53 protein-coding genes (2 of these 53 running past the window's edge) are annotated in these 54,964 nt (G+C 63.3%); 24 read left to right on the top strand and 29 right to left on the bottom strand.

Going from position 1 to position 54,964, the window contains the following annotated elements; translation table 11 throughout:
* Positions 1–822, top strand: partial view of a sodium-extruding oxaloacetate decarboxylase subunit alpha gene (gene oadA, locus AC3WJP_RS12350; RefSeq protein ID WP_493721408.1) — the 3' portion only. It extends 993 nt beyond the left edge of the window; the window shows 822 of its 1,815 coding nt (coding positions 994–1,815); the start codon falls outside the window, past its left edge; it ends in the stop codon at positions 820–822.
* A 221-nt stretch (positions 823–1,043) separates the two neighbouring features.
* On the opposite strand, the gene AC3WJP_RS12345 is transcribed toward oadA, so the two are convergent.
* From AC3WJP_RS12345 to AC3WJP_RS12330, 4 genes are all read right to left on the bottom strand, one after another.
* Positions 1,044–4,007, bottom strand: coding sequence for an autotransporter outer membrane beta-barrel domain-containing protein (locus AC3WJP_RS12345; RefSeq protein ID WP_493721409.1), 2,964 nt, complete (start codon positions 4,005–4,007; stop codon positions 1,044–1,046).
* 209 nt (positions 4,008–4,216) lie between these two features.
* Positions 4,217–4,906 (bottom strand): GNAT family N-acetyltransferase, encoded by a 690-nt coding sequence (locus AC3WJP_RS12340; protein ID WP_493721410.1) that lies wholly within the window; start codon positions 4,904–4,906, stop codon positions 4,217–4,219.
* The gene (locus tag AC3WJP_RS12335; protein ID WP_493721411.1) at positions 4,888–5,358 is read right to left on the bottom strand and encodes a GNAT family N-acetyltransferase; all 471 of its coding nucleotides are present in this window, start codon (positions 5,356–5,358) and stop codon (positions 4,888–4,890) included. The genes AC3WJP_RS12340 and AC3WJP_RS12335 overlap by 19 nt, the downstream gene beginning before the upstream one ends.
* A gap of 25 nt (positions 5,359–5,383) precedes the next feature.
* The gene (locus AC3WJP_RS12330) at positions 5,384–6,010 is read right to left on the bottom strand and encodes an FMN-binding negative transcriptional regulator (protein ID WP_493721412.1); all 627 of its coding nucleotides are present in this window, start codon (positions 6,008–6,010) and stop codon (positions 5,384–5,386) included.
* A gap of 93 nt (positions 6,011–6,103) precedes the next feature.
* On the opposite strand from AC3WJP_RS12330, the gene pdxR reads away from it, so the two are divergent.
* Positions 6,104–7,651, top strand: coding sequence for a MocR-like pyridoxine biosynthesis transcription factor PdxR (pdxR, locus tag AC3WJP_RS12325; RefSeq protein WP_493721413.1), 1,548 nt, complete (start codon positions 6,104–6,106; stop codon positions 7,649–7,651).
* Positions 7,652–7,870: 219 nt separating this feature from the next.
* Positions 7,871–8,764, top strand: a complete 894-nt coding sequence (locus AC3WJP_RS12320) for a bestrophin family protein (RefSeq protein ID WP_493721414.1) — start codon at positions 7,871–7,873, stop codon at positions 8,762–8,764.
* Positions 8,765–8,934: 170 nt separating this feature from the next.
* Here the strand turns inward: AC3WJP_RS12320 and AC3WJP_RS12315 are convergent, their stop codons facing one another.
* Positions 8,935–9,930, bottom strand: coding sequence for an asparaginase (locus AC3WJP_RS12315; RefSeq protein ID WP_493721415.1), 996 nt, complete (start codon positions 9,928–9,930; stop codon positions 8,935–8,937).
* A gap of 172 nt (positions 9,931–10,102) precedes the next feature.
* Entirely contained in the window at positions 10,103–11,527 is a 1,425-nt protein-coding gene (locus AC3WJP_RS12310; protein WP_493721416.1) for an aspartate ammonia-lyase, read from the bottom strand.
* Positions 11,528–11,690: 163 nt separating this feature from the next.
* Here AC3WJP_RS12310 and AC3WJP_RS12305 point away from each other — a divergent pair, with 163 nt between their 5' ends.
* Positions 11,691–12,596 (top strand): LysR substrate-binding domain-containing protein, encoded by a 906-nt coding sequence (locus tag AC3WJP_RS12305; protein ID WP_493721417.1) that lies wholly within the window; start codon positions 11,691–11,693, stop codon positions 12,594–12,596.
* 18 nt (positions 12,597–12,614) lie between these two features.
* On the opposite strand, the gene AC3WJP_RS12300 is transcribed toward AC3WJP_RS12305, so the two are convergent.
* Positions 12,615–13,238 carry a hypothetical protein gene (locus tag AC3WJP_RS12300; RefSeq protein ID WP_493721418.1) on the bottom strand — a complete coding sequence of 208 codons (624 nt, stop codon included), beginning with the start codon at positions 13,236–13,238 and terminating at the stop codon, positions 12,615–12,617.
* 270 nt (positions 13,239–13,508) lie between these two features.
* Between AC3WJP_RS12300 and purE the strand changes: the two genes are divergently transcribed.
* From purE to AC3WJP_RS12280, 4 genes are all read left to right on the top strand, one after another.
* Positions 13,509–14,000: a 5-(carboxyamino)imidazole ribonucleotide mutase gene (purE, locus tag AC3WJP_RS12295; RefSeq protein ID WP_493721419.1), complete on the top strand. Its 492-nt coding sequence runs from the start codon at positions 13,509–13,511 to the stop codon at positions 13,998–14,000.
* Between the two features lie 24 nt (positions 14,001–14,024).
* On the top strand, positions 14,025–15,107 hold the full coding sequence (locus AC3WJP_RS12290) for a 5-(carboxyamino)imidazole ribonucleotide synthase (RefSeq protein WP_493721420.1): 1,083 nt from the start codon (positions 14,025–14,027) through the stop codon (positions 15,105–15,107).
* Positions 15,108–15,256: 149 nt separating this feature from the next.
* The gene (locus tag AC3WJP_RS12285) at positions 15,257–15,502 is read left to right on the top strand and encodes a GlsB/YeaQ/YmgE family stress response membrane protein (protein ID WP_226503907.1); all 246 of its coding nucleotides are present in this window, start codon (positions 15,257–15,259) and stop codon (positions 15,500–15,502) included.
* Between the two features lie 134 nt (positions 15,503–15,636).
* On the top strand, positions 15,637–16,176 hold the full coding sequence (locus AC3WJP_RS12280; RefSeq protein ID WP_493721421.1) for a DUF3299 domain-containing protein: 540 nt from the start codon (positions 15,637–15,639) through the stop codon (positions 16,174–16,176).
* 272 nt (positions 16,177–16,448) lie between these two features.
* Here AC3WJP_RS12280 and AC3WJP_RS12275 read toward each other — a convergent pair whose 3' ends face one another.
* Complete coding sequence (locus AC3WJP_RS12275) at positions 16,449–17,354, bottom strand: D-hexose-6-phosphate mutarotase (RefSeq protein ID WP_493721422.1); 906 nt, start codon at positions 17,352–17,354, stop codon at positions 16,449–16,451.
* Between the two features lie 86 nt (positions 17,355–17,440).
* Entirely contained in the window at positions 17,441–17,842 is a 402-nt protein-coding gene (locus tag AC3WJP_RS12270; RefSeq protein WP_008366910.1) for an acyl-CoA thioesterase, read from the bottom strand.
* Positions 17,843–18,214: 372 nt separating this feature from the next.
* On the opposite strand from AC3WJP_RS12270, the gene AC3WJP_RS12265 reads away from it, so the two are divergent.
* The 8 genes from AC3WJP_RS12265 to AC3WJP_RS12230 all read left to right on the top strand — a co-directional run bounded on the left by AC3WJP_RS12265 (position 18,215) and on the right by AC3WJP_RS12230 (position 29,033).
* Entirely contained in the window at positions 18,215–19,507 is a 1,293-nt protein-coding gene (locus tag AC3WJP_RS12265) for an MFS transporter (RefSeq protein WP_493721423.1), read from the top strand.
* Between the two features lie 384 nt (positions 19,508–19,891).
* Entirely contained in the window at positions 19,892–20,854 is a 963-nt protein-coding gene (locus AC3WJP_RS12260) for a phosphate ABC transporter substrate-binding protein PstS family protein (protein WP_493721424.1), read from the top strand.
* A gap of 97 nt (positions 20,855–20,951) precedes the next feature.
* Positions 20,952–23,228: an ABC transporter permease subunit gene (locus AC3WJP_RS12255; protein ID WP_493721425.1), complete on the top strand. Its 2,277-nt coding sequence runs from the start codon at positions 20,952–20,954 to the stop codon at positions 23,226–23,228.
* Between the two features lie 15 nt (positions 23,229–23,243).
* Complete coding sequence (pstA, locus tag AC3WJP_RS12250; protein WP_493721426.1) at positions 23,244–24,914, top strand: phosphate ABC transporter permease PstA; 1,671 nt, start codon at positions 23,244–23,246, stop codon at positions 24,912–24,914.
* 261 nt (positions 24,915–25,175) lie between these two features.
* Positions 25,176–26,009 carry a phosphate ABC transporter ATP-binding protein PstB gene (gene pstB, locus AC3WJP_RS12245; protein ID WP_493721427.1) on the top strand — a complete coding sequence of 278 codons (834 nt, stop codon included), beginning with the start codon at positions 25,176–25,178 and terminating at the stop codon, positions 26,007–26,009.
* A 69-nt stretch (positions 26,010–26,078) separates the two neighbouring features.
* Positions 26,079–26,837, top strand: coding sequence for a phosphate signaling complex protein PhoU (phoU, locus tag AC3WJP_RS12240; RefSeq protein WP_493721428.1), 759 nt, complete (start codon positions 26,079–26,081; stop codon positions 26,835–26,837).
* A gap of 193 nt (positions 26,838–27,030) precedes the next feature.
* Positions 27,031–27,933 carry a response regulator gene (locus AC3WJP_RS12235; RefSeq protein WP_493721429.1) on the top strand — a complete coding sequence of 301 codons (903 nt, stop codon included), beginning with the start codon at positions 27,031–27,033 and terminating at the stop codon, positions 27,931–27,933.
* A gap of 197 nt (positions 27,934–28,130) precedes the next feature.
* A complete protein-coding gene (locus AC3WJP_RS12230) occupies positions 28,131–29,033 on the top strand; it encodes a peptidoglycan DD-metalloendopeptidase family protein (protein WP_493721430.1) in 903 nt (300 codons plus the stop codon).
* Between the two features lie 112 nt (positions 29,034–29,145).
* Here the strand turns inward: AC3WJP_RS12230 and AC3WJP_RS12225 are convergent, their stop codons facing one another.
* The 3 genes from AC3WJP_RS12225 to phoB all read right to left on the bottom strand — a co-directional run bounded on the left by AC3WJP_RS12225 (position 29,146) and on the right by phoB (position 32,700).
* On the bottom strand, positions 29,146–30,486 hold the full coding sequence (locus AC3WJP_RS12225; protein WP_493721431.1) for a hemolysin family protein: 1,341 nt from the start codon (positions 30,484–30,486) through the stop codon (positions 29,146–29,148).
* A 133-nt stretch (positions 30,487–30,619) separates the two neighbouring features.
* Positions 30,620–31,948 carry a phosphate regulon sensor histidine kinase PhoR gene (gene phoR, locus AC3WJP_RS12220; protein WP_493721432.1) on the bottom strand — a complete coding sequence of 443 codons (1,329 nt, stop codon included), beginning with the start codon at positions 31,946–31,948 and terminating at the stop codon, positions 30,620–30,622.
* A 62-nt stretch (positions 31,949–32,010) separates the two neighbouring features.
* Positions 32,011–32,700 carry a phosphate regulon transcriptional regulator PhoB gene (phoB, locus tag AC3WJP_RS12215; RefSeq protein ID WP_493721433.1) on the bottom strand — a complete coding sequence of 230 codons (690 nt, stop codon included), beginning with the start codon at positions 32,698–32,700 and terminating at the stop codon, positions 32,011–32,013.
* A 150-nt stretch (positions 32,701–32,850) separates the two neighbouring features.
* Between phoB and AC3WJP_RS12210 the strand changes: the two genes are divergently transcribed.
* The gene (locus AC3WJP_RS12210; RefSeq protein WP_493721434.1) at positions 32,851–33,246 is read left to right on the top strand and encodes a COG4315 family predicted lipoprotein; all 396 of its coding nucleotides are present in this window, start codon (positions 32,851–32,853) and stop codon (positions 33,244–33,246) included.
* Positions 33,247–33,427: 181 nt separating this feature from the next.
* On the opposite strand, the gene ubiA is transcribed toward AC3WJP_RS12210, so the two are convergent.
* Positions 33,428–34,318, bottom strand: a complete 891-nt coding sequence (gene ubiA, locus AC3WJP_RS12205; protein ID WP_493721435.1) for a 4-hydroxybenzoate octaprenyltransferase — start codon at positions 34,316–34,318, stop codon at positions 33,428–33,430.
* Positions 34,309–34,872, bottom strand: a complete 564-nt coding sequence (locus AC3WJP_RS12200; protein ID WP_493721436.1) for a chorismate--pyruvate lyase family protein — start codon at positions 34,870–34,872, stop codon at positions 34,309–34,311. Before AC3WJP_RS12200 ends, ubiA begins: the two co-directional genes overlap by 10 nt.
* Positions 34,873–35,087: 215 nt before the next feature.
* Between AC3WJP_RS12200 and AC3WJP_RS12195 the strand changes: the two genes are divergently transcribed.
* The 3 genes from AC3WJP_RS12195 (at position 35,088) to AC3WJP_RS12185 (ending at position 36,309) form a co-directional block, all read left to right on the top strand.
* Positions 35,088–35,255, top strand: a complete 168-nt coding sequence (locus AC3WJP_RS12195) for a rubredoxin (protein WP_226503924.1) — start codon at positions 35,088–35,090, stop codon at positions 35,253–35,255.
* 237 nt (positions 35,256–35,492) lie between these two features.
* Positions 35,493–35,768, top strand: a complete 276-nt coding sequence (locus AC3WJP_RS12190; protein WP_226503925.1) for an HU family DNA-binding protein — start codon at positions 35,493–35,495, stop codon at positions 35,766–35,768.
* Between the two features lie 163 nt (positions 35,769–35,931).
* On the top strand, positions 35,932–36,309 hold the full coding sequence (locus tag AC3WJP_RS12185; protein ID WP_493721437.1) for an SCP2 sterol-binding domain-containing protein: 378 nt from the start codon (positions 35,932–35,934) through the stop codon (positions 36,307–36,309).
* 169 nt (positions 36,310–36,478) lie between these two features.
* Here the strand turns inward: AC3WJP_RS12185 and AC3WJP_RS12180 are convergent, their stop codons facing one another.
* The 6 genes from AC3WJP_RS12180 to exbB all read right to left on the bottom strand — a co-directional run bounded on the left by AC3WJP_RS12180 (position 36,479) and on the right by exbB (position 43,262).
* Positions 36,479–37,876 carry an aminoacyl-tRNA deacylase and HDOD domain-containing protein gene (locus AC3WJP_RS12180; RefSeq protein ID WP_493721438.1) on the bottom strand — a complete coding sequence of 466 codons (1,398 nt, stop codon included), beginning with the start codon at positions 37,874–37,876 and terminating at the stop codon, positions 36,479–36,481.
* Between the two features lie 120 nt (positions 37,877–37,996).
* Positions 37,997–40,084, bottom strand: a complete 2,088-nt coding sequence (gene recG, locus AC3WJP_RS12175) for an ATP-dependent DNA helicase RecG (RefSeq protein WP_493721439.1) — start codon at positions 40,082–40,084, stop codon at positions 37,997–37,999.
* Positions 40,081–41,016 (bottom strand): hydrogen peroxide-inducible genes activator, encoded by a 936-nt coding sequence (locus tag AC3WJP_RS12170; RefSeq protein WP_493721440.1) that lies wholly within the window; start codon positions 41,014–41,016, stop codon positions 40,081–40,083. Before AC3WJP_RS12170 ends, recG begins: the two co-directional genes overlap by 4 nt.
* A gap of 93 nt (positions 41,017–41,109) precedes the next feature.
* Positions 41,110–41,856 carry an energy transducer TonB gene (locus tag AC3WJP_RS12165; RefSeq protein ID WP_493721441.1) on the bottom strand — a complete coding sequence of 249 codons (747 nt, stop codon included), beginning with the start codon at positions 41,854–41,856 and terminating at the stop codon, positions 41,110–41,112.
* Positions 41,853–42,278 carry a TonB system transport protein ExbD gene (exbD, locus tag AC3WJP_RS12160; protein WP_493721442.1) on the bottom strand — a complete coding sequence of 142 codons (426 nt, stop codon included), beginning with the start codon at positions 42,276–42,278 and terminating at the stop codon, positions 41,853–41,855. The genes AC3WJP_RS12165 and exbD overlap by 4 nt, the downstream gene beginning before the upstream one ends.
* Positions 42,279–42,281: 3 nt before the next feature.
* Positions 42,282–43,262, bottom strand: coding sequence for a tonB-system energizer ExbB (gene exbB / locus AC3WJP_RS12155; protein ID WP_493721443.1), 981 nt, complete (start codon positions 43,260–43,262; stop codon positions 42,282–42,284).
* A gap of 188 nt (positions 43,263–43,450) precedes the next feature.
* Here exbB and AC3WJP_RS12150 point away from each other — a divergent pair, with 188 nt between their 5' ends.
* Positions 43,451–44,308, top strand: a complete 858-nt coding sequence (locus AC3WJP_RS12150) for an SDR family oxidoreductase (protein WP_493721444.1) — start codon at positions 43,451–43,453, stop codon at positions 44,306–44,308.
* A 90-nt stretch (positions 44,309–44,398) separates the two neighbouring features.
* On the opposite strand, the gene AC3WJP_RS12145 is transcribed toward AC3WJP_RS12150, so the two are convergent.
* From AC3WJP_RS12145 to AC3WJP_RS12120, 6 genes are all read right to left on the bottom strand, one after another.
* Entirely contained in the window at positions 44,399–45,136 is a 738-nt protein-coding gene (locus AC3WJP_RS12145; RefSeq protein WP_493721445.1) for a putative periplasmic lipoprotein, read from the bottom strand.
* A 66-nt stretch (positions 45,137–45,202) separates the two neighbouring features.
* Positions 45,203–45,583, bottom strand: coding sequence for a RidA family protein (locus AC3WJP_RS12140; protein WP_493721446.1), 381 nt, complete (start codon positions 45,581–45,583; stop codon positions 45,203–45,205).
* Between the two features lie 42 nt (positions 45,584–45,625).
* Complete coding sequence (spoT, locus tag AC3WJP_RS12135) at positions 45,626–47,734, bottom strand: bifunctional GTP diphosphokinase/guanosine-3',5'-bis pyrophosphate 3'-pyrophosphohydrolase (protein ID WP_493721447.1); 2,109 nt, start codon at positions 47,732–47,734, stop codon at positions 45,626–45,628.
* A 60-nt stretch (positions 47,735–47,794) separates the two neighbouring features.
* Positions 47,795–48,058 (bottom strand): DNA-directed RNA polymerase subunit omega, encoded by a 264-nt coding sequence (gene rpoZ / locus AC3WJP_RS12130; protein ID WP_226503967.1) that lies wholly within the window; start codon positions 48,056–48,058, stop codon positions 47,795–47,797.
* A gap of 197 nt (positions 48,059–48,255) precedes the next feature.
* Positions 48,256–48,876: a guanylate kinase gene (gene gmk, locus AC3WJP_RS12125; protein WP_493721448.1), complete on the bottom strand. Its 621-nt coding sequence runs from the start codon at positions 48,874–48,876 to the stop codon at positions 48,256–48,258.
* 13 nt (positions 48,877–48,889) lie between these two features.
* Positions 48,890–49,753, bottom strand: a complete 864-nt coding sequence (locus AC3WJP_RS12120; protein WP_493721449.1) for a YicC/YloC family endoribonuclease — start codon at positions 49,751–49,753, stop codon at positions 48,890–48,892.
* 303 nt (positions 49,754–50,056) lie between these two features.
* Here AC3WJP_RS12120 and rph point away from each other — a divergent pair, with 303 nt between their 5' ends.
* Positions 50,057–50,779 carry a ribonuclease PH gene (rph, locus tag AC3WJP_RS12115; protein ID WP_493721450.1) on the top strand — a complete coding sequence of 241 codons (723 nt, stop codon included), beginning with the start codon at positions 50,057–50,059 and terminating at the stop codon, positions 50,777–50,779.
* A gap of 155 nt (positions 50,780–50,934) precedes the next feature.
* Here rph and crc read toward each other — a convergent pair whose 3' ends face one another.
* Positions 50,935–51,714, bottom strand: a complete 780-nt coding sequence (crc, locus tag AC3WJP_RS12110; protein ID WP_226503971.1) for a catabolite repression control protein Crc — start codon at positions 51,712–51,714, stop codon at positions 50,935–50,937.
* 81 nt (positions 51,715–51,795) lie between these two features.
* Between crc and pyrE the strand changes: the two genes are divergently transcribed.
* Positions 51,796–52,437 carry an orotate phosphoribosyltransferase gene (pyrE, locus tag AC3WJP_RS12105; RefSeq protein ID WP_493721451.1) on the top strand — a complete coding sequence of 214 codons (642 nt, stop codon included), beginning with the start codon at positions 51,796–51,798 and terminating at the stop codon, positions 52,435–52,437.
* Positions 52,438–52,440: 3 nt separating this feature from the next.
* Positions 52,441–53,043 carry a DUF4124 domain-containing protein gene (locus AC3WJP_RS12100; RefSeq protein ID WP_493721452.1) on the top strand — a complete coding sequence of 201 codons (603 nt, stop codon included), beginning with the start codon at positions 52,441–52,443 and terminating at the stop codon, positions 53,041–53,043.
* A 106-nt stretch (positions 53,044–53,149) separates the two neighbouring features.
* Here AC3WJP_RS12100 and argB read toward each other — a convergent pair whose 3' ends face one another.
* Positions 53,150–54,061: an acetylglutamate kinase gene (gene argB, locus AC3WJP_RS12095; RefSeq protein WP_493721453.1), complete on the bottom strand. Its 912-nt coding sequence runs from the start codon at positions 54,059–54,061 to the stop codon at positions 53,150–53,152.
* Between the two features lie 15 nt (positions 54,062–54,076).
* Positions 54,077–54,964 carry the 3' portion of a phosphomannomutase/phosphoglucomutase gene (locus AC3WJP_RS12090; RefSeq protein WP_493721600.1) on the bottom strand. 480 nt of this gene lie beyond the right edge of the window, so the window shows 888 of its 1,368 coding nt (coding positions 481–1,368); the start codon falls outside the window, past its right edge; it ends in the stop codon at positions 54,077–54,079.

Raw genomic sequence — 54,964 nt, 5'->3', positions numbered from 1 at the left:
CTCGGCTACCCGCCGCTGGTGACCCCGACCTCGCAGATCGTCGGTACCCAGGCGTTCTTCAACGTGCTGGCCGGCGAACGCTACAAGACCATCACCAACGAGGTGAAGCTGTACCTGCAGGGTGGCTACGGCGCGGCGCCGAGCGTGGTCGACGAGAAGCTGCGTCGCCAGGCCATCGGCAGCGAAGAGGTGATCGACGTGCGCCCGGCCGATCTGCTCAAGCCGGAGATGGACAAGCTGCGCAAGGACATTGGCGAGCTGGCCAAATCCGAAGAGGACGTGCTGACCTTCGCGATGTTTCCGGACATCGGACGCAAGTTCCTCGAAGAGCGCGAAGCCGGCACCCTGACGCCTGAAGTGCTGTTGCCGATTCCGCAAGCCGGCGCGGTGGCTTCGGCCGGTGGTGAAGGCGTGCCCACGGAGTTCGTCATCGACGTGCACGGCGAGAGCTACCGCGTGGACATTACCGGTGTCGGCGTGAAGAACAGCGGCAAGCGGCACTTCTACTTGTCCATCGACGGCGTGCCGGAAGAAGTGGTGTTCGAGCCGCTCAACGAGTTCGTCGGGGGCGGCGGTGGCAGCAAGCGTCAGCATGCGACCGAGCCGGGCCATGTGAGCACCTCGATGCCCGGCAACATCGTCGATGTGCTGGTCAAGGAAGGTGACGTGGTCAAGACCGGCCAGGCGGTGCTGATCACCGAAGCCATGAAGATGGAAACCGAAGTCCAGGCGCCGATCGCCGGCAAGGTCGCGGCCATCCATGTGGCCAAGGGCGACCGGGTGAATCCGGGCGAGGTGCTGGTGGAGATCGTTGCCGGCTGAGGCTGCGGCTGCAAACAGTTTTACCTCAAGGGGGCGCCGCGGTTTGGCGCTCCCTTTTTTGTACGGTCAGTGCCGGCCCCTTCGCGAGCAAGCTCTGCTCCCACAATGGTGAGCCGTACGATTGTGGAACCCAGCCCAGCTCCCACAATGGTGAGCCGTACGATTGTGGGAGCAAGGCTTGCCCGCGAAGGCGGCCTGCCAGCCGACGCAGAAGTCGACAATCAGAACCGCAACTGCCACTGCCCGATCACCGCATGATTGCGGCTGTTGCTGCCCAACTCCCCGCTATACCCCAGCCCCAAACTCTGCCGTGCGCTGAAGCCCACATCCAGCCCCGCTTCGACCACCAAGCTGTCCCGATCCAGCGCGGTACCCTGCACGCTGAACGCGCTGCCGCCTTCCAGAAACGCCTGCCGGGTGGACGAATCCACGTCCCCATAGGTGTGGCGCCAGCCCAGGCTGCCCCGTGGCGTCAGGCTGATACCGTTATCCAGCTGAGTCAGATGTGCGAAGCGCAGGCCCAGGGTGCTGGTGACGTTGTCTTGAGTCTGCGCGTTGACGTCCAGCGCCGCGGCGCCGCCTTTTTCCTGATAGCTGTTGCGGTGGTAGCGCTGGTAACCGAGGTTGGCGAAGGGCTCAAGATTCAGGCGACCGCTGCCCAGCGCGTAACCCAGCTCGGCGAAGGCCTGCTGGCTGTTGGCGTGGTAATCGCCACGCGGGGTGTCGTTGAAGCCGCTGAAGCTGACCTGGCGTTTGCTCGAACCGTCATGGCCGCTGTAGGCCGCGCCCAGGCGCAGTGCCAATGGCCCGCTCTGGTGCTGGGCGTAGACACCCAGATGCCAGCTGTCGATTTCGCCGCTCAGGCCCGAGGCGTCCAGATCAGTCCTGGAGTAACCGCCCAGCACGCCGAGGCGCCAGTCGCTGGGCATCGCCCAGTCCGCGCCAAGCAGGGCACCGTGGGTGCGTTGATCCAGCGCGCTGCTGCCGTTGCTGCCATCGAGCTTGCCGTAGCTGCTCAGCCCCTGCAGCCACAAGCGGCCCTGGGCGTTGGGGTCGTTGAGATTGCGGGCGCTGGCGGGCACACCGGTGTCCGCCAGGGCGGGCGTGTCCTTGTCGTTCAGGCCGACCATCAGCGCGCCGTTGCTGCCCATGGAGCGCATGGCCGCGAGCATGCTGGTGCCCACCTGGGCGCTGCCGGCCTGGGTCGCGGCGCTGAGACTGGCAGTGGTGGCGCCGCTCAACTGAGTGATGGCGCGGCTGGCGGTCGCGGTGCTGGTATTGAGCACGGCGTCATACAAGGCGCTGCCCTGGCCCAGCTGGCTGATGCTGTTGGCGGCGCCACGGCCGCTGCGGTTACCGGCATAGTCGGCGAAGGCGACATCGTTGCGGGCGTAGTCGAGATTGACCTGGGTGGCGGTGTAGCTCAGGGTCGGGGTCAGAAACGCGTAGTCGCTGGTGACCTTGCCAAAGGTGCCATTGACCGCGCCGGCCTGCAGCACGGTGTAATGGCTCAGCCACGGGTATTCGCCGGCGCTGGGTTGCACGGCCAGGGTCGCGCCGTCGAGGGTCGCGGTACCGCCCACGCTCAAGGGGGCGCTGGTGCCGTCGGCGTTGACGCCATAGGCGAGGGTGGCGCCGCTGTTCAGGGTCAGGTTGTTGCTGATGGTAGCGGTGCCCAGGGTGCTGTTGGTCAGCAGGGTGCCGTTGACGATCAGGTTGCCGACGCTGCCACCACCGGCATACACGCCGCCTTTATCGACCGTGAGGGTGCCCGCCACGCCGCCCTGGTTGATCAGGGTGGCACCGTTGGCGATTTCGCCGCCCTCACTGAAATCGCCGCTGCCGGTCAGGGTCCAGCTGCCTTGATTGACCTGCAGCCACTCGAAGTTCTGGCTGGCGCCGAAGCTGCCGCTGGTACCGTCGAGGGTCACCTGATCGCGGCCGGTGCCGCCGTCCACCAGGCCGACGAAGCGCCCGCCAGTCTGCACGACGAGGGTGTCGTCACCGCCGCCCATGCCCAACGCCAGGCCATTGCTGCCGCTGATCAGGCCGCTGTTGGTGACGCGGTCGTCGTACTCGCCTACCAGATTGATACCGAAGCCGTTCAGGCCCTGGATAGTGCCTTGGTTGATGATGGTCGTGGCGCTGACACCTGGGCCGTTGCTGCCGTCGTCCACCAGGATGCCGTTGTTGGCGCCGCTGATCAGCGCGCCGTTGGCGTTGAACACACTGCCGCCGCCCAAGGCGATGCCCTCGCTGCCGTTGGCGAAGCCGTTCTTGTCGACACCGCCGGCGCCGGTGCCCTGAATGATGCCGTAATTCTGGATATGGCCGATCAGGTCGATATCGACGCCGTCACCATCGCCATTGGCCTTGAGGCCGGAATAGGCGCCGGTGATGGTGCCCCAGTTGTAGACCGTGCCGTTGCCATCGGAACCGAAGCCCGAGCCGTTGCGCCCGGTGACCTCGCCGCCCTGAAAGTTGTTCAGGGTGGCGCCGTTATCGGTGGTGACACCGTGGCGCCCACCGCTGATGACGCCGTAGTTATTCACAGTGACGTTGCTGGCGGAGTCGATGTCGATGCCGTCGTATTTCTGGTCGTCGGTATGGCTGTCGCCTGTGGATATCTCGCCCCAGTTGGAGACGGTGGCGTTGCTGCCGGTCTTCATGCCGTCGCTGGCATCGCCGTGGATCACTGCCCCCGCGTAGTTATTCACAGTGATGGCGACGCCACCGTCGCGCACCGCATCGAGATCCAGGCCCTGGCCGGTGGAAGAGTGGACGGTGCCGCGGTTGTTGATGGTGATGCTGCCGCCGGCGAAATTGCTGTCGATACGCAGGGCGTCGTCGTAGCCGTCGATGGTCGCGCCACTGTTGTTGTTGATGACGTAGTTGCGCGCCGCCGCCTCGGAACCGCTGCTGTCGAAGGCGCGGCCCGTGGTGGATTGGATCAATCCGAAGTTATCCACAACCACACCGGTGCCGCTGGTGGCGCCCTTGAGACTCACCGCCTTGCTGGCGGAGTAGACGATGCTGCCCGTGCTGGTCACGGTCAGCAGGTTGGTCCCGCTTAGTTCCTGCTGGGCAGTGGTCGCGGTGCTGATGGTGGCGCTGGCGGCATGAGCCTGGCCGGCGAACATGCCGAGGGCGATAGCGAGCGCAAGTCGGTGCTGTGGATAACTCATGGCGACGGCTTGTTGTTGGGTGGGCCGTCTTGTATAGCGATTTAATATTACGGTTTTTTTATATGGCTGAATAATTTGCTACAAATCAGATCCTGTAGCGGGGGGGCTTGCCCCCGAAAAGGTGTGTCAGCTGAATGAATGTCGTTGACACGATTTTTCGGCGGCAAGCCCCCTCGCTACAGGTAGGTGACGTTGGGGGGTCTACGCGCTCAGCCGGGGACCAAGGTCGGCTGGCGGCACTCGGGCAGCGTCTTGACCTGACCACTCGCGGTTTGATTGGCCTCCGACAGCCAGATCTCGAAGCCGGATTCGATCATCGGCCATTGCTCGTCCATGATCGCAAAATAGGCGGTATCGCGGTTGCGACCCTTGACCACCATATGCTGGTGGAACACCCCTTCAGGGCTGAAACCATAGCGCTCGGCAGCGCGGCGTGAGCGCAGGTTGGCGTTGTCGCATTTCCACTCGACCCGGCGATAACCCAGCTCGAAAGCCAGCTTGGCGAGCAGATAGACCGCTTCGGTGCCCTTGGGGGTGCGCTGCATCGGCGCGCCGAAGGCGACATGGCCGATTTCGAGGCGACCGTGGGCGGGGTAGATCGACATCAGGCTGAGGATGCCTTCGGCGTTGCCGGTGGCCAGATCGACTGCGCAGAAACCCAGCGGGTCGTCGCTGATGGCGTAGCCGTCGAGCCAGATATCGAACAGTTCGCGATCGTTGAATGGGCCATAAGGCAGGAAATCCCAGAAGACCGGGTCGGCGGCGGCGCCTTGCAGCGCCTCCCACAGGTCATCGCTATGACGCACGGGGTCGAGCTTTTCCAGGCGCACGAAGCGCCCGGTGAGGGTGGTGGCAACAGGCTTGGGTACCGTTTTCCAGTTTAATTCTCGAGTCGACATGGAAGCTCCTGGAGGGACTGGCGAAATTGGATAAAGCCCGGGCGTTCGGCGACGCGCTCGTACAGTGTAATCGCTGTGCGGTTGGTCTCGTGGGTCAGCCAGTGAACTTTGATGCAGCCGTCACGCCTGGCGCTAGCGTAGACGAACTCGATCAACTGGCGGCCGATACCGGTGCCGCGCACAGTGGTGTCGACGATTAGATCCTGTAGATAGCAAGAGTTCTCTACCGACCAGCATGAGCGATGATAAATATAGTGCACCATGCCGACCGCTACCCCATCCTGCCACGCCAGCGCGGCGTTGATCGGCTCGGCGGGGTCGAGCATGCGCTGCCAGGTCACTGCGGTGACTTCAGCGGGGATGTCGGTGTTGTAGAAGCGCTGGTAGGCCTGCCAGAGGGGGAGCCAGTGGCTGTGGTCGGCGGCGGTGACGGGGCGGATGGCGAGGGTCATGGATGGATTTCCTTGAAATGGGTGCTCAGAGATTGTTCATGGCAGCAGCGAGGGCCTGATCGCCGGGATCGGTGCTGGCGCCCAATCCGCTCTTGACCCCCTGGATATCAGCGGCCGAGCGGTTCTGGCCCAATTTGCGTTTGCCCTGCAGGCGCGCGATCGGGATGGAGAACCCGACGATGGCCTTGAGCATGCCGTCGATGTAGTCCACTGGTGCATCGCTGACCGACCACGGTTGCGCCTGACGCGCCTCGTGGCGATCGGTCAGGCCGCTAACCACCTGCAGCAGGCGCTGCGCATCGGTGAATACTTCGGCCTGACCGTAAGCGTGCACTGCCTCGTAGTTCCAGGTCGGTACCACCTTGCCGTGCTCGGCCTTGGCCGCATAGAAACCAGGGCTGATATAGGCGTCGACGCCAGGGAATATCACCATCGCTTCACCCGTGGCCAGCGCTCGCCACTGTGGATTGGCCCGCGCCAGATGGCCGTGCAGGGTGCCGAATTCGCCAGCGCTCGAGTCCAGCAGTAGCGGTATATGGCTGGCCTCCAGGCCATCGGGCCCATGACTGACGAGGATCGCCAGACGCGTGGCGAGGATATGCCCGTGCAGCTCGGGCAGAGAGTCGTGGCGAAACGCGGAGGGCGTATACATGGCGGGATTCCTGTGACGAATGGGTTCATCCTAGGCATGATATTGGCCTTGTCCAAGATCCATTAATTGCCAATTACCTAGGTCCATTCGTTTATGGTCAGCCCTGTCGTCCTGCCATTCGATCCCTCCGGCATTCACCTCGACCGCCGCCAGGGGCTCAGCCGTCAGCTGTACCAAGCGCTGCGCATGCGAATGCTAGAGGGCAAGCTCAGCCATGGCACCCGCATGCCAGCGAGCCGCGACCTGGCCAAGGCGCTGGGCATATCGCGCAACAGTGTGGTGCGCGCCTATGACCAACTGTATGCCGAAGGCTTTATCGAAGGTCGGGTAGGGGATGGCACCTATATCGCCGATATCGTTGCGCAAATTGCAACCAGCGAACGATCAGGAAAAAAACTATCCACAAAACCATCCACAGGGTTAAGCACAGGCTTATCCACAGGTTTATCCACAAAACAGGCCGAATTACCTGTGCATTCGTACAGCTTGGAGCTGCAAACGGAGCGCGCGCAGCGCTTGCAACAGCACTATGTCAGCGTGCCCCTCGAAGGCGAGCCGGGTGCCTTCAGAGCGGGAATTCCGGCTTTCGATCTGTTCCCGTTCGACGTGTGGGCCAAGCTGCACGGGGCTTTCTGGCGCAAGGCCGATCCTGCCCGGTTGGGCTACGGCGATCCGGCAGGGGACGCGCGCCTGCGCGAGTTGATCGCGGCCTACCTGCGCAGTTCGCGAGGCTTGCAATGTGCGCCTGAGCAAATTCTGATCACCTGCGGTGCACAGCAGGCCATCAGCTTTTGTGCACAGCTGTTGATCGAGCTTGGCGACTGTGTGGCTGTGGAAAACCCTGGTTATCGAGCGGCCATGCACGCGCTGGCCAATGCCGGGGCGCAGTTGCAAGGCGTTGCGGTGGATGATGAGGGTTTCGACACGACGCAGCTCGAGGCGTTGGACGATTGCCGCCTGGCCTACGTGACGCCCGCGCACCAGTACCCCACGGGAGTGACGCTGAGCTTGAGCCGCCGCCTGGCCCTGCTGGATTGGGCGCAGCGGCGCAATGGCTGGATCATCGAGGATGACTACGACGGCGAGTATCGCTACAGCGGAGCGCCTTTGGCACCGTTGGCGGCGCTGGATCGGCACGGGCGGGTGCTGTACGTGGGCACCTTCGGCAAGGTGGCGTTCCCGGCGCTTCGCCTGGGTTATCTGGTGTTGCCGCCGACCTTGGTGCAGACCTTCGTCCGACGCCTGGGCGTAGAGGGCCGCAGCCTGGAAATCGGCAGCCAGGCGGTGATGGCGGAATTCATCGCTGCCGGTCATTTTCAGCGGCATATCCGCCGCATGCGCCGGGCTGCGTTGAGTCGTCGCGATACGTTGCTGGCGCATTGGCCTGTGAATATTCCCGGGTGCGGGCCGGTGCCGGAGGTGTCTGCGGGACTGCATGTGAAAGTGCCTGTGGATAACCCCGAGCGGGAGCGGGAACTGGTCGAGAGGGCGGTTGCGGTGGGGGTCGAGATGACGCCGCTGGCGAGTTATTGGCTGCCGGGCAGCAGGGTGGACAAGAGCGGGTTGGTGCTGGGATTTGCGGCGGTGCCTGAGCCGGCGATTCGTGACGCGTTGCGCAAGCTCGATAAGGCTTGGCGCTGATTTTTGTTGTGTCTGGGCGGGCCTCTTCGCGGGCAAGCCTGGCTGCCAGAATGGAGCGGTGATTCTGTGGGAGCCGGGCTTGCCCGCGAAGGGGGCTAGGGGGAAATTCGTAATGATTTGAATCACTCTACCGCTCTATCTCGCGAACCCTCGACGTTTTTCGCATTCGAAGCCTCTTGTGCGCAGTTGCGCCTACGCTCTTCCAACAGGATTTAACGCATGCCGGAAATGATCGTCAAAAAGCTTCTATTGGTTCGCAAGACCGTGACCTATATCGGCTGGTCGCTGTTCTGGCTGCTGATCTGGGACGTGATCGTCACCGTAGATTTCATGCTGTTTCTGGAGCGTAAGTACACGTTGCCAGCGTTGCCTTTGACCCTGCTGGGTTCGGCGCTGGTGGTGCTCACCAGTTTCCGCAATTCCAGTGCCTACAACCGTTGGTGGGAAGCGCGCACGCTATGGGGCGCGCTGGTCAACAACTCGCGCAGCTTCGCGCGGCAGATCCTCACCCTGATCGACGACGATCACGGCATCAACCCGGTCAAGGCGACCTTGCTGCGCCGCCATGTGGCCTATGTGAAGTGTCTGTCGGCGCACCTCAAGGGTCGCCCGTGCGATGAAGAGGTGCTGCAATACATTTCGGAGCACGAATTCGCCAAGGCGCAGACCACCAACAACTTCCCCAACGATCTGCTCAACAGCTCGGCCGCCTTGCTGGTCAAGGAATACCGCGCCGGGCGGTTGGACAGCATTCGCATGGCGCGGCTGGAGTCGACGCTGGTGGAGATATCCAACTGCCAGGGCGGCATGGAGCGCATCGCCAATACGCCGCTGCCTTACCCCTACGTGATGTTCCCGAAGCTGTTCATCACCCTGTTCTGCATCATCGTGCCGATCGGGCTGGTGGAGACCCTGGGGTGGTACACGCCACTGGCCTCTACCGTGGTGGGCTTCATGCTGCTGGCGATCGAGAAGATCGGCAGCGCTCTGCAGAGCCCGTTCCTGGCCAGCGAGCACGAGATCCAGATGACCGCCCTGTGCCAGAACATCGAGAAGAACCTCGACTCGATGCTGCGCGATGCCCAGGACGAACGGCTACCGGCGCTGATGTAAAGGATCGGCATTGCTGTGCAAGGCGCGCCGGCCCCTTCGCGGGCAAGCCTCGCTCCCACAGGTGCCTCGCTCAGGCACTTTGGTGGGCGCCGAACCCTGCTTCTGTGGGAGCAAGGCTTGCCCGCGAAAACCAACCCGAGAGCGCCATCACCGTCCAGGCTTTTCCCTGATCAGCCCAGCAGCTCGCCACACAGATCCAGCTCCACCAGGCGGCGTACCTCGTCGAAGCTCAAGCCCACGCCGAGCAGGCCATGCAGCTTGCCCAATGCGGCTTCGCGGGTCATGCCGGCGCCGGACAGCACGCCGACATCGCGCAGTCGCGCGCCGGCTTCATACACATCCAGCTCTACGCCGCCTTCATGGCACTGGGTGGTCGCCACCACCACGATGCCGTTGTCGCGAGCGCTGCGCAGGGCCTCGATGAACATGCTGTTGTCGCTGGGGCCAGTGCCGCTGCCGAAGCACTCGAGAATCAAGCCCTGGATGCCGCTGTCGAGCACGGCTTGCAGCAAGCGCACATCGAAACCCGGCACCAGCGGCAACACGCCGACCTTGGCCTGGGCCTTGGGCTGGCGGTAATCGAGCTGGCTCGGCAGGGTACCCACCGGCGTGCCGCCGCCATTGCGTTGCAGGGCGCGGAACGGCTGGCGGCCGAAGCTGCGGATCTTGGCGCAGCGGCTCGGCGGCAGCAGTTCGCCATGGAAATACAACTGTACGCCGGGCGGCTGCCCTGCGCCCAAGGCCAGCAGGGCACCGTTGAGGTTCTCCCAGGCATCGCTGTCCGGCGCGCCGGCTGGCAGCATGGCGCCGGTGAACAGCACCGGGGCGGGCAGGCCCAGCAACTGGAAGCTCAACGCGGCGGCGCTGTAGGCCAGGGTGTCGGTACCATGCAGCACCAGCACGGCGTCGCATTTGTCCACCAGCACGGCATGCACGATGGCTTCGCGCAGCAGTTGCCAGTAGGCGGGCGACATGTTGGCGCTGTCGATCAGCGGCAGCAGTTCGAGGAAGGTCCAGTGCGGTACCTGCAGTTCAGGTTGTGCGGCCAGTTGCTCGCGCATCCGCGCTTCGAAACCCGAAGCCGGAGCCAGGCCGTTGGCGCTGGCCTGCATGCCGATGGTGCCGCCGGTGTAGAGGACCTTGATGTGTTGCGCGGGAGAGGTCATGGCCAGTCCTGTCTGATTATTGTTGCCGGAGAGTGGCGTGCCGGGATTGTGCCCGTGTGCCGCCAGCGCGGCAATCACGCTTCTGGATAAAAAAAGGGCCCGCAACCAGTGGCTGCGAGCCCTCAAAAGGTGAGAGGTGTCTAGTCTCTCGACCTGGTGAGCGGTGCCGGCATCAGGCCTTGAGCGGGACCAGACGCGGCGCGATCATGTTTTCGGGGCGCAGGATGTCGGCGAGCATGATGTCGTCGAGCAAGCCTTCTTCGCGCACCAGTTCCAGCACGCCCCGGCCCGTTTCCAGGGCGACGCGGGCGATGCGGGTGGCGTTTTCATAGCCGATGTAAGGGTTCAGCGCGGTGACCAGGCCGATCGAGTGCTCGACCAGTTCGCGGCAGCGTTGTTCGTTGGCGGTGATGCCGACGATGCAGTGCTCGCGCAGCATGTCCATGGCGCGCTGCAGCAGGCGGATCGAGTCGAAGATCTTGTAGGCGATCAGCGGCTCCATGACGTTGAGCTGCAATTGCCCACCTTCGGCGGCGATGGTCAGGGCCAGGTCGTTGCCCATGATTTCGAAGGCGCACATGTTCACCGCCTCCGGGATCACCGGGTTGACCTTGCCGGGCATGATCGAGCTGCCTGGCTGACGCGCCGGCAGGTTGATTTCATTGATGCCAGTGCGCGGGCCGCTGGACAGCAGGCGCAGGTCGTTGCAGATCTTCGACAACTTGACTGCGGTGCGCTTGAGCATGCCCGAGAACAGCACGAAGGCGCCCATGTCGGAGGTCGCTTCGATCAGGTCGGCGGCCGGCACCAGCGGTTGGCCGCTGATGGTGGCCAAGCGCGAGACGGCCAGATACTGGTAACCCGGGTCGGCGTTGATGCCGGTGCCGATCGCGGTGCCGCCCAGGTTCACTTCGGTGAGCAGTTCCGGGGCCAGGCTGCGCAGGCGGTTGAGGTCTTCGGTCAGCGTGGTGGCGAAGGCGCGGAATTCCTGGCCGAGGGTCATAGGCACGGCGTCTTGCAGCTGGGTGCGGCCCATCTTCAGTACGTGGGCGAACTCCACACCTTTGGCGGCGAAGGCCTGGATCAGGCTGTCGAGGCTGGCCAGCAGGGCGTCGTGGCCCAGCAGCAGGCCCAGGCGGATGGCGGTGGGGTAGGCGTCGTTGGTCGACTGCGCCATGTTCACGTCGTTATTGGGGTGCAGGTACTGGTACTCACCCTTGTTGTGACCCATGGCCTCGAGGGCGATGTTGGCGATCACTTCGTTGGCGTTCATGTTGGTCGAAGTGCCAGCGCCGCCTTGAATCATGTCCACCACGAACTGGTCGTGGAAATCACCGCGAACCAAGCGTGCGCAGGCTTCACTGATGCCGGCGTGCTTGGCGGCACTCAAGTGACCGAGTTGGTGGTTGGCATCGGCGGCCGCCTGTTTGACCATCGCCAGCGCCACGACCAGCTTGGGGTAGTGCGACAGCGGCACGCCGGACAAGCGGAAGTTGTTCACTGCGCGCAGAGTCTGGATGCCGTAGTAGGCTTCGGCGGGTACTTCGAGAACGCCAAGCAGGTCTTTTTCGATGCGCGATGATGCAGCGGAGGACATGATAGATATAGTCTCGGACAGGAGGCCGGTAAGTACCGGAGTGGCGCCAATACTAGGCTCGCGCCGATTTGAGCTCCAATGCTGTTGCACGCTAAGCTATGCACAATCGGCATAATGTTGATGTGACGACCGTCTTTGATCGAACGTGTGAGGCACGCACCCCATGAACCTCGAAAGCAAGTGGCTCGAAGACTTCAGCGCCCTGGCGGCGACGCGAAGTTTTTCCCAGGCGGCGGAGCGTCGCTTTGTCACCCAACCGGCGTTCAGTCGGCGTATTCGCAGCCTTGAGGCGGCGCTGGGCCTCACCTTGGTGAACCGCTCGCGCACCCCGGTGGAGCTGACCGAGGCCGGGCAGTTGTTCTTGGTCACGGCGCGCACGGTGGTCGATCAGCTCGGTGAAGTGCTGCGCCACCTGCACCACCTCGAAGGCGGGCAGGGCGAGGTCATGCAAGTGGCGGCGGCGCACTCTTTGGCCTTGGGGTTTTTCCCGCGGTGGATCGCGCAGCTGCGCAACGAAGGCCTGAACATCGCCACGCGGCTGGTGGCAACCAACGTCGGAGATGCCCTGCATGCTCTGCGCGAAGGCGGTTGCGACCTGATGCTGGCGTATTACGATCCGGATGCGGCGCTGCAGATGGACCCGGAAATCTTCCCCTCGCTGCACCTGGGGCAGACCGAGATGCTGCCGGTGTGCGCCGCCGGGGCCGATGGCCAGCCGCTGTTCGAGCTGGAGGGTGAGGGCAGTGTGCCGCTGCTGGCATATAGCGCTGGCGCCTTCCTTGGCCGTTCGGTGAGCCTGCTGCTGCGTCAGCATAAATTGCGCTACACCACGGTGTACGAGACGGCCATGGCCGACAGCCTGAAAAGCATGGCGCTGGAAGGTCTGGGCATCGCCTGGGTGCCGCGCCTCAGCGTCTCGGCGGAGCTGGGGCGCGGCGAGTTGTTGCAGTGCGGCGGTGCGCAGTGGCAGATCCCCTTGGAGATACGCCTTTACCGCTGTGCGCTGATGCGCAATGCGCAGGTGCGGCTGTTGTGGCGCAAGCTGGAGGCGGCGGCCGCCGGGGCTTGAACCAGCGCGCGGCGGTATTCAGGGAAATTGGATGAGGTGATCGCCGATCAGGTCTCGATTCGCTTCGCTGAAGGTGTAGCAGTGGGCTTTGAGGGCGTTGCGGTTGGCCATATAGCTGTCGCACATGCTCCAGCCGCTCTTGGCGTGATCGTGGATGGCGCCGAACATATGCCCCAGTTCGTGGGCAGGTGCACTGTAGTAATCGAGCGAAGCGATGCCGGTGTTGCTCAGGTGGGTGGTAATGCCATAAGCCACGTCGTTGAGAGGACGCGTGGTCAGCAGCAGGCTTTTGTTGAGCTCGGCCCTGCCGGGTTTTTCGTTATCGGCGAAATACCGGCGGGCGAGGTGTTGCATCTGCCGCAGCACCGCGTCGTGGTTGTCGTTGCGGTAGTCCAGCGTGGTGATCTCGTTAGCCTCGGTTACATAGTCGAACTGCACCTCCCGGCCGCTGATTTCGGTCATTTCCTTCTCCCAGTGAGAGAAGAAATCCTGGTGCAGCTTGTCGACCGATTGCGTCACGTCCTGGTGGACGAACAGGGTAATCTGCAGGGGTTGCGGTCTGGCGAACGCGTGACCGGCGATCAGACTTAGCGAGATCAGCGCGGTCATGACGAGGTAGCGAGCCTGGGCAATGATTTTCATGGGGGATCTTCCTTGATGATGGGTTCGGTGCGACCACTGCCACGTGGCGTGACCGCCCGCGCATTAGGCGCCGACAGCTCGGCAGGTGGCAGATTGAGACATTTCCCCCGCACGCCGGAAGGGGGGCGTATCTGCCCGAAACTTGCGGTATACTGCGCGGCCTTTGGCCGGTTCGATCGGCCTTAAATCGCATAACAAGCCACGCCGGTCTCCCGCGTGGCTTGTTGTTTTTTGACGCGCCTGCGGGCGCCCAAGAGAAGAGGCTCGACGATGAGTGCACTGGTTGGCGTGATCATGGGCTCCAAGTCCGATTGGTCCACCCTTAGCCACACCGCCGACATGCTGGAAAAGCTCGGTATTCCGTTCGAGGTCAAGGTGGTCTCTGCCCACCGTACTCCGGACCTGCTGTTCCAGTACGCCGAGGAAGCCGAAGCCCGCGGCCTCGAGGTGATCATCGCCGGTGCCGGTGGCGCGGCGCACCTGCCGGGCATGTGCGCGGCCAAGACCCATCTGCCGGTGCTCGGTGTGCCGGTGCAGTCGTCCATGCTCTCGGGCGTCGATTCGTTGCTGTCCATCGTGCAGATGCCCGCGGGCGTGCCGGTCGCCACCCTGGCCATCGGCAAGGCCGGCGCCATCAACGCCGCGCTGCTGTCGGCGAGCATTCTGGGCGCCAAGCATCCGCAGTTCCACGCCGCGCTCAAGCAGTTCCGCGTCGAGCAGACGGACACCGTCCTGGACAACCCAGATCCGCGTCAGGCCTGAAACTGGCAACATGAGGTTCGCAGTATGAAGATCGGTGTAATCGGTGGCGGCCAGCTGGGCCGCATGCTGGCTCTGGCGGGCACTCCGCTGGGCATGAATTTCGCGTTTCTCGACCCCGCCCCGGACGCCTGTGCCGCCTCGCTGGGTGAACACCTGCGGGCGGACTACAGCGACCAGGATCACCTGCGCCAGCTGGCCGACGAAGTCGATCTGGTGACCTTCGAGTTCGAGAGCGTGCCGGCAGAAACCGTCGCCTTCCTCTCGCAGTTCGTGCCCGTCTACCCGAGCGCCGATGCGCTGCGTATCGCCCGGGATCGCTGGTTCGAGAAGAGCATGTTCAAGGACCTGGGCATTCCCACCCCGGCCTTCGCCGACATTCAGTCTCAGGCCGACCTCGACGCTGCCGTGGCGGCCATCGGCCTGCCCGCAGTGCTCAAGACCCGCACCCTGGGCTACGACGGCAAGGGCCAGAAGGTCCTGCGCAGTGCCGCCGACGTCGTCGGTACCTTCGCCGAGCTGGGCAGCGTCGCCTGCCTGCTGGAGGGCTTCGTGCCGTTCACCGGTGAAGTGTCGCTGATCGCCGTGCGGGCTCGCGATGGCGAAACGCGCTTCTACCCGCTGGTGCACAACACCCACGACAACGGCATCCTGCGCCTGTCGATCGCCAGCACTGACCATCCGCTGCAGGCGCTGGCCGAGGATTATTCAGCCCGCGTGCTGGAAAAACTCGATTACGTGGGCGTCATGGCGTTCGAGTTCTTCGAAGTGGACGGCGGCCTCAAGGCCAACGAGATCGCCCCACGCGTACACAACTCCGGGCACTGGACCATCGAGGGCGCCGAGTGCAGCCAGTTCGAGAACCACCTGCGTGCGGTTGCCGGCTTGCCGCTGGGTTCCACTGCCAAGCTGGGCGAGAGCGCCATGCTCAACTTCATCGGTGAAGTGCCGCCGGTGGACAAGGTCATCGCCCTGGAGGACTGCCACCTGCACCACTATGGCAAGGCGTTCAAGGCGGGTCGCAAGGTCGGTCATGCAACCTTGCGCAGCGACGACATGGCGACCTTGCGGCGGCGTATCGCCGCGGTCGAAGCGCTGATCGGCGACTGATCGGCCGCCGTTTCGCTGCCTGCACCTACAGACCCGGCTCGCTGCCGGGTTTGTCATATTTGAACCATTGCAATGGCTTACCCTCTGATTGCATGACGCCAACGCCCATCGGGAGTTGATCATTTCAATTTGTAGGCAGGGGTATTCACATGGGCATTATCGGCACTATTTTCATCGGTTTGATCGTCGGTCTGATCGCGCGCTTTCTCAAGCCGGGCGATGACAGCATGGGCTGGATCCTGACCATCCTCTTGGGTATCGGCGGTTCGCTGGTAGCGACCTACGGTGGTCAGGCGCTGGGCATCTACCGCGCGGGCGAAGGCGCCGGGTTTATCGGTGCGGTGGTCGGTGCGATCATCCTGCTGGTCGTGGTCGGTCTGATCCGCAGGAAATAAAGACCCTGTGGCGAGGGGGCTTGCTCCCGATAGGGTGGTTCAGTTACTTCATCTGTGGCTGACACGGCGTATCGGGGGCAAGCCCCCTCGCTACAGGTTAGACTTCGGCTTCCTTGTCCCTTCCCGAGCCTGTGATGCGCCGTATCCTCCTGACCTTATTGCTTGCCAGCTGCTGCGGTCTGGCCTGCGCTGCCGAGCCACCGGAAACCGACTGGCTGTCGCTGATGCCCAAGTCGGACCAGAAAGCCCTCGAAGACATGCCCGACATCACCCACAACACCCCGGAAGGCGACGGCAACTTCACCCACAAGGGCGGCCTCAAGCAGAGCAAGGGCCTGCCAGCGGTGATGTATTCGACCAAGACGGTCGCGGCCATGGACGGCAAGAACATCCGCATCGGCGGCTATCCGGTGCCACTGGAAACCGATGCCAAGGGACGCAGCACGTTGTTTTTCCTGGTGCCTTATCCGGGCGCCTGTATCCACGTGCCGCCACCGCCGCCCAACCAGATGGTGCTGGTGCGCTACCCCAAGGGCTTGAAGCTCGATGATATCTACGCGCCGCTGTGGGTGATCGGCGGCTTGAAGGTGGAGAAGGTCAGCAACGACTTGGCCGACGCGGCCTATGCGCTGGATGCCTCGAAGGTACGGGTGGTGGAGGATGCGGACCTTTGATGGCCCATGGGCCTCTGTTGGCAGGGCCGGCCTCATCGCGGGCAAGCCTTGCTCCCACAGGCGCACGCCGCTAGATCTGCTAACACTGTGGGAGCGAGGCTTGCCCGCGAAGGGGCCAAGCCTGCTGTACACAAGTAGAGACCCAGCTCGCCGTACTTAAAGCGCCTCGCCCACAGGCGCACGCCGCGAGATCTGCTAGCACTGTGGGAGCAAGGCTTGCCCGCGAAGGGGCCGAGCCTGCTGTACACAAGTAGAGGCCCAGCTCGCCGTCCCTACAACGCTTCGCTGGTGATCGCCACGCTCATGGTGTGCTCGGCGCCTGGCGCCAGGGTGACGATGTCGTCCAGCACATTGGCCGTCTCGATGCAGAACATCTGCTGCCAGCCGTCGTTGGCCATGTCGTCCAGATTGGCAGCGCGGTCGATCCAGGGGTTCCAGATGACCGCGTTCTTCGAACCACTCGGGCTCAGCACGATGCGACGATTGCGCTGCGGATCGTCGATCGCCAATTGCGCCGGAGTGGCCAGGTAAACGCGGTCGGTTTCGCCGGTCACTTTCAACGGGCCAGCCTGGTTGCGCTGCTCCCACTCCTCGACGCCGACGGTTTCCATGTAGCTCAGGCCGGCCACGCTGTCGACGCTGATCTGGCGCACATCGCTGACCGAGAAGTAACTGTGCAGCGCCTGGCTGAAGACCAGCTCCCGGGGCCCGATATTGCGGGTCGTGAGGCTCAACTGCAGGCTATCGCCCATGACGATGGTCAGGCTCAGCGCTGCCGGGTGAGCCCAACCCGGGAAGCCCTGTTCGGCCTGGGGCAGGGTCAGTTCGATACGCACGCCGGCATCGGTGTCTTCGATGCCCTTGAGCGTCCACTCCAGGGTGCGGACCAGGCCATGGGAGGTCGGTTCGTCATCGCTGACGCGCATCGCCTGCACGGCTTGAGGGTTTTTCGCCAGATTGCCGAACCACGGCCAGCACACCGGCACACCGGCGCGAACCGCCTTGCCCTTGATGAAATGCGACTGATCGTTAAGCCAGATCAGCGGCGGTTGCCCGGTGCGGGTATAGCTGACGACCTGCGCGCCCTGGGCCAGCAGCAGCAACTCGGCCTGACCATCGTTGATCTGCCAGCCGTGCAATTCACCCAGCGTGATTTCTTTAACCTGGTGTCCGGACATACCTGTCTTCTCGCTCATGAGCCATGGATGTGGAATGGACCGTCATCCGCGGCTCAAGTTTAACGCCCGCAGACGATGGCGACGCCTCAGCGTCGGGGCGGTACCGAGCGGGTGCGGCCGCTGCCGTCGATGGCGACGAACACGAACACCGCTTCGGTGACCTTGCGCCATTCGCTGGACAGCGGGTCGTCGCTCCACACTTCGACCATCATCTGGATCGAGCTGCGGCCGATCTCCAGGGTCTGCGTATAGAAGGACAATTGCGCGCCGACCGCGACTGGCACCAGAAACGCCATGCGGTCGATGGCCACGGTGGCCACGCGGCCACCGGCGACCTTGCTGGCCATGGCGGTGCCGGCGAGGTCCATCTGGGCCACCAGCCAGCCGCCAAAGATGTCGCCGAAGCCGTTGGTTTCCCGCGGCAAGGCGGTGATCTGCAAGGCCAGGTCGCCTTGCGGAATAGGATCTTCTTGTTCGAGTTCAATCATGCCTGGGGTCCCTCTGACCCGTGACGCTTCACTGGTTGGCGTGGTTGATCTACGCCTCGAAATCGTTCAGCCGCCATACTACGCTGCTTTGATGACGAGACGCGCCAGGATAACTCTGCGAAATCGACTATGGCCGACCCTAGCGACGCTTTCGCACAATTGCCTGCAAGACTGAATGTGTAACAAAAGTGGTTCGAACACCGCCCAGTATATCGACGCAGCGCCGCGACAACGACCGTCAGATAGCGATTTCGACCGTTTGGCGGCAGTTCTATGTGGTTTTCCGTAGCAATTTGCTATCTTGCGCCACCTGCCAGCCGTAATCAGCCCTGAATCGGGGTTGAAGATCTATCGAATAAGAGACGTTTTCTGATGAATTCCGTGCCTTCGAGTGTCGCGCAGCCCTCGCGACCGCTGACCCGCAATGATTACAAGACGCTGTCGTTGTCCGCACTGGGCGGTGCGCTCGAGTTCTACGACTTCATTATTTTCGTGTTCTTCGCTGCGGTGGTCGGCCAGTTGTTCTTCCCGGCCGACATGCCGGACTGGCTGCGCCTGATGCAGACTTTCGGGATCTTCGCCGCGGGTTACCTGGCACGGCCGCTTGGCGGTATCGTCATGGCGCACTTCGGCGACCTGCTGGGGCGCAAGAAGATGTTCACCCTGAGCATCTTCATGATGGCCGTGCCGACCCTGATCATGGGGCTGCTGCCGACCTACGCGCAGATCGGCCTGTGGGCACCGCTGCTGTTGCTGTTGATGCGGGTGATCCAGGGCGCCGCCATCGGCGGTGAAGTGCCCGGCGCCTGGGTGTTCGTCTCCGAGCACGTGCCGAGCCGCAACATCGGCTATGCCTGCGGCACCCTGACCTGCGGCTTGACCTCGGGGATCCTGTTGGGCTCGCTGGTGGCCACGGCGGTCAACACTGTCTATCTGCCCACCGAAGTGATCGACTTCGCCTGGCGTATCCCGTTCCTGCTGGGCGGGGTGTTCGGCCTGGCATCGGTGTATCTGCGCCGCTGGCTGCACGAGACGCCGGTGTTCGCTGAATTGCAGCAGCGCAAGGCGTTGGCCGAAGAGATCCCGCTCAAGGCAGTCTTGCGTGATCATCGCGCCGCCGTGGTGGTGTCGATGCTGCTGACCTGGGTGCTGTCGGCTGGCATCATCGTGGTCATCCTGATGACTCCCACCGTGTTCCTGCAGAAGATGCTGGGCTTCACCCCCAGCCTGGCGCTGCAGGCCAATAGCGTGGCCATCGTGTTCCTGAGCATCGGCTGCATCGCGGCCGGGGCCCTGGCGGACCGCCTCGGAGCGGGCAAGGTCTTCACCGTGGGCAGCCTGGCATTGGGCGTGTCGTCCTGGACCATGTATCACAGCCTGCAGGCGCATCCTGACTGGCTGTTCCCGCTGTACGGTATGACGGGCCTGCTGGTCGGCGTGATCGGCGCGGTGCCTTACGTGATGGTCAAGGCTTTCCCGCCGGTGGTGCGCTTCACCGGGTTGTCGTTTTCCTACAACCTGGCGTACGCGATCTTCGGTGGCCTGACGCCGATGGTGGTGACCTGGATGCTCAAGGACTACCCCATGGCCCTGGCTTACTACGTGGCGGGCATCTGCGCGCTGGGCTTCTGCGTGGGTCTGTATCTGTTGTTCAAGAGGCGCTGAGTCCGCGGCGGCCCCTTCGCGGGCAAGCCCTGCTCCCACAGGGGTACAACTGCCGTACGATTTGCGCTGTGGGAGGATTTCGCGCAAGCCGCACTGGCCCCTTCGCGGGCAAGCCCTGCTCCTACAGAGTCGACTGGACTGCCGTCGTACACCTGTGGGGCAGCGCTTTGGTTCTCGGCGGCCTCTTCGCGGGCAAGCCTTGCTCCTACAGAGTCGACTGGACTGCCGTCGTACACCTGTGGGAGCAGGGCTTGCCCGCGAAGAGGCCCGCGCCGACGATAAATATGCTGGGGCCAAAAGAAGATTCTCAAGCAGCCATTTCGTCATCTATCTGTCACATTACTTTCATACAGTGCCCCCGTCCTTTTCTGCCAGGAGCACGGCATGACCCTCACGCGATTGATCGCGGCGTTCGCGCTGGTCTTTGCCACGGCCAACGCCGCGGCGGCGGTGGACCCGAGCATCCCCGCCTACGTCAAGACCACCGGCGTCTCCGGCAACCTCTCCAGTGTCGGCTCCGATACCCTCGCCAACCTCATGACCCTGTGGGCCGAGGCGTACAAACGGCAGTACCCCAACGTCAATATCCAGATTCAGGCGGCCGGTTCCTCGACCGCGCCACCTGCCCTGACCGAAGGCACCGCCACCATCGGCCCCATGAGCCGCCGCATGAAGGACATCGAACTGCAAGCGTTCGAGCAGAAGTACGGCTACAAGCCCACGGCGATCCCCGTGGCGGTCGATGCCCTGGCGGTGTTCGTGCACAAGGACAATCCGGTCGTGGGCCTGACCTTGGCGCAGGTCGACGCGATCTTTTCCGTCACGCGCCTATGCGGCGCCAAGGCCGATGCCAGAACCTGGGGCGACCTGGGCATCAGCGGGGATCTGGCCGGCAAGCCGGTGCAGCTATTCGGGCGCAACTCGGTGTCCGGCACCTACGGCTTCTTCAAGGAAGAAGCCCTGTGCAAAGGTGACTTCAAGGCCAACGTCAACGAGCAGCCCGGCTCCGCCTCGGTGGTACAGGCCATCAGCAACTCCCTCAACGGCATCGGCTATTCCGGCATCGGTTACCAGACCGCCAGTGTCAAAACCGTGCCCCTGGCCAGAAAAGCCGGCGAGCCCTTCGTCGAAGACAACGAAGCCAATGCCCTCAACGGCAGCTACCCGCTGGCGCGCTACCTCTATGTGTATGTGAACAAGCCGCCGAATCGACCGCTGGCGCCGCTGGAAGCCGAGTTCATCAAGCTGGTACTGTCGCGCACGGGCCAGGAAATGGTGGTCAAGGATGGCTACATCCCGCTGCCGGCCAAGGTGGTGAGCAAGCTGCTGAGCGACCTGGGCCTCTAGCGGGGGTGCGGTCATGGCTGGGCAACTTCGATTTGTCACATTTCAGTAACCTTAACGTCATAAGATGTGCGCGCATGATCCAGCCGGCCAACCGCTAATGAAATTGATCCCTCCCAAGCTGGACGAAGCCCCGGCGCGCATTGATTTCAATACGCCGCAACTCAAGCGCAAGCGTCGGCTGCGCGCGCTGCACGACCGGCTGACGCATTGGTACGTGCGCATCGGTGGCCTCGCCGTGCTGGCCGCCATCACCCTGATCTTCTTCTACCTGGCCTACGTGGTGATGCCGCTGTTCAAGGGCGCCGAACTGCAGGCCCGGGCCCCGCTCAGCCCGGCCTGGCTGCAGGATGCCGGCAAGCCACTGTTGATCAACCTCGAAGAGCAGAATCTGGCCGGCATGCGCGTTTCCGATCGCGGCGAGGTGGTGTTCTTCGATACTCAATCGGGCGCCGAATTGCGCCGGGTGACGCTGCCGATCCCGGCGGGTGTCAGCATTACCTCACTGGGCCGCGACCAGCCTGGCGCGGCGCGGGTGGTGGTGGGGCTGTCCAATGGCCAGGCGCTGGTGTTCCATCACAGCTACAAAGTCACCTACCACGACGACATCAAGGCCGTGAACCCGGCCGTCGATTACCCCTACGGTGAGGCGCCGCTGGTGCTCGATGCACAAGGGCGCGCGCTGGACCACGTCAGCATCAACGCCACCGACAGCCGCCTGATCGTCGCCGGCTCGTCCGGCTCGCAGCTGTTCGTGCAGTCGCTGAGCCTTGCTACCCACCCCCTCACCGGCGCGACCGTCCAGACGCAGGCGAGCATCGACCTGCCGAACATGCCCGAGGCGGTCAAGGCGATCTTCGTCGACCCGCGTCAGCAATGGCTGTATGTCGTCAATGGCCGCGCCCAGGTGGATGTCTTCAACCTCACCGATCGCACCCTCAACGGCCGCTACAAACTGCTCGAAGACGCCAATGCCCACGTGACCGCCAGTGCGCAGCTGGTAGGCGGCGTGTCGCTGATGATCGGCAGCTCCAAGGGCGGCATCAGCCAGTGGTTCATGGCCCGGGACACCGACGGCGAACCCCATCTGAGCCACATCCGCGACTTCCAGCTGGGCAGCAGCGCGATCTTGCAGATCAACCCCGAGCAGCGCCGCAAGGGCTTTCTGGCCCGCGATGCCGCCGGTAATCTGGGGGTGTTCCACAGTACCGCGCACCGCACCTTGCTGATCGAACCGGTGGCCGCCGCGGCCGATTGGCTGGCGCTGTCGCCAAGAGCCAACCAGGTGATGATCGAAAGCGGCCACCGTCTGTTGCCCATGAGCCTCGACAATCCGCACCCGGAAGTGTCCTGGAGCGCGCTGTGGGACAAGGTCTGGTACGAGCACTACGACGCGCCGGAATACGTCTGGCAGTCGACCGCCGCCAACAGTGATTTCGAGCCCAAGCTAAGCCTCGCACCGCTGGCGTACGGCACTCTCAAGGCGGCGTTCTACGCGATGCTGATGGCGGCGCCGCTGGCCATCGCGGCGGCCATCTACACCGCGTACTTCATGGCGCCGAGCATGCGCCGCAAGGTCAAGCCGGTCATCGAGTTGATGGAGGCCATGCCCACGGTGATCCTCGGCTTCTTTGCCGGGCTGTTTCTGGCGCCGTATCTGGAAGGCCATCTGCCGGGCATTTTCAGCGTCTTTGTGCTGACCCCCATCGGCATCCTGCTGGCCGGGCTGGCCTGGTCACGGCTGCCGGCCTCGTTGCGCTTGCGGGTGCCTGGGGGCTGGGAGGCGGCCATGCTCATTCCGGTAATCCTTGCGGTGGGCTGGTTCGCGCTGTTCATGAGCCCGTATCTTGAGTCCTGGTTGTTCGGCGGCGACATGCGCCAATGGATCACTGCCGACCTGGGCTTGAGCTTCGACCAGCGCAACGCCTTGGTGGTCGGCATCGCCATGGGCTTCGCGGTCATCCCCAACATCTATTCGATTGCCGAAGACGCCGTGTTCAGCGTGCCGCGCAGCCTCACCGAGGGCTCGCTGGCGCTTGGTGCCACGCCCTGGCAGACCCTCACCCGCGTGGTGATCCTCACCGCCAGCCCGGGAATCTTCTCGGCCCTGATGATCGGCCTCGGGCGCGCGGTAGGGGAGACCATGATCGTGCTGATGGCCACCGGCAACACGCCGATCATGCAGATGAATCTGTTCGAGGGCATGCGCACCCTGGCGGCCAACGTCGCCGTGGAGATGCCGGAGTCGGAAGTGGGCGGCAGTCACTACCGGGTGCTGTTCCTTGCGGCTCTGGTGCTGCTGGTGTTTACCTTTGTGATGAATACCCTGGCCGAGTTGATTCGCCAGCGTCTTCGCAAGCAATACTCGTCCCTTTAAGGAAGGCCGACATCCGTGAAAAGGGATTCCCTCAAGATCTGGTTCAACAGCGGCGCGCCGGGGGTGTGGCTGAGCGCGGGCGCGGTGTCGATGGCGGTGATCATGACCCTCGGCCTGCTGGCCGTGCTGGCAGTGCGCGGCCTGGGGCTGTTCTGGCCGGCCGATCTGCTGCAGGCCAGTTATCAGGTGCCGGGGCAGCCGCCGCAGGTCATCCTCGGCGAGCCGGTGCAAGAGGAATCGGTGCCCCGCGCGCGCCTGAAAAGCGCCGGTCAGCCCGTCAACGCTGCGGGCAGCGAGTACATGACCCGCGCCCTGATCAAGCTCGGCAACCGCGACCTCAACGGCGCTGACTTCGCCTGGGTAGTGGGCGATTGGTTGCACGAGCGCCAATGGCCGGCGCAGGCCATGACCCTGGAGCGTCGCGAGTGGGGCAACTTCTATGGCTATCTGATCAACGTCAAGGAAGGCGGCCAGGTGGTTGCCGAAGGTGAGGCGGCCTGGGCGCCCTTGCAGGAGCGGCTGCAACGGGTCAGTGAGCTGGCCGATCAGTTGCAGCAACTCGAGAAGACCGACATCGGCGCCATCAACCACAGCCTCGAACGCCTGCGTCTGCAAGCGCGCAAGCTGCAACTGCAGGGCAAGCTCGACGCCCAGGCGCAAGCCGACATCGATGCCGAGCGCGCCGAACTCAACGCCCGCTATCAGGCCATCGAAGCGCGCCTGGCCGGTCTGCATCAGGCGGTGGAGCGCGACAGCCTCACGGCCCGTGACGTCCATGGCAAGGAGATCGAGATCGCCCTCGGCCAGATCGTGCATGCCTATCAGCCCAACGCCATGGGCACCTTCGCCAAGCTGGGTTTCTACTTCCAGAAGCTGTGGGAATTCCTCAGCACCGACCCCCGGGAAGCCAATACCGAAGGCGGGGTATTCCCGGCCATCTTCGGCACGGTGATGATGACCTTGATCATGGCCATCATCGTCACGCCGTTCGGTGTGCTGGCCGCGGTGTATCTGCGCGAGTACGCGCGCCAAGGGCTGATGACGCGGCTGATCCGCATCGCCGTGAACAACCTGGCCGGGGTGCCGGCCATCGTCTACGGGGTGTTCGGCCTGGGGTTCTTCGTCTATGTGCTGGGCGGCTCGCTGGACCGGCTGTTCTTCCCCGAAGCGCTGCCGGCGCCGACCCTCGGCACGCCGGGGTTGCTGTGGGCCTCCTTGACCCTCGCCTTGCTGGCGGTGCCGGTGGTGATCGTTGCTACCGAAGAGGGCCTGGCGCGCATCCCCCGCAGCCTGCGCGAAGGCTCGCTGGCGCTGGGCGCGACCAAGGCCGAGACGCTGTGGAAGATCGTCCTGCCCATGGCCAGCCCGGCGATGATGACCGGCATGATTCTCGCGGTGGCGCGCGCCGCTGGCGAAGTGGCGCCGCTGATGCTGGTGGGCGTGGTCAAGCTGGCGCCGTCGCTGCCGGTGGACGGTAATTATCCGTATCTGCACCTGGACCAGAAGATCATGCACCTGGGCTTCCATATCTATGACGTCGGCTTCCAGAGCCCCAACGTCGAAGCCGCGCGGCCGCTGGTGTACGCCACGGCGCTGCTGCTGGTGCTGGTCATCGGTCTGCTGAACCTGGCGGCGGTCGCGTTGCGTAATCATTTGCGCGAGAAGTACAAGGCGTTGGATGTATGAGGATTTTGCGCAAGCCGCACTGGCCTCTTCGCGGGCAAGCCTCGCTCCTACAGGTGTACGACTGCAGTGCTGTTCGCGCTGTGGGAGGATTTTGCGCAGGCCGCACTGGCCTCTTCGCGGGTAAGCCTTGCTCCCACAGGCGTACAACTGCAGTACGGTTTGCACTGTGGGAGCACAGCTTGCTGGCGAAGGGGCCAGTACTGCTTGCCCAAAAACCACAGCATGTCCCACAAGATATATGAGCCCACGGGGAGATCTTTGATGCAGCAAACACCGCCACCCCGGGGCTTTAGCTACAACGCCCTGGGTCGCAAGAAGCAAGGGCTGCACCTGGCCGACGAAGCCGTCGCGCTGGAAGTGCCCGGCCTGAATCTGTTCTACGACGACACCCAGGTGCTGTTCGACATTGCCCTGAAGATCCCCAAGCAGCGGGTCACGTCCTTCATCGGCCCGTCGGGTTGCGGCAAGTCGACCCTGCTGCGCACCTTCAATCGCATGAACGACCTGGTCGACGGCTGCCGGGTCGAGGGCGCCATCCACCTCGATGGCGAGGATATCTACAGCAAGGGTACCGAGGTCGCGGAATTGCGTCGTCGCGTGGGCATGGTGTTCCAGAAACCCAACCCGTTTCCCAAGACCATCTATGAAAACGTGGTGTACGGCCTGCGCATCCAGGGCATCAAGAAAAAGCGCGTGCTCGACGAGGCCGTGGAATGGGCGCTCAAGGGCGCGGCGTTGTGGGATGAGGTCAAGGATCGCCTGCATGAATCGGCGTTGGGGCTGTCCGGCGGGCAACAGCAACGCCTGGTGATCGCCCGCACCATCGCGGTCGAGCCCGAGGTTTTGCTGCTCGATGAACCCTGCTCCGCGCTGGATCCGATTTCGACGTTAAAAGTTGAAGAGCTGATCTACGAGTTGAAACATAAGTACACCATAGTCATCGTGACCCATAACATGCAGCAAGCGGCGAGGGTGTCGGATTACACCGCGTTCATGTACATGGGCAAGCTGGTGGAGTTCGGCGATACCGACACGTTGTTCACCAATCCGGCGAAGAAGCAGACCGAAGACTACATCACCGGTCGTTATGGCTAGGGCCTGCGAAGGCTAAAAAAGCTCAGGCGGCGTTGCCGCTTTTATCGGTTGCTCCAGGGATTTTTCGACATGATCAATAAAGACAGCCTTGCCCATCACATTTCTCAGCAGTTCAACGCCGAATTGGAAGAGGTGCGCAGCCACCTCCTGGCCATGGGCGGGCTGGTGGAAAAACAAGTCAACGACGCGGTGACCGCGCTGATCGAGGCCGACTCCGGTCTGGCTCAGCAAGTGCGCGACGTGGATGACGAAATCAATCAGATGGAACGCAACATCGACGAAGAATGCCTGCGCATTCTCGCCCGTCGCCAGCCGGCGGCATCCGATCTGCGGCTGATCATCAGCATCTCCAAATCGGTCATCGATCTGGAGCGCATCGGTGACGAGTCCACCAAGATCGCCCGCCGCGCCATTCAGCTGTGCGAAGAGGGCGAGTCGCCGCGCGGCTACGTCGAGGTGCGCCACATCGGCGATCAGGTGCGCTCCATGGTTCGCGACGCGCTGGATGCCTTCGCGCGCTTCGATGCCGATCTGGCACTGTCGGTGGCCCAGTACGACAAGACCATCGACCGCGAGTACAAGACCGCGCTGCGTGAACTGGTCACCTATATGATGGAAGACCCGCGCTCGATCTCGCGGGTGCTGAACGTGATCTGGGTGCTGCGTTCGCTGGAGCGCATCGGCGACCACGCGCGCAACATCTCCGAACTGGTGATTTACCTGGTGCGCGGCACCGACGTTCGTCACCTGGGCCTGGAACGCATGAAGCAGGAAGTGCAGCGCGACAGCGAACGGGCTAATGTTTCGCCGCGTGCTGACGATAAATAAGATTGCCCCCGTGTATCAACGCCCGGCCTAGGTCGGGCGTTTGCGTTTTCGGGTGTGCAGAATTTTTTGCAGGCACCCGTGAACGCGTCATCTCCCATGACGGCCCGGCGTGACGCATCCATGTTGGCACGTAAAAAGCGGCATATGGCCACTAGTTAGCGCTATGCTTGCCGGGATTTCAGAGGAGTGGTTGATGGCTAAGGTCAATGTGTTGGTGGTGGATGACGCGCCGTTTATCCGCGATCTGGTAAAGAAATGCCTGCGCAACAGTTTTCCGGGCGTGACGACCGAAGACGCGGTCAACGGTCGCAAGGCCCAGGCGCTGCTGCAGCGCGAGTCGTTCGACCTGATCCTGTGCGACTGGGAGATGCCGGAAATGTCCGGGCTCGAGTTGCTCGCCTGGGTCCGCAGTCAGGAGCAGTTCAAGGCCACGCCGTTCATCATGGTCACCAGCCGTGGCGACAAGGAGAACGTCGTGCAGGCCATCCAGGCCGGGGTATCCGACTTTATCGGCAAGCCGTTCACCAACGAGCAACTGTTGACCAAGGTCAAAAAGGCGCTGGCCAAGATCGGCAAGCTGGATGACCTGATGTCCGGTTCGACGACCCGCAGCAACCCTGCTTTCGCCAATGACTCGCTGAGCGCTTTGACCGGCGGCAAGCCGGCAGAAGTGGCGCGCCCGGCACCGACCTCGCCATTGGTCAATCCAGCGGCGGCCCCTCGCGCTGCGGCGGCTCCGGCTGCGTCTGCGGCTCCCGCCGGCCGTGGCCAGGGGCAACTACGCCTCGCCAGTGGTACTCAGGCCTGCGTGATCAAGGCCCTGAGCCTCAAGGAGGCGTTGCTGGTGGTCAAGCGCGGTGACGTGCTGCCGCAGGTGCTCGAAAGCGCTGTGCTCGATCTGGAGCAGGGTGAAAACGCCGAAGTGGCGCGGCTCAACGGCTACTTGCATGCCATCGTCGCCCATGAGCCCAAGCCTGACAGCGAGTGGCTGCAGCTGACCTTCCGCTTCGTCGACCAGGACGCGCAGAAGCTTGATTATGTGTCGCGCTTGATCGCCCGTGGTTCGCAGCTCAAGCACTTCGTGCCCGGAGCTTGATCGAGATCTCTGTAGCGAGGGGGCTTGCCCCCGATAGGCCGGTACTGACACACCGCTGTGTCGGCAACGGCGTATCGGGGGCAAGCCCCCTCGCTACAGGGTGTGGAGAAGGGCCGCTACATTTTGCGCATAATCCTGGAGCAAGCATCTGCTAGGCTTGGCGATTGATTCCCTGATCTGACCGACTGCTCATCGCCATGCTCCAGCGCCTCACCCTGCTTTGCAGTCTCTTGCTGGCCGCCACCCCTCTGACGGCCGCACCGACCATCTACAAATACACCGATGCCAATGGCGTGGTGACCTACACCGACAAACCCACCCGTGGCGCGTCGGTGTTCGTGTTTCAGGACCGCATGATCGAGCACCTCGAGCAGCAGGTGCACCTGGATGTCGATCGGCGCAGCAACCGCGCCACCTTTACCGCCCGCAACGAGCTGTTCGCCCCGGTCGAGGTCGAGTTGCGCCTCAGCGGCTTGAGCAACGCCGCCCCGGGCACGCCGCAGAGTATCCGCAAGCTGATACCGGCGCGCAGCAGCGTGCTTCTGCTGGCGCTCAATGCGCAGACGCCCGGGCGAGCGCTGCGTTACACCCAGGCGTTCAAGTACGCCATGGGCAACCCCGGGCAGCAACCTGAGGGCTATCTGTACCCGTTGCCTTGGATCGGCGGACCGTTTCGGCTGAGCCAGGGCGCCAACGGCACCTTCAGTCACACCGGGGTCAAAAGTCGTTACGCCATGGACATCGCCATGCCGGTGGGCACGCCGATCATCGCCGCGCGGGCGGGGATGGTGGTGAAGGTCGAGAACGCTCAGGCCGCTGGCGGCAGCGAGGCCTCGGGCAACTTCGTGCGCATCCTGCACGACGACGGCACCATGGGGGTGTACCTGCACCTGATGCAGGGTTCGGTGGTGGTGCGCGAGGGGCAGCAGGTCAGCGTCGGCACCTCGCTGGGCCGCTCGGGCAACACCGGCAACAGCACCGGCCCGCACCTGCATTTCGTGGTGCAACGCAACACCGGGATGGGGTTGGAGTCGATTCCGTATCGGTTCAGTCAGCCGGTGGAGTCGTTGCCCAATTTTGCCCTTGGAGCACGCCCCTGAACCTGTAGCGAGGGGGCTTGCCCCCGAAAACCTCCCATTCAATGCAACCCTCGAATCAGGGGAACGGTCTCGAGACTGTTCGGGGGCAAGCCCCCTCGCTACAGGAAACCGGTCAATCGATCTTGACCACCTTGGCCAGCACGATTTTCGGGCCTTTCATCTTTTTCAGGATGATGCGCAAGCCTTCGACCTCCAGCACTTCCTCTTCCTCGGGCACGCGCTTGAGGGTCTCGTAGATCAACCCGGCCAGGGTCTCCGCTTCGATATGGTCAAGGTCGATGCCCAGCAGGCGTTCGACCTTGAACAGCGGTGTATCGCCCCGTACCAACAGCTTGCCCGGCTGATAGGCGAGGATGCCGCGTTCGGCCTTGCGGTGTTCGTCCTGGATGTCGCCAACCAGCACCTCCAGAACGTCCTCCATGGTCAGATAGCCGATGACCTTGGCGTCGGCTTCCTCCACCAGCGCGAAGTGCGCCGCGCCCTTGCGGAACTGCTCCAGCAGGCGCGACAGCGGCATGTGCTTGCTGACCCGCTCCAGCGGGCGCAGGAGCTCCGCGAGGTTGAAGGTTTCGGGCAGGTGATCCAGTGCCGCCAGTTCCAGCAACAGGTCCTTGATGTGCAGCAGGCCGACGAACTCGCCGCGCTGGTTGTCGTACACCGGATAACGGCTGAACTTGTGACGGCGGAACAGCGCGAGGATTTCCTTCAGCGGCGCGTTGGCGTCCAGAGTGATCAGGTCTTCACGGGAGTTGGCCCAGTCGACCACCTCCAGCTCGCCCATCTCCACTGCCGAGGCCAGCACGCGCATGCCTTGGTCGCTCGGGTCCTGGCCGCGGCTAGAGTGCAGGATCAGCTTGAGCTCTTCACGGCTGTAGTGATGCTCGTGATGGGGGCCGGGCTCGCCCTGGCCGGCAATGCGCAAGATGCCGTTGGCGCTGGCGTTGAGCAGGTAGATGGCCGGGTACATGCACCAGTAGAACAGGTACAGCGGCACGGCCGTCCACAGCGACAGCAGTTCAGGCTTGCGGATGGCCCAGGATTTGGGGGCCAGCTCGCCGACCACGATGTGCAGGTACGAGATCACGAAGAAGGCGCTGAAGAACGACACGCCTTTGATCACCTCTGGCGACTGTACACCGACGGCGCCCAGCACCGGCTCCAGCAGGTGCGCGAACGCCGGCTCGCCGACCCAGCCCAGGCCCAGCGAAGCCAGGGTGATACCCAGCTGGCAGGCGGACAGATAGGCGTCGAGCTGGTTGTGCACGGTGCGCAGGATCTGCCCGCGCCAGCCGTTCTGCTCGGCGATGGCTTCAACCTTGGTGGAGCGCAGCTTGACCATGGCGAACTCTGCGGCAACGAAGAAGCCGTTGAGCAAGACCAGTACAAGTGCGAAAAGAATCATGCCGAAGTCGGCGAAAATCGAGGCGAGGGACAAGCCAGGGGAAGGGTCCATGATGGAGTTTTACGGGTTCCGTATTGCTGATTCAGTGAGGTGCCGTGGCATCCACGCCACCGACAAGAGTCGATCAATGTAGCGGCTGCCGTTTGCCTTGCATAGGGGGTGTCCGTTCAACGGTCGCGACAAATCAGCCCTCTTCGGGGCTGTAGGCCTCAAGTTGTGTTGCTATTTGTTGCACGGGAAAGTGGCAGGTGAAGGTGCTGCCACGGCCGGGCACGCTGCTGATCTCGAGCCGCCCGCGATGGCGCAGCAGCACGTGCTTGACGATCGCCAGGCCCAGGCCAGTGCCGCCGGTGTTGGAACTGCGGCTCGAATCGACGCGGTAGAAACGCTCGGTCAGGCGCGGCACATGCTTGGCTTCGATGCCGATCCCGGAGTCCTGCACGCTGAGGTGCGCGCCTTGGCCGTCGTGCCACCAGCGGACGTGGATCTGGCCGCCGTCGGGGGTGTATTTCACCGCATTGAACACCAGGTTGGAAAACGCACTGCGCAGTTCCGGCTCGCTGCCCTTGAGGTGCACGGTCGGGTCGGCTTCGAGGGTGATGGTCTGGTTGCGCGTGCCGGACAGCGCCCGGGCATCGCCCTTGATGGTGCGCAGCAGGTGATCGATGGCCACCGGATAGCTTTCCGAGGGGTAGTCGGTGGCTTCCAGCTTGGCCAGCAACAGCAGGTCGTTGAGCAGCGTCTGCATGCGCTCGCCTTGCGTCTGCATCTGCTGCAACGGGCGTTTCCAGCGGGTCGGGAGGTCGTCGCCGTTGTCGAGTAGCGTCTCCAGGTAGCCGGTGATCACGGTCAACGGCGTGCGCAGCTCGTGGGAGACGTTGGCGACGAAGTCCTTGCGCATCTGTTCGAGCTGATGCAAACGGGTCATGTCGCGCACCAGCAGCAGGTGCTCATTGTTGCCGTAGCGGGTGATCAGCAGCTGCAGGCGCACCTTGTCGTTGGCCGGCGAGGGGATTTCCAGCGGGTCGGCGTAGTTGCCGTGGGCGAAGTATTCCTTGAAGCGCGGGTGGCGCACCAGGTTGGTCACCGGCTGGCCCGTGTCCTGGGGTGTCTTGAGGCCCAGCAGGACTTGCGCGGCGGGGTTCCACCACTCGAGGTTGCCGTCGCTGTCGAGCATCACCACGGCGTCGCGCAGGGCGGCGGTGGACTCCTGGATGCGGTCGATCACCGCTTGCAGACGGCCACGCACGCGCTGATCGCGACGCTGCAGGGTGTAGATGCTGTCGAACACATCGCCCCATAGGCCGACGCCTTCAGGCGGTGCTTCGTCGGGCTTCTGCTCGCGCAGCCACAGATGCAGGCGCAGCAGTTGCTTGAGGGTGTAGGCCAGATACGACGCCAGGCCGATGGCCAGGCAGAGGCCGTAATGGCCGGTGAACAGCCCGAGCAACAGGCAGGCACTGAGCAGCAGCACCATGTGACGAATCAATATGCCGTGCCAGTTCTGGTTCAATTGCTGTCGCGTCCTTACTCGTCACGTCGGGCGGGCATTGTCGATACCTGCCCAGACCAGGATCAGCTCTTGGTGGAGAAGCGGTAACCGGTGCCGCGCACGGTTTGTACCAGATTTTCGTAGGCGTCGCCCAAGGCCTTGCGCAAGCGCCGGATGTGCACATCGACGGTGCGCTCTTCGACGTAGACGTTGCCGCCCCAGACCTGATCCAGCAACTGCCCACGAGTATAGGCACGCTCCTGGTGGGTCATGAAGAACTGCAGCAGGCGGTATTCGGTGGGCCCCATGTCGGCGGGCTTGCCGTCGATGGTCACGCGATGGCTGATGGGGTCGAGCAGCAGGCCGCCGATCTCGATCGGCGTCTCCCCATCGCTAGGCCCGGCGCGACGCAGCACGGCCTTGAGGCGCGCGACCAGCTCGCGGGGCGAGAACGGTTTGGTGATGTAGTCGTCGGCGCCCACTTCGAGGCCCTGGATCTTGTTGTCCTCTTCGCCCTTGGCGGTGAGCATGATGATCGGAATATCACCGGTCATCTCGTCACGCTTGAGGCGCCGCGCCAGCTCGATGCCCGAGGTGCCGGGCAGCATCCAGTCGAGCAGGATCAGGTCGGGCTTGCGATCGACGATGATGGCGTGAGCCTGCTGGGCGCTGTCTGCCTCGAGGCAGTCATAGCCGGCCATTTCCAGCGCGACGGCGATCATTTCGCGGATGGGCGCTTCGTCGTCAACGATCAGAATGCTCCTGCCAGCCATGCTCAAACCTCGTGTAGATCGGGTGTCTTGCGCCGCATTAGATAACGGAATTATTGCAGTCGTGTGACAGGGGAACTGTAGGGTACCAACTTAGTCGAAAACGGCTAAGCTGTTATTCCTTCAGGGCATACACACAAGAGGTGATTTTCAATGGTTCAACGTACCTTGACCTGGATGGCGCTCGCAGGCGCCGTCGTCCTGGCAATGCCGGGCCTGGCAATGGCTGAACGCCCCAAGGCCAACGATGGCATGGTGGTCGACAGCAAGGGCATGACGCTTTACACCTATTCCGATGACACGCCTGGCAACTCGGCGTGCAACGACAAATGCGCGCAGAACTGGCCCCCTGTGCTCGCTTCCGCCAGCGACACCGGGACTGACAACGGTGACTGGAGCATCATCACTCGCAAGGACGGCAAAAAGCAGTGGGCGCTGATGGATAGCCCGCTCTACACCTATATCGGCGACAAGAAGAAAGGCGACATGAACGGCGATGGCAAGGGCGAAGGCAAATGGGCCATGGCGACCATGGACGGCGCCGATTGATCAGCCGCTATCGATATTGATGCTGCCGCCCCCTTCGCGAGCAAGCTCTGCTCCCACAGTGCTTGCTCCTGTGGCAGTAGTGGAGCTCCTGTGGGAGTAGTGGTTGCTTCTGTGGGAGCCGGGCTTGCCCGCGAAGAGGCCGCCCCAGTCGGCGCAATAGCTTCGACTGCACCGATCCCCCTCAGCGCAGTGCGTAGTCCAGCACGATCCCAAGGAAAATCAGCAGCCCCGCCCAGTGGTTGTGCAAAAACGCCTTGAAACACGCCATGCGCTCGCGCTGGCGTGTCTGCCAATACTCCCATGCGAAGCACAGCGCTGCGCCCAGCAGCCCCAGCTGGTACCAGTGGCCCAGCCCAAACTGATTGCCCGCCAGCAGCAGGCATACCAGCGTGAGGCCTTGGAGAATGGCGATGATCAAGCGATCCGCCTCGCCGAACAGAATCGCCGTCGACTTGACCCCGATCAGCAGATCGTCATCGCGGTCGGTCATCGCGTAATAGGTGTCGTAGGCCACCGTCCATAGCAGATTGGCGATATACAGCAGCCACGCCGCCGCTGGCACATGCCCGGTCTCGGCGGTGAATGCCATCGGCATGCCCCAGGAAAACGCCGCGCCCAGCACCACTTGCGGGTAATAGGTGTAACGCTTCATGAACGGGTAGCTGGCGGCCAGCACCAGCCCGCCGATGGACAACCACAGGGTGGCGGCGTTGGTGCACAGCGCCAGGCCGAAACTGATGACGATCAGCACCGCAAACAGCGCCAAAGCCTCACGAGTGCGAATGCGCCCGGCCGCAATCGGCCGCTGGGCCGTGCGTTTGACGTGGCCGTCGACCTTGCGATCGGCCACGTCATTGATCACGCATCCGGCCGCGCGCATGAAGATCACCCCCAGCACGAAGATCGCCACGTTGCCTAGCGACGGTCTGCCCGCGCCGGCGATCCACAGCGCCCACAGGGTCGGCCACAGCAGCAGATAGATGCCGATGGGCTTGTCGATGCGCGTCAGCTGCACGAAGTCCCAGGCGCGGGGATGCAGGCGGTTGAGGGACTTGAGCAGGTTCAGGTACATCCAGGGTTCTCCTGAAGGGGAAGGGCGGCGTGCCACAGTGCCGGCAGGAACACCTCGGCCACCAGCACCCCGAGGCCGTCGCGGTCGAAGCGCGAGCGGCGGGCCCACAGGCCTTGCCGGGCTATCTCGGCGGGTAGCCAGGGGGCGGGATAACGGCAGGTTTGCAGCGGCTGGCGGGTGAAGGCCGGATCGCTGAACAGTAGCTCGCCCAATGAGCGGCTGCCGAGCACGTCGAGGCGCAGATCCGTGGCCTCCAGCGCCGCCTGGCCGGCGATGCTGCGGGCGAACACCCAAGGTGTGTCGGCGCCCAGCAGATACACCTCGCGCACCCAGCCGATGCTGGCGCTGGGCAATTGCAGCGCCGCGCACTCGTCATCGCGCAGGGTTTGCCAGCCCTCGAAGAGCGGTCGAACGGTGAAGCGGCCCGCTGCCAGCCGGGTCAGGCGCCGCGTCAGCGAGCTCGGGTCCAGCAGCCAGTCGAGGGTCGTCGGATCGGTATCGGGAGCGCCATCGCGCCATGTCGGGGAATGCAATGCGTGCGGCACAATGAACATCTGTGACGGCCAGAGAGGCCGCGAGCTTAGCATGTTCACGCGGCCCCCGTAGCGAGGGGGCTTGCCCCCGATAGGTATGTCAGCAACATCTCAGTAACTGATACATCTTTCGGGGGCAAGCCCCCTCGCTACAGTGCCAAGGCTTGCATCGCGGCGAACAGATCAGTAAAAAGCCCACTTTAAACGCGTCATTCGCGTGGATACGAGGAAACACCATGAAAAAGTGGCAATGCATTGTCTGCGGCCTGATCTACGACGAACGCGACGGCTGGCCGGATGACGGTATCGCCCCGGGCACCCTGTGGCAGGACGTCCCTGAAGACTGGCTGTGCCCCGACTGCGGCGTCGGCAAGATGGACTTCGAAATGATCGAGATCGGCTGAATGTCCCGGCCCCTTTCACGGGGCCTGAATCACGGTGCAGTCCGGTTGCCCGGGCTGTCTATCGGAATAACCCTGAATTTTCCCTCATAAACCGGGGTTGCCCACTGGCGCGGCCTTGCACGGCGTGCCATCCTCACTCGGTCTGCCGCGGCTTAGAGCCTGCGGCGCTCACCGCGCCGTTGCGGGGGTCATGGCAACGGACATAAAAACAAAAATCTATAACAAGAGGCTTTACCCATGCGCAAACCAGATCTGGCAACCGCAATCGCTGAAAAAGCAGACCTCACCAAAGAACAAGCCAACCGCGTACTCAACGCCGTGCTCGAAGAGATCACCGGCGCGCTGCACCGCAAGGACAGCGTCACCCTGGTCGGTTTCGGCACCTTCCTGCAACGCCACCGTGGCGCACGTACCGGCAAGAATCCGCAGACGGGCGAGCCGGTGAAGATCAAGGCCAGTAATACCGTGGCGTTCAAGCCTGGGAAGTTTTTGAAGGATAGCGTCAATCCTTGATGGCAGGCTGAAGCGTGATAGATGGGCATTCCGGGCGGGCCGGGATGCCCATTTTTGTTTCATGATCAATGGGTTTCAGGTTTCTGGCGGGACTGATGAATGACCGATCTGGCTATGAAGACGATATACTGCGCCTCAGTCATTTTTAAGCCGGAGTGCCGCAATGAAGTTTCGCTTTCTCCTCTGGGCCCTCGGCCTGCTCATGGCTCGCGCCAGCCGCAAAAACCCCGCTTTCGAACAGCAATTGGCCGGCAAGGACCTGACCTTCCAGCTGCAAACGGCTGACGCCAAGGTCGCCCGGCATTTCATCGTCAAGGATCAACGAGTCAGCAGCCATAGCGGCACGGTGGCTGAGCCGGCGTTCGCGATCGTGTTCAAGGATGCCGGGTATGGCTTCGCCACGTTGCAGGCGAAGAACAAGCAGCTGGCGTTCATGCAGGGGATTCAGGACAAGCATATCCAGATCACTGGCAACACGGGGTTGGTGATGTGGTTTCAGGGTTTGATGAAGTATCTGATGCCGCGCAAGAAGAAGGTATGACGCGGGGGATTTGAAGGCCTCTTCGCGGGCAAGCCCTGCTCCCACAGGGCTGGGCTCACCACTGTAGGAACAGAGCCTGCTCCCCCAGCCTACAGCTCACCACTGTAGGAGCAGAGCTTGCTCGCGAAAGGGCCCTTCGCAGCGCAGCCAATGGCCCGTCGAGCAACACTCAGCTATTGAACTGCGAAGCCAGTTCGCGCAGCAGCGCTTCGGCCTCGATCACCTTGTTGACCACATCTTCGGCCTTCTCGCGGCTCAGGCCCACACGCTCCAGCAGCTCGTCGGGGATGCCATCATCGGTGTCGCTGCCGATGCCACGGCTGCGCAACAGGCGTACCGACAGGCACACTAGGTTCGGGTACAGCGCGTGCTCGCCTTCGTAGTAAGGGTCCTGCTGGAAGCGCAGGGCGGTGGCCAGTTCCTCGGGCAAGTCCCAGAAGCGCATCAGCCAGGCACCGATCTGTTCGCGGCTGATGCCCAGCAGGTGTTGCTCGATGTAGCTGTGGCTCAGGTGCGGGTTGACCTCCAGGTGCCGGCAGATCAGCGAGAAGTGCGGCGGGAACACGTGGGCCAGCAGCAGGTAGCCGAAGTTGTGCAGCAGGCCGGCCAGGTAGGTCAGGCCGGCTTCCGGGCGCTGGGCGCGGGGAATGGCGCGGGTCAGGCCTTCGATGACCGCCGCGGTGTAGATCGACTGCTGCCAGTACGGCGTGGCGTGTTGCGGGTGGTCCTTGGGCAGGCTCAGGGTCTTGCCCAGAGCCAGGCCAAGCGCCAGGTTGATCACCAGATCGAAGCCCAGCACGCGGACAATGGCGTCTTCGACCGAGCGGATCTTGCCCGGCGAGGCGTAGTAGGGCGACGCGGCCCAGCTGACCACCTGGGCGGCCAGCGATGGATCGGTTTCGACCACGCCGGTGATGTCGTCAATGGTAGCGTTGGGGTCGACCCGCAGCTTGATGATCTTCTGCGCGGTTTCGGCCAGCGGTGGAATCTCGATGGTCGCTTCGAGGCGCTGTTGAATGCGCCGCGCGGTGAATTTCTGTACGGCCTTGGTGATTTCCGCCGGATCGTCGTTGGGGCGATCCAGATTGCGGGCGATGGCGACTACAGGCTCGCCGAAATTGCCGGAGCTGGCCTTGATCAAGGTCTTCTTGAAGTCGTCGCTGGAGATCTCCAGCAGCAGGCCGGCCTCGCCCGCGCTGATCAGCAGCGACTCGGGCTGCAGCAGGCGCTCGTCGTAGAGGCAAGGCGAACTGGTGAGGGTCGGCAGGCCGGGCAGCACACTCAGGCCGTGCTCGTTGAGCATCCGCTTGAGTTTGGCCAGCGGCAATGCGGTGAGCTTGCGCCCGGTGACTTCCTCGAGACGATTGAGGTCGATCAGCTGGTTCTGCGGGACCAGCACCATCAGCGCGCCCACAGCATCGGCGAGCAGCACTGCCTGCACCTTGCGGCCGCGATCGAGGCCTGCGTGGTCATGCACTTCAGTGAACGCGATACCCTGTTTTTCGAGCAGGTTCTGGATGACACGCGGGGCGATCGGTGCGGGAACGTCCAATGCAACTTCAGTCATGTGTGCTGTATCCGAATTCCAACAATGGCGACAGTATATCCAGCTTGCACAATAAGCGGGATGAGTTCTCAACGCCTAATTTCGCGGCGTTTTTTTCAGACGAGCGGTCAGCTTTTACCGCTATACCTGACCGTATTGCTGACCATGACGCAACCATCGCTCCAATAGCGGTGTGACGTGCTCAGGCCATCGCGCCAGCAACGCCTGCGCGGCGTCACGCACGGCGGGCAGCAGATCGGCATCGCGCATCAGATCAGCCACCTTGAACTGTAGCAGCCCCGTCTGACGCGTACCTAGCATCTCGCCCGGCCCGCGAATCTGCAGGTCCTTTTCGGCGATGACGAAACCGTCGTTGGTCTCGCGCATGATGCCCAGGCGTTCGCGGCCGATCTGCGACAGCGGCGGGTGATACAGCAACACGCAGTGACTGGCCGCGCTGCCACGCCCGACCCGACCACGCAGCTGGTGCAACTGCGCCAGCCCCAGGCGCTCCGGGTTCTCGATGATCATCAGGCTGGCGTTGGGCACGTCGACGCCGACTTCGATCACTGTGGTCGCCACCAGCAGTTGCAGGACGCCTTGCTTGAACTCGGCCATGATCGCGGCTTTCTCGGCGGGCTTCATGCGCCCGTGGATCAAGCCCACGCGCAGTTCGCCAAGGGCGCTGCCGAGTTCTTCGAAGGTGGTTTCGGCGGCCTGGCAGGTGAGTTCTTCGGACTCTTCGATCAAGGTGCACACCCAATAGGCCTGGCGCCCCTCGGCGCAGGCGGCGCGGACCCGCTCGATGACTTCGATGCGTCGCGTGTCGACCACCAGTACGGTGTTCACCGGCGTGCGGCCCGGTGGCAGTTCGTCGAGGACCGAGGTGTCGAGGTCGGCGTAGGCGCTCATCGCCAAGGTGCGCGGAATGGGCGTGGCGGTCATGATCAACTGATGAGGGCAGAGCTTGCCGGCGCCGTTCTGGCTGACGCCTTTTTCGCGCAGGGCCAGGCGCTGCTGCACGCCGAAGCGGTGCTGTTCGTCGATGATCACCAGCGCCAGGCGATGGAACTGCACTTCGGGCTGGAACAGCGCATGGGTGCCGACCACCATGGGCGCGCCGGCGGCGATACGCTCAAGGGCGTGAACGCGATGCTTGCCCTTGAGCTTGCCCGCCAGCCAGGCGACTTCGATGCCCAGGGGTTCGAGCCAGCGCTGGAAGTTGACGAAATGCTGCTCGGCGAGGATCTCGGTCGGGGCCATCAAGGCCACCTGATAGCCGGCCTCGAGCGCCTGCAGCGCCGCCAAGGCCGCGACCACCGTCTTGCCGGCGCCGACATCGCCCTGAATCAGGCGCAGCATGGGCTCGGGCTGGCTGAGGTCATAGGCGATCTCCTTGCCGACACGCTGCTGGGCGCCGGTAGGGGTAAAACCCAGGTTGGCCAGGTACTGCGCCGGCAGGCGGCTGGCCACGGGCAATGCCGGTGCGCGCTGGGACTTGAGGCTCTCGCGCAGGCGCTGCTGGGACAGCTGGTGGGTCAGCAGCTCTTCGAACGCAAGCCGATGCTGGGCCCAGTGATGGCCAAGGGCGAGTTCTTCGAGGTCGGCGTCGGGCGGCGGATGGTGCAGGTAGCGGATGGCATCGTCCAGCGGCGCCAGTTGATAGTCGCGCGCCAGCTCCTGGGGCAGCCAGTCCGGCAGGCTCCTTGGCCCGAGCATGCTCAGCGCCTGCTGCGACAGCTGGCGCAGGCGTTGCTGGGTCAGGCCCTCGGTGGTCGGGTAGATCGGCGTCAGGTTCTGCTCCACCGGTATCGCTTCGTCACCGGTCAGGGCGCGGTATTCCGGGTGGTAGATTTCCAGGCCCGAGGCGCCGGGGCGTGCTTCGCCATAGCAGCGCAGATGGGTGCCGCGCTTGAGCGCTTCTTTCTGCGCGTTGCTGAAATGATAGAAGCGCAGGCTCAGGGAGCCGGTGCCGTCACCCAGGCGCACCAGCAGGCTGCGGCGCTTGCCCATGGACACGTCGGCGCCGCTCACCACCCCTTCGATCACCGCGTCCTGCCCAGGCCGCAGGGCGCCGATCGGGACTACACGGGTGCGGTCCTGATAGCGCAAAGGCAGGTGAAACAGCACGTCCTGGAGGTTCTCGAGGCCGACCTTGGCGAGCTTTTCGGCCATCGCCTCACCGACGCCCTTGAGCGCCGTGACCGAAACCCGGGACAGTTCAGTCATGAAGCGACTTTAGCCGCCGGCACCAGCGGCTTGGCCACCGAGCACAGGCGCACCGAGTCCGCGAGGATCTCGATCGCCTTGGGCCGCGGAAAGCTGGCGCGCCAGGCAATGGCAACGGTGCGGAAGGCGGCGGGCGGCGTCAGCGGTCGCACTTCGATCACACCCGGCTGGTAGTGATGGCTGTCGACGGCCGACAGCGGCAGCACCGACACGCCCAGGCCGGAGGCGACCATGTGGCGAATGGTTTCCAGCGAGCTGGATTCGACGGTGGTGTGGCGCGCGGCGTCCGAACCCTTGGCGAGGGTCGGGCAGGCTTCGAGGACCTGGTCGCGGAAGCAATGACCTTCGCCGAGCAGCAGCAGGCTCTTGTCGTTGAGCAGGCCGGCGTCGATGGTTTCCTTGCGCGTCCATGGGTGGTCGCTGGGCATCAGCACGTAGAACGGCTCATCGTAGAGCGGCAGGGTCAGTACGTCGGCTTCGTTGAACGGCAGGGCGATGATGATCGCATCGAGCTCACCGTTGCGCAGCTTGTCGCGCAGCACATGGGTGAAGTTCTCTTCGATATACAGCGGCATCTGCGGCGCTACCCGATGCAACTGCGGGATCAGGTGCGGGAACAGGTACGGGCCGACCGTATAGATGGCGCCGACCTTGAGCGGTGCGGTGAGCTGGTTCTTGCCGGCCTGGGCCAGTTCGCGGATACCCTGGGCCTGTTCGAGGACCTTCTGCGCCTGGGCGACGATGCCTTCGCCGACCGGGGTCAGGCGCACCGCGCTCTTGCTGCGCTCGAAGATCAGCACACCGAGTTCGTCTTCGAGTTTCTTCACTCCCACCGACAATGTCGGCTGGCTGACGTGGCAACGCTCGGCCGCGTGACCGAAGTGTTGCTCCTGGGCAAGAGTGACGATGTAGCGCAATTCTGTGAGAGTCATAACGTGCGTCCTGTAGTAGCGGCCCCAGCATAGCGGCTGCGATCGATAGACGCACGTTATCAAGATCGCTTCTGTATGACAGAAGCGAATATTTCAGCGTTTATCCAGGGAATAAACGAAAGGCGCGACCACTTCCAGGCTGCCGTTGTTAAGCAGCTCCTTGGGCGGCACCGGCAATGGCTGAGCGCGCCGGATCATGTCGAGGGTGGCGCGATCCAGCGATGCGCTGCCTGACTCGCCCGCCAAAGCATAGGACAACACCTTGCCTTCGCCATCGACCGTGAAGCGCAGCCGGACCACACCTTGAGTACCGCGACGACGCGCGTCTTCAGGGTACTTCTTGAACTTGGCCAGGTGGCGCAGCAGGTCACCCTGCCAGCTCGGCAGCGCGTTGCTGTTGGACGGCATCGGCGGCTCGGACTTCTCCGCCTTAGGCGCTGCAGGCGGAGCCGGCGGCGTGTCCACGGTCTTTTCCGCTGGCGGCTCTTCCTTCGGCGGCTCGGGCTTCTTCTCAGGCTTGGGCGGCTGTGGCTTGGGCTTGGGTTTCGGCTTGGGCGGCGGCTTGGGGATGGCGATTTCCGGCTTCGGCGCTTCGACCAGCTTGGGCAGTGGCATTTCTTCCACGGGCTCAGGCGGGGTCGGCGGCGTGACGACCTTGGGCGGCGGCGGTGGCGCCGGCTCGGGCAGCGGCGCGATCTCGACCATCATCGCCTGGGGCGGCAGCTCGATGGGCTTGGGTGCTGGCCACTTGAGGGCGACGACGATCGCCAGGGCATGGATGCCCAGCACGACCGCCAGGCTGCCACCGTAACGCGTCATTCGTTGGCGCGTCGTGATCATTTCTTCGGCGCCGTCTCGAGTCCGACCAGGCCGACCTTCAGGTAACCGGCGGCGCGCAGGGAGTTCATGACATCCATCAGCTCCCCGTAGTCCACGCCCTTGTCGGCCTGGAAGAAGATGGTGGTGTCTTTCTTGCCCTTGGTCTTGTTGTCCAGGTACGCACCGAGCTGGCCGGCATCGACCTTGTCATCGCCCACGTAGAGGCTCTTGTCCATCTTCACACTGAGAAACACCGGTTTTTCCGGCCTGGGCGCCGGCTTGGCGGTGGAGGCGGGGAGGTCGACCTTGATGTCCACCGTCGCCAGCGGGGCAGCGATCATGAACACGATCAGCAGCACCAGCATGACGTCGATGAAGGGCGTGACGTTGATTTCGTGATTCTCGGCGAGATCGTCGCCGCCTTCGTTCAGATGCAGGCCCACGGATTACCCCACCTTGACCATTTGTGGCTGAGCGGCTCGCTCGCCTGGCTGACGGTCGAGGTCGCGGCTGACCAGCAGCAGCACCTGGGCGGAAGCATCGGACACCTGTGCCTTGTAACCGGCGATGGAGCGGGCGAAGACGTTGTAGATGACCACTGCGGGAATGGCCGCGACCAGGCCCAGGGCAGTGGCGAGCAGCGCTTCGGCGATGCCGGGGGCGACCACGGCGAGGTTGGTGGTCTGGGTCTTGGCGATGCCGATGAAGCTGTTCATGATGCCCCACACGGTACCGAACAGGCCGACGAAGGGCGCGGTGGAGCCGATGGTGGCCAGTACGCCGGTGCCCATGCTCATGTTGCGACCGCAGGCGGCGACCAGGCGCTCGAGGCGGAACGACACGCGCTCCTTGATGCCTTCCTTTTCCCGGGTGTTGGCCGACAGGTGCATTTCTTCGAGGGCGTCATGCACCAGCAGGTTGGCCAGGGTGCCCTTCTTGGCGGCGCTTTCGGCGGCGTCCTTGAGGGTGGCGGAGCGCTTGAGCGCGGCGATTTCGCCCTTGAGGCGACGCTTGGCGCCGACCAGCTCGAAGCCCTTGGCGATCCAGATGGTCCAGGTGATGACCGAGGCCAGCGCCAGGCCGATCATGACCACCTTCACGACGATGTCGGCGTTCTGGAACATGCCCCATGGCGACAGGTCGTGGCCCATGCCGAGGGTGGTGTCCGAGGCCGCTTCGGCATCTTCCGGGGCGACCTGCGAGGTGACCTGGGTGTCGGCAGCGGGTGCGGCGGTGGTATCTGCCGACGTGGCCGCAGGCGCGGGCGCGGCGGATACGGCAGCGGGTGCGGCGGCCGGGTGGGCTGGATCTTCGGCGAACGCGTTAGGCATAAGCGCCAGGCCCAGCAGCAAGGCCGCGATACCCCGCCAAGCGCGTGGCAGGCTGTGAAGCTTGGTTGGCGATGCGAGAGGTTCGTTAGGAGTCATGCTGGCAGGACCTGAGGGAGAGAATATGTGGGTGCCCTCCAAGGCTGAAGTCAAGCCGAGGGCAAAACGAACGTGCATTATTGCAACTAATTCTTGTTAGCAAAAGCGAAACACGCATTTTTTTTAATCAGCGCTGGCTGCGAGACGCCCGGCGGCGCTAGGCTGGTGCTTTGAAAACGGAGCCTGAGATGAGCACGCCCACTCTTTTGATCGCCGGTTGCGGCGATGTCGGCAGCCGCCTGGCTCGGCAAATCCTTGCTCAGGGGTGGGCCGTGCATGGGTTGCGCCGCTCGCCTGAGCAACTCCCCGAGGGCGTGTCGGCGGTGCAAGCCGATCTGTTCGATGAACGCTGTCCGCCCTCCTGGCCGATGGGGCAGCTGGATTATCTGGTGTACTGCCTGGCAGCGTCGAGCCATGACGAAGCCGGCTATCAGGCTGCCTATGTGCAGGGGCTCGAACACGTTCTAGGCTGGTTGCAGCAGCACGGACAACGGCCACGGCGGGTGTTTTTCGTGTCCAGCAGCAGTGTCTACGGGCAGTTGGCGGGGGAGTGGGTGGACGAGTCCTCGGCGGTGGAGCCCAGCGGTTTCTCCGGCAGGATCATGGTCGAGGCCGAGAACACCCTGTTGAATAGCGGCCTGCCGGCGACGGTGGTGCGCTTGACCGGTATCTACGGCCCCGGCCGCGAGCGTTTGCTGACGCAGGTGCGCGAGGGCTACCGCGTCGCTGAGGATCCGCCATTGTACGGCAACCGCATTCACAGCGACGACGCCGCGGGCTTGCTGGCGTTTCTGCTGACCAGCGATGCGGCGGGCAAGAAGCTGGCGAGCGTTTATATCGGGGTGGATGATGCCCCCGCGCCGCTGGCCGAGGTGGTCGCCTGGTTGCGCGAGTATCTGGGCGTGACCGATTGGCAGGCCGAGGCCCAGGTTCGCCGCACGGGCAGCAAGCGCTGCAGCAACGCGTTGGCGCGGCAATTGGGCTGGGTGCCGCGCTACCCCAGCTATCGCGAAGGCTATGCGGCGATCCTTGCAGGGACCCTGTAGCGAGGGGGCTTGCCCCCGACTCGCTGTGTCAGACACATCGACGGTGCCGGATCATTATCGGGGGCAAGCCCCCTCGCTACAGGTTGGCGGTTACTTCTTCTCCAGCAACCAGCGCCGCACGCCTGGGCGCAGGTCAGGCATGTCACTGGCCTGGGCCTGGTTGAGCGCCTGCAGGATCTCCAGCTGATCGCCTTTGCGCACGAATATGAACGCATTACCCTGGCCGCCCATTTCCAGCCACATGCTGTCGTACTCGCCGCTCATCGCCGCACAATCACCGGCGAGGCACAGCGCATAGCGATCGATGCCAGCCAGCCCGGTCACCTGACCCAAGGGTGAAAAGGTCGCGACGCCACCCTTGCCCGGGCCATCGAGGATTTTCCAGTTACCGCCCATATAAGCGGTGTACAGCGCACGTTCGAAGGTGCTGCCTTGGGCTGCACCGGCTTGCGCCGGGATCGGCGCCTTGATGAAGTGCTGTTCGCCGCCCGAATCGCTGGCAGCCTGTGTCAGCTCGGCGCCTTTGATGGACAGGACTTCTTTGTAGTTACCGTAGAAATCCACGTCCCAGCCGCCTTCCTTGCGGGGCTGCAACTTGCCTTCACCCATCTCGAAACCATTGCTGAAAGTGGCCTGGCCAGCTTTGGTGTTGAGGTTCCATTCCAGGTTGGGGCCGTTGGACAGCAGCGATTGACGCAGATTGGCGCCTTTGGCAGCAGTATCGATGGCGTTCTGATTGATCCAGATACCGTCGGGATCGACCGGCGGTTTGCTCGCGCAGCCAGCCAGCAGGCCGGCGGCGAGGATGAAGGCAAGCGCATGGCGCATGGTAGGGTCCTTCCGAGGAGGGGAAGTGAAGTGGCGAAGCGCGAACGCAGCGCCCTGTAGCGAGGCTTATTCGATGACCAGAATAGCGTCCATCTCGACCTGGGCGCCACGCGGCAACGCAGCGACGCCGATGGCGGCGCGGGCCGGGTAAGGCTGTTCGAAATAGCGGCCCATGACTTCATTGACCTTGGCGAAGTGGCTCAGGTCGGTCAGGAAGATGTTGAGCTTGACGATGTCCTTGAACGAACCGCCAGCGGCCTCGGCCACGGCCTTGAGGTTCTCGAAAACCTGCACGGTCTGGGCTTCGAAGCCTTCGACCAGTTCCATGGTTTTTGGATCGAGGGGGATCTGCCCGGACATGTAGACCGTATTGCCGGCCTTGATGGCCTGGGAATAGGTGCCGATGGCGGCGGGGGCCTTGTCGCTGGTGATGACGGTCTTGGTCATGAATGACTCCTTGAAGGGGCGATGGGACGCAACCGGCGGGTGTCAGGCACGCATGCGAGTGATGCGGATGACGCCCGCCAGGGCACGTAGTTTTTTGATGACGCGGGCGAGATGGATGCGATCGTGGACGCTGACCACCAGCTGTACCACGCTGATGCGGCCGTCGCGTTCGTCCATGCTGATTTTTTCGATGTTGCCGTCGGCGGCGTTGACGCTGCTGGCGAGCAAGGCGATCAGGCCGCGTTGATGCTCGAGCTCCACACGCAGTTCGACGTTGAATTCGCCAGTGACGTCCTTGGCCCACGACAGCTGGATGCACTTTTCCGGGTTGTGGCGGATTTCGCTGATATTGCGGCAGTTTTCCAGGTGCACCACCATGCCCTTGCCGGCCGACAGGTGGCCGACGATCGGGTCGCCCGGAATCGGCGTGCAGCACTTGGCGTAACTGAGCACCAGGCCCTCGGTGCCGCGGATGGCCAGCGGGCCTTCCGGGTTGGGCAGTTGCTCGCCTTCGGTGGCCAGCAAGCGTCGCGCGACCACATAGGCCATGCGGTTGCCCAGGCCGATATCTTCGAGCAGGTCGTCGATGTGCTCGAGGCGATATTCGCCGAGCATCAACTGCACCCGCTCTTGAGGAATCTTGTCCAGCGAGCTTTCGAAGCCGTTGAGCACCTTGTTGAGCAAGCGCTCGCCCAGCGACACCGACTCTGAGCGGCGCTGCAGCTTGAGCGCATGACGAATGTGCGTGCGCGCCTTGCCGGTGACCACGAAGTTGAGCCAGGCCGGGTTGGGGCGGGCGCCGGGGGCGCTGACGATCTCGACCGTGGAGCCGCTCTGCAGTGGTTCGGACAGTGGCGCGAGACGACGATTGATGCGGCAGGCGATGCAGCTGTTGCCGACGTCGGTGTGCACCGCGTAGGCGAAGTCGACCGCCGTGGAGCCTTTGGGCAGCTCCATGATCCGGCCCTTGGGCGTGAACACGTAGACCTCGTCCGGGAACAGGTCGATCTTCACGCTCTCGATGAATTCCAGCGAGTTGCCCGCGCGTTGCTGCATTTCCAGCACGCCTTTGACCCACTGACGCGCCCGGGCGTGGGTACCCTTGGGCTGTTCGTCGTCACTGGATTTGTACAGCCAGTGGGCGGCGATGCCGTTGTTGGCCATCTCTTCCATCTCGCGGGTGCGGATCTGGATTTCGATGGGCACGCCGTGCATGCCGAACAGCGTGGTATGCAGCGACTGATAGCCGTTGGCTTTGGGGATCGCGATGTAATCCTTGAAGCGCCCCGGCAGCGGCTTGTAGAGATTGTGCACGGCGCCGAGTACGCGGTAGCAGGTGTCGACCTTGTCGACGACGATGCGAAAGGCGTACACGTCCATGATCTCGGTGAAGGCGCGACGCTTGCCGCGCATCTTCTTATAGATGCCATAGAGGTGCTTCTGGCGGCCGCTGACGTCGCCTTCGATACCATCGACCGCCAGGCAGTGAGCCAGCGACTGCTCGATCTTGGTGACCAGCTCCTTGCGGTTGCCGCGGGCGCGCTTGACCGCCTGGAAGATGCGCTCGGAGCGCATCGGGTACATCGCCTTGAAGCCCAGGTCCTCGAACTCTATACGCACGTTGTGCATACCCAGACGATTGGCGATGGGGGCGTAGATCTCCAGGGTTTCCTTGGCGATGCGTCGGCGTTTTTCGCCCGACAGCACTTCAAGGGTGCGCATGTTGTGCAGGCGGTCGGCGAGCTTGACCAGAATCACGCGGATGTCCCGCGCCATGGCCATGGCCATTTTCTGGAAGTTCTCTGCCTGCGCCTCGGCCTTGGTCTCGAAGTTCATCTGGGTCAGCTTGCTGACCCCGTCCACCAGTTCGGCTACGGTTTCGCCGAACTGCGCGCACAGCGCCTCTTTGGCGATACCAGTGTCTTCGATGACGTCATGCAGCATCGCCGCCATCAGGCTCTGATGGTCCATGTGCATGTCGGCGAGGATGTTGGCCACTGCCAGCGGATGCGTGACGTAGGCTTCGCCGCTACGGCGGCGTTGACCGTCGTGGGCTTGTTCGGCGTAGAAGTACGCTCGGCGGACCAGGTTGACCTGGTCCTTGCCGAGATAGGTCGACAAACGATCGGCGAGGTGGTCTATGCTCGGCAAGAGGAAGCCTCCCGTCGATGATCATGGACCTTCGCCTGGCTACGTCGACAGGGCATGGGCTTAGATAGCCTCGTTGGCCTCGTCTTCGAAGGCTGCGAAGAGCGGTTCTTCGTCGACGATTTCGGCTTCGGCGATCACGGCATAGTCGATCAGGCCGGCAGCGATTTCACGCAGCGCCATTACGGTAGGCTTGTCGTTTTCCCAGGCCAGCTTTGGCTCTTTGCCGCCGGTAGCCAGCTGACGGGCACGCTTGGTAGACAGCATGACCAGCTCAAAGCGGTTATCCACGTGTTCTAGGCAATCTTCAACGGTTACGCGGGCCATGGTCTTCCTCGTAGCAAATGCGGTATGCGCGCCGAATGGGCGAGCGGACTCGATAGTTTAAAAAATCACCAGCAAATAGGGAAGCTTTTGTTTTTGCTGGCTTCTGTAGCGAGGGGGCTTGCCCCCGATTGCGGTGTCAGGCATAGCGGTGATGCAGCACGATTTTCGGGGGCGAGCCCCCTCGCTACAGGATGGGGTCAGGCCAGCAGGCTTGCGAGCAGGGTGCTGAACCGCTGCTGCTGTGGCGTCTGCTGCAGGCGGTTGGCGCGGAAGATGGCTTTGAGGTCTTCCAGCGCCGTGGCGAAATCGTCGTTGATGACGAGGAAATCGTATTCCACGTAGTGGCTCATCTCGCTGACCGCTTCACGCATACGCCCTTCGATGATCTCGTCGCTGTCCTGGCCGCGGTTGGTCAGGCGCTGGCGCAGGGCTTGTTGCGACGGCGGCAGGATGAAGATCGAGCGCGCCTGAGGCATCAGGCGGCGGACTTGCTCGGCGCCCTGCCAGTCGATCTCGAGAATCAGATCGTGGCCTTCGTCGAGGGTCTGCTGCAGCGTGCTCTGGGAGGTGCCGTAGAGATTGCCGAAGACTTCCGCGTGTTCGAGGAAATCACCGTGCTCGATCAGGGCCAGGAAATCGGCGCGCTCGACGAAGTGGTAGTTGATGCCGTTTTCTTCGCCTGGACGCATCGTACGCGTGGTGTGCGACACCGACAGGCGAATGCTCGGCTGGGCGTCGATCAGGGCCTTGACCAGGCTGGTCTTGCCGGCGCCCGAGGGGGCCGAGATGATGTAGAGGGTGCCGGGGGTGTGGTTCATGTCAGGGATAACCTTACTCAATGTTCTGCACTTGTTCGCGCATCTGTTCGATGAGGACCTTAAGGTTCACCGCCGCTTGTGTGCTGCGCGGATCGAAGGCCTTGGACCCCAGGGTGTTGGCTTCGCGGTTGAGTTCCTGCATGAGGAAATCCAGGCGCCGACCCGCGGCGCCTCCAGCCTTGAGCACGCGCCGCACTTCGGTAACGTGGGTGCTCAGGCGGTCGAGCTCTTCGGCGACGTCGCTCTTTTGCGCCAGCAGGACCATTTCCTGCTCCAGGCGCTGCGGGTCGAGCTCGGCCTGCATGTCGGCGACGCGGTCGAGAATCTTCTGCCGCTGCGTGGCGAGCATCTGCGGCACCAGTTGGCGCATGGTCGCGACTTCGCTACTCATGGCGTCGAGGCGATCGTTGATCAGCCGGGCCAGGTCGCTGCCTTCGCGGTCGCGGCCAGCCTTGAGTTCGACCAGCGCGGCATCGAAGAGCGCCAGCGCCTCGGCGTTCAGGGCCTGCGGATCGACGGCATCGGCGACCAGCACGCCGGGCCAGGCCAATACTTCCAGCGGGTTGGTGGCCGCCGGCTGGTGAATCAGCGCGGCCACCGTCTCGGCGGCCTTGATCAGCTGCATGGCGCGCTCGCTGTCGACCTGCAGGGGTTTGCCAGCGGTCTCGTCAGCGAAGCGCAAGGTGCATTCGATCTTGCCGCGGGAAATGGCCTGACGCAGCGCGTCGCGCACGCCGCCTTCGAGATCGCGAAAGGCTTCGGGCAGACGCAGGTGCGGCTCGAGGTAGCGATGGTTGACCGAACGTATTTCCCAGCTCAGCGTGCCCTGGGCGCCGGCCCGTTCGACACGGGCGAAAGCGGTCATGCTGTGCACCATGGGAAGTACCTCGCGCAAGAGTGGAAGCCGAACGGCTGCAAAGGCGCAAGATTGTAGCGCACCCCGCGCCCGCCTCCCAATGTGCTGATGCAAATCAGTGCACGCCGCCGAGCGGAAACTGTCGTGTGTAGCGAGGGGGCTTGCCCCCGATCAATTGAACGGTAGGCCCGAGGAGGGGCTATGTGGTCATGGGGGGGGGCCCCTCGCCGCAGTTGTGTTGAGGGGCAGGCATCTTTAGCGGGCAGGGAAGAGCGTGAGCCCCTATAATGTGCGGCAGTTTTAATCCCAGTACAGGTATCCCAGATGAAACGTCCAAGTGGTCGCGCTGCCGATCAGCTGCGCTCGATCCGCATCACCCGCAACTACACCAAACACGCCGAGGGGTCTGTGCTGGTCGAGTTCGGTGATACCAAGGTCATCTGCACGGTCAGCGTCGAAAACGGCGTGCCGCGCTTCCTCAAGGGTCAAGGCCAGGGCTGGTTGACCGCCGAATACGGCATGCTGCCCCGCGCCACCGGCGAACGTAACCAGCGTGAAGCCAGCCGTGGCAAACAGGGCGGCCGGACGCTGGAGATCCAGCGCCTGATCGGTCGTTCGCTGCGAGCGGCGCTGGACATGAGCAAGCTGGGCGACGTCACTCTGTACGTCGACTGCGACGTCATCCAGGCCGACGGTGGTACCCGTACCGCGTCCATCACCGGCTCCATGGTGGCGTTGGTTGATGCCCTCAAGGTCATCAAGAAGCGCGGCGGGCTCAAGGGCGGCGATCCGCTCAAGCAGATGATTGCTGCCGTGTCGGTCGGCATGTACCAGGGTGAGCCAGTGCTCGACCTCGACTACCTGGAAGACTCGGCGGCAGAGACCGATCTCAACGTGGTCATGACCAGCACCGGTGGCTTCATCGAGGTGCAGGGCACCGCCGAAGGCGCGCCGTTCCAGCCTGAAGAGCTGAACGCGATGCTGGATCTGGCTCGTAAAGGCATGAACGAGATCTTCGAGCTGCAAAAGGCTGCACTGGCAGACTGACCAACCCTGTAGCGAGGGGGCTTGCCCCCGATAGGCCTGCACTGACACTGCTCGGTGATTCAGCAACGGCCTATCAGGGGCAAGCCCCTCGCTACAAGGCAGCCACAAAAAAACCGACGCATTTCAGGGCGTCGGTTTTTTTATGGGCGCAGCCATCAGATGGTCAGCGTCCAGTCGTAATCGACGATCAGCGGCGCATGCTGGGAGAAGCGCGGCTGGCGTGGGTGACGGGCGCTACGCACGAACCGGCGCAGGCCAGGGGTGAGGATCTGGTAATCGAAGCGCCAGCCGAGGTTGAGCATCTCGGCCTGCTCGCTGTCGGGCCACCAGCTGTACTGCTCACCTTCACGGCTGACTTCGCGCAGTGCGTCGACATAGCCCATGTTGCCGACCATTTCGTCCATCCATGCGCGTTCAGGCGCAAGGAAGCCGGGCGACTGTTGGCTGTCGCGCCAGTTCTTGACGTCGAGCTTCTGCTGCGAAACATACAGCGAGCCGCAATAGATGTATTCGCGGCGCTTGCGGCGCTGTTTGTCCAGATAACGACCGAAGTCGTCCATCAGCTTGAATTTCTGATTCAAGTCTTCATCGCCGTTTTGTCCGGACGGGAAGAGCAAAGTCGCAATACTGACCTTATCGAAATCTGCTTGCAGGTAACGGCCATAACGGTCGGCTGTTTCGAAGCCCAGGCCGTTGATGATCGCCTTCGGTTGCAGGCGCGAATAAAGTGCAACGCCCCCTTGGGCGGGTACTTCGGCATCGGCTGCGTACAGGAAGTAGCCATCCAGCTGATAGGCTGAATCGTCCAGTTCGAAGGCCGAGGCGCGAGTATCCTGCACGCAGATGACATCGGCATTCTGGGCTTGTAGCCAGCTGAGCAAACCACGCTCGACTGCCGCCTGAATGCCATTCACGTTCACACTGATTATCCGCATAAATGGCCCCATAAATCTCGTGCGTGTATGATACCCGAGCTCAACTTAATTAGCTAAATCCGTAGTGTCCGGGACTTTTAAATGCACGCCTATCAACGCGACTTCATTCGTTTTGCCATTGACCGCGGCGTGCTGCGCTTCGGCCAGTTCACCCTGAAATCAGGGCGCACCAGCCCTTATTTCTTTAACGCGGGGTTGTTCAACAGTGGTTCGGCGTTGGCGCAACTGGGGCGCTTTTATGCCGCAGCCATCGTCGAGAGCGGCATCCCGTTCGACGTGCTGTTCGGCCCGGCCTACAAAGGTATTCCGCTGGCGGCGACCACGGCGGTGGCGCTGGCCGAGCATCACGGCATCGACACGCCCTGGTGTTTCAACCGCAAGGAAGCCAAGGACCACGGCGAGGGCGGCAGCCTGGTCGGTGCTCCCCTGACCGGCAACGTGTTGATCATCGACGACGTGATCACCGCCGGCACCGCCATCCGTGAGGTCATGCAGATCATCCAGGGCGCCAATGCCAAGGCCTGCGGCGTGCTGATCGCGCTCAATCGCCAGGAGCGCGGTAACGGCGAGCTGTCCGCCATCCAGGAAGTCGAGCGCGATTTCGCTATCCCGGTGGTGAGCATCGTCTCGCTGAATCAGGTGCTCGAGTTCCTGGCCGACGACCCGCAACTCAAGCAGCACCTGCCGGCCGTCGAGGCTTATCGCGCCCAGTACGGTATCTGATCCGTGCCTGTGCCCCGCGCCTTGAGGGCTTTGCTGCTGCTCGCGCCCCTGGCGACTTCGTGCGCCTGGGCTGCGGACAAGCCGACTATCCAGCTGTACCGGTATGTCGACAGCCGCGGCGTCACCGTGCTCGACACCCAGGGAGTGCCGCCGGAGTACGTGGCCAAGGGTTACCAGGTTCTCAATCAGCAGGGGCGGGTCATCCAGACGGTCCCTCCGGCGCCCACGGCCGAGGAAATCAAACGCCAGGATGCGCTCAAGGCCCAGGCCGACGCCGACGCCCAGTTGCTGCATCTGTATCCGAGCCTGCAGGAGCTGGATCACGGCCACATGCGCGAGCAGAGCGAGCTGGATACCCGCCTGGCAGTCGCCAGGAACAGCCTCGACAGCCTGCAGTTGCAGCAGACCAGCCTGTTGGCTCAAGCCGCCGCCCAGCAGCGCGCCTCGCAGCCCGTGCAGGCGTCGATCGTCGAGCAGTTGAAGAGTATCGACAGCGAACGCGCCAGCCTGAATGCGCAGATGGTCAAGTATCAGCAGCAGAAGGTCGACAGCGACAAGCAGTACGCGGTCTACCGCGCGCGGTTGGTGCAGTTGCTGGGCCAATAAACTGTAGCGAGGGGGCTTGCCCCCGAAAATTTGACAGTCACTGAACAGGTGGCTGACACCACGAATCGGGGGCAAGCCCCCTCGCTACAGGGGGCGGCGATGAGGCTCAGAGCACCTGACGCTTGCGATTGCTGATCATGGTGCCGTTACCGATGTCGGTGAAGATCTCCAGCAGCACCGCATTCGGCACTCGGCCATCGATGATGTGCGCGCTGTTGACGCCGCCCTGCACCGCATCCAGAGCGCATTTGATCTTCGGCAGCATGCCGCCGTAGATAGTGCCATCGGCGATCAGGCCGTTGACCTGTTCGGTGGTCAGGCCGGTCAGCACCGTGCCTTCCTTGTCCATCAAGCCCGCGATGTTGGTCAGCAGCATCAGCTTTTCAGCCTTCAGCGCTTCGGCCACCTTGCCGGCCACCAGGTCGGCGTTGATGTTGTAGGACTCGCCTTCGGAGCCCACGCCGATGGGCGCGATCACCGGGATGAAATCGCCGGCCACCAGCATGTTCAGCAGATCGGTATTGACCCCGACCACTTCACCCACATGGCCGATATCGATGATTTCCGGCTTGGTCATCTCGGGCGTCTGCCGGCTCACGGTGAGCTTTTTCGCGCGGATCAGCTCGGCGTCCTTGCCGGTCAGGCCGATGGCGCTGCCGCCGTGGCGGTTGATCAGGTTGACGATGTCCTTGTTGACCTGACCGCCCAGGACCATTTCCACCACGTCCATGGTCTGCGCATCGGTCACGCGCATGCCGTCGATGAAGTGGCTCTCGATGGACAGGCGCTTGAGCAGATCGCCGATCTGCGGGCCGCCGCCGTGCACCACCACCGGGTTGATGCCGACCGCCTTCATCAGCACGATGTCGCGGGCGAAGCCGGTCTTGAGCTCTTCGCTCTCCATAGCGTTGCCGCCGTACTTGATCACCAGCGTCTTGCCGACGAAACGGCGGATGTAGGGCAGCGCTTCGGACAAAACCTTGGCGACATTGGTGGCGGCATCACGTTCGAGGGTCATGCGGGGCTCCAGGGGTCAGAAGGGGAGTATCAAGTCGGGTGCGACATGGTGCAGCTGCATGCGGAAGACGTCCTGGATGCGCTCGAGTTCAGCCTGATCTTCGGCCTCGAAGCGCAACACCAGCACGGGCGTGGTATTGGATGCACGCACCAGCCCCCAACCGCGAGGATAGTCGACCCGCACCCCGTCGAGGGTGGTCAGGTTGGCGTCGCCCCATTGCGCGTCGCGTTGCAGCGCATCAATGATGCTGAATTTACCCTCATCGGTCACATCGATGTTGATTTCAGGGGTGGAAATATCGTCCGGGAAGGCAGCGAACAGCGCCTCGGCAGTGGATTTCGCCTGACCGAGGATCTCCAGCAGGCGTGCAGCGGCGTAAAGGCCGTCGTCGAAGCCGAACCAGCGCTCCTTGAAGAAGATGTGTCCGCTCATTTCCCCGGCCAGCAGGGCACCGTTGAGTTTCATCTGCTTCTTGATCAACGAGTGTCCGGTTTTCCACATCACCGGGCGGCCGCCATGTTCCTTGATCAGCGGCGTCAGGCGGCGGGTGCATTTGACGTCGAAGATGATATCGGCGCCGGGGTTGCGCGACAGCACGTCCTTGGCGAACAGCATCAGCAGTCGGTCGGGATAGATGATAGTGCCGGCATTGGTGACCACGCCGACGCGGTCGCCATCGCCATCGAAGGCCAGGCCGACATCGGCACCGGTCTCGCGCACCTTGGCGATCAGGTCGGCGAGGTTCTCGGGCTTGCCCGGGTCCGGGTGGTGGTTGGGGAAGTGGCCGTCGACTTCGCAGAACAGCGGAATCACTTCGCAGCCCAGGGCCTCGATCAGCTGCGGGGCGATCACTGCGGCCGCGCCATTGCCGCAATCGACCACCACCTTGAGGCGCCGCGCGAC

It is taken from the genome of Pseudomonas sp. GW821-FHT01A09, assembly GCF_058986725.1.
Note: the sequence above shows the minus strand (reverse complement) of the source record. Positions and strands in the feature narration are given on the sequence as shown.

What these genes read in the sequence shown, in the direction of transcription:
- AC3WJP_RS12345 (WP_493721409.1), bottom strand. Translation starts at nt 4,007, where the DNA reads ATGAGTTATCCACAGCACCGACTTGCGCTCGCTATCGCCCTCGGCATG.
- AC3WJP_RS12340 (WP_493721410.1), bottom strand. Translation starts at nt 4,906, where the DNA reads ATGTCGACTCGAGAATTAAACTGGAAAACGGTACCCAAGCCTGTTGCC.
- AC3WJP_RS12335 (WP_493721411.1), bottom strand. Translation starts at nt 5,358, where the DNA reads ATGACCCTCGCCATCCGCCCCGTCACCGCCGCCGACCACAGCCACTGG.
- AC3WJP_RS12330 (WP_493721412.1), bottom strand. Translation starts at nt 6,010, where the DNA reads ATGTATACGCCCTCCGCGTTTCGCCACGACTCTCTGCCCGAGCTGCAC.
- pdxR (WP_493721413.1), top strand. Translation starts at nt 6,104, where the DNA reads ATGGTCAGCCCTGTCGTCCTGCCATTCGATCCCTCCGGCATTCACCTC.
- AC3WJP_RS12320 (WP_493721414.1), top strand. Translation starts at nt 7,871, where the DNA reads ATGCCGGAAATGATCGTCAAAAAGCTTCTATTGGTTCGCAAGACCGTG.
- AC3WJP_RS12315 (WP_493721415.1), bottom strand. Translation starts at nt 9,930, where the DNA reads ATGACCTCTCCCGCGCAACACATCAAGGTCCTCTACACCGGCGGCACC.
- AC3WJP_RS12310 (WP_493721416.1), bottom strand. Translation starts at nt 11,527, where the DNA reads ATGTCCTCCGCTGCATCATCGCGCATCGAAAAAGACCTGCTTGGCGTT.
- AC3WJP_RS12305 (WP_493721417.1), top strand. Translation starts at nt 11,691, where the DNA reads ATGAACCTCGAAAGCAAGTGGCTCGAAGACTTCAGCGCCCTGGCGGCG.
- AC3WJP_RS12300 (WP_493721418.1), bottom strand. Translation starts at nt 13,238, where the DNA reads ATGAAAATCATTGCCCAGGCTCGCTACCTCGTCATGACCGCGCTGATC.
- purE (WP_493721419.1), top strand. Translation starts at nt 13,509, where the DNA reads ATGAGTGCACTGGTTGGCGTGATCATGGGCTCCAAGTCCGATTGGTCC.
- AC3WJP_RS12290 (WP_493721420.1), top strand. Translation starts at nt 14,025, where the DNA reads ATGAAGATCGGTGTAATCGGTGGCGGCCAGCTGGGCCGCATGCTGGCT.
- AC3WJP_RS12285 (WP_226503907.1), top strand. Translation starts at nt 15,257, where the DNA reads ATGGGCATTATCGGCACTATTTTCATCGGTTTGATCGTCGGTCTGATC.
- AC3WJP_RS12280 (WP_493721421.1), top strand. Translation starts at nt 15,637, where the DNA reads ATGCGCCGTATCCTCCTGACCTTATTGCTTGCCAGCTGCTGCGGTCTG.
- AC3WJP_RS12275 (WP_493721422.1), bottom strand. Translation starts at nt 17,354, where the DNA reads ATGTCCGGACACCAGGTTAAAGAAATCACGCTGGGTGAATTGCACGGC.
- AC3WJP_RS12270 (WP_008366910.1), bottom strand. Translation starts at nt 17,842, where the DNA reads ATGATTGAACTCGAACAAGAAGATCCTATTCCGCAAGGCGACCTGGCC.
- AC3WJP_RS12265 (WP_493721423.1), top strand. Translation starts at nt 18,215, where the DNA reads ATGAATTCCGTGCCTTCGAGTGTCGCGCAGCCCTCGCGACCGCTGACC.
- AC3WJP_RS12260 (WP_493721424.1), top strand. Translation starts at nt 19,892, where the DNA reads ATGACCCTCACGCGATTGATCGCGGCGTTCGCGCTGGTCTTTGCCACG.
- AC3WJP_RS12255 (WP_493721425.1), top strand. Translation starts at nt 20,952, where the DNA reads ATGAAATTGATCCCTCCCAAGCTGGACGAAGCCCCGGCGCGCATTGAT.
- pstB (WP_493721427.1), top strand. Translation starts at nt 25,176, where the DNA reads ATGCAGCAAACACCGCCACCCCGGGGCTTTAGCTACAACGCCCTGGGT.
- phoU (WP_493721428.1), top strand. Translation starts at nt 26,079, where the DNA reads ATGATCAATAAAGACAGCCTTGCCCATCACATTTCTCAGCAGTTCAAC.
- AC3WJP_RS12235 (WP_493721429.1), top strand. Translation starts at nt 27,031, where the DNA reads ATGGCTAAGGTCAATGTGTTGGTGGTGGATGACGCGCCGTTTATCCGC.
- AC3WJP_RS12230 (WP_493721430.1), top strand. Translation starts at nt 28,131, where the DNA reads ATGCTCCAGCGCCTCACCCTGCTTTGCAGTCTCTTGCTGGCCGCCACC.
- AC3WJP_RS12225 (WP_493721431.1), bottom strand. Translation starts at nt 30,486, where the DNA reads ATGGACCCTTCCCCTGGCTTGTCCCTCGCCTCGATTTTCGCCGACTTC.
- phoB (WP_493721433.1), bottom strand. Translation starts at nt 32,700, where the DNA reads ATGGCTGGCAGGAGCATTCTGATCGTTGACGACGAAGCGCCCATCCGC.
- AC3WJP_RS12210 (WP_493721434.1), top strand. Translation starts at nt 32,851, where the DNA reads ATGGTTCAACGTACCTTGACCTGGATGGCGCTCGCAGGCGCCGTCGTC.
- ubiA (WP_493721435.1), bottom strand. Translation starts at nt 34,318, where the DNA reads ATGTACCTGAACCTGCTCAAGTCCCTCAACCGCCTGCATCCCCGCGCC.
- AC3WJP_RS12200 (WP_493721436.1), bottom strand. Translation starts at nt 34,872, where the DNA reads ATGTTCATTGTGCCGCACGCATTGCATTCCCCGACATGGCGCGATGGC.
- AC3WJP_RS12195 (WP_226503924.1), top strand. Translation starts at nt 35,088, where the DNA reads ATGAAAAAGTGGCAATGCATTGTCTGCGGCCTGATCTACGACGAACGC.
- AC3WJP_RS12190 (WP_226503925.1), top strand. Translation starts at nt 35,493, where the DNA reads ATGCGCAAACCAGATCTGGCAACCGCAATCGCTGAAAAAGCAGACCTC.
- AC3WJP_RS12185 (WP_493721437.1), top strand. Translation starts at nt 35,932, where the DNA reads ATGAAGTTTCGCTTTCTCCTCTGGGCCCTCGGCCTGCTCATGGCTCGC.
- AC3WJP_RS12180 (WP_493721438.1), bottom strand. Translation starts at nt 37,876, where the DNA reads ATGACTGAAGTTGCATTGGACGTTCCCGCACCGATCGCCCCGCGTGTC.
- recG (WP_493721439.1), bottom strand. Translation starts at nt 40,084, where the DNA reads ATGACTGAACTGTCCCGGGTTTCGGTCACGGCGCTCAAGGGCGTCGGT.
- AC3WJP_RS12170 (WP_493721440.1), bottom strand. Translation starts at nt 41,016, where the DNA reads ATGACTCTCACAGAATTGCGCTACATCGTCACTCTTGCCCAGGAGCAA.
- AC3WJP_RS12165 (WP_493721441.1), bottom strand. Translation starts at nt 41,856, where the DNA reads ATGATCACGACGCGCCAACGAATGACGCGTTACGGTGGCAGCCTGGCG.
- exbB (WP_493721443.1), bottom strand. Translation starts at nt 43,262, where the DNA reads ATGACTCCTAACGAACCTCTCGCATCGCCAACCAAGCTTCACAGCCTG.
- AC3WJP_RS12150 (WP_493721444.1), top strand. Translation starts at nt 43,451, where the DNA reads ATGAGCACGCCCACTCTTTTGATCGCCGGTTGCGGCGATGTCGGCAGC.
- AC3WJP_RS12145 (WP_493721445.1), bottom strand. Translation starts at nt 45,136, where the DNA reads ATGCGCCATGCGCTTGCCTTCATCCTCGCCGCCGGCCTGCTGGCTGGC.
- AC3WJP_RS12140 (WP_493721446.1), bottom strand. Translation starts at nt 45,583, where the DNA reads ATGACCAAGACCGTCATCACCAGCGACAAGGCCCCCGCCGCCATCGGC.
- rpoZ (WP_226503967.1), bottom strand. Translation starts at nt 48,058, where the DNA reads ATGGCCCGCGTAACCGTTGAAGATTGCCTAGAACACGTGGATAACCGC.
- gmk (WP_493721448.1), bottom strand. Translation starts at nt 48,876, where the DNA reads ATGAACCACACCCCCGGCACCCTCTACATCATCTCGGCCCCCTCGGGC.
- AC3WJP_RS12120 (WP_493721449.1), bottom strand. Translation starts at nt 49,753, where the DNA reads ATGGTGCACAGCATGACCGCTTTCGCCCGTGTCGAACGGGCCGGCGCC.
- rph (WP_493721450.1), top strand. Translation starts at nt 50,057, where the DNA reads ATGAAACGTCCAAGTGGTCGCGCTGCCGATCAGCTGCGCTCGATCCGC.
- crc (WP_226503971.1), bottom strand. Translation starts at nt 51,714, where the DNA reads ATGCGGATAATCAGTGTGAACGTGAATGGCATTCAGGCGGCAGTCGAG.
- pyrE (WP_493721451.1), top strand. Translation starts at nt 51,796, where the DNA reads ATGCACGCCTATCAACGCGACTTCATTCGTTTTGCCATTGACCGCGGC.
- argB (WP_493721453.1), bottom strand. Translation starts at nt 54,061, where the DNA reads ATGACCCTCGAACGTGATGCCGCCACCAATGTCGCCAAGGTTTTGTCC.